The organism is Kribbella sp. NPDC051620, from assembly GCF_044453825.1.
Lineage (GTDB): Bacteria > Actinomycetota > Actinomycetes > Propionibacteriales > Kribbellaceae > Kribbella.
Map to the genome: position 1 here is coordinate 844,388 of NZ_JBITDB010000002.1, position 57,671 is coordinate 902,058.

Here is a 57,671-nt window from a genome sequence, read left to right on the forward strand (position 1 = left end):
TGTTGCTCTTGTCTGTTGCTCTTGTCTGTTGCTCTTGTCTGTTGCTCTTGTCTGTTGCTCTTGTCTGTTGCTCTTGTCTGTTGCTCTTGTCTGTTGCTCTTGTCTGTTGGGCAAGGCGTGGGGGATGTGTGAGGTGGGTGGGTGAGAATGCTCGGATGAGCAAGGTTGCCAAGGCGGTTGTGGTGAGCAGTCGGCATACTCGGCGGTGGCCGGCCTCGTTGGCTGTGGTTGTGGCGTTGGGGTTGCAGTTGGCTGTGCCGCCGGAGGTCATGGAGGCGCCGCGGTGGATCATGCCGGCCATCGGGGCCGGGTTGCTGATTCCGTTGGTCTGGACGAATCCGTTCCATCTGCGGCGGGACGAGACCTGGCTGCGGTGGATCGAGCTTGTTCTGGTGGCGGTACTGGTCGCCGTCAACGCCATCTACCTCGTCAGCCTCATCGTCCTGCTCGCCTCCGGAGACAACGCGGACGGGAAGGTGCTGGTGAAGGCCGCCCTGCTGATCTGGGTGACCAACGTCGTCGCTTTCGCGCTCTGGTACTGGGAGATCGACCGGGGCGGTCCGTTCGCGCGGATGCCTGAGCACGAGCACGAGGAAGAACGCGCTGATCTGCTGTTTCCGCAGATGACCGTCGATCTCCCGGGCTGGGAACGCTGGCTCCCGGGTTTCACCGACTATCTCTTCGTCGCGTTCACCGCGTCCACCGCGTTCAGCCCGACCGACACCATGCCGCTCACCGCCCGGGTGAAGACGCTGATGGGGATCCAGTCCGCGATGGCGTTGCTCACCATCGCGGTCGTCGCCGCCCGCGCGGTCAACGTGCTCTGACAACCCCGTCCTGTCCAGCTGGCGAGTAACCCCTCGACGCTCATGTAATGAGTGTGAAAGGGTTATGCCAATGTACAAGGAGGTGGGACAGGGATGGCACACGACGCTGCGCGGACCAAGTCCGTCGGGCTGGGGTTCGCCGTGTTCTCGGCGATCACCTTCGGCGGCTCGGGGCCGTTCGCGAAGGCGCTGATCGAGGCCGGGATGTCGCCGGAACAGGCGGCCTGGATCCGGATTCTCGGCGCGACCGTCCTCCTCGTCCCGCTGGTGCTGATCTTCCGCGGCGCCGCCGGTGTCAGAGCGGCCCGGGGCTCCTGGCCGCAGCTCGTTCTGTACGGCCTGACCGGGATCGCCGGTTGCCAGACCCTGTTCTTCGTCGCCGCCAGCAGGCTCCCGGTCGGGATCGCATTGTTGCTGGAGTTCTCCGGCCCGCTGCTCGTGGTCGGCTGGCTCAAGTTCGGCCGCAAGGTCGCCGTACCGCGCTCGGCCGTGCTGGGCGTCGCGATCGCGCTGGTCGGCCTGGCCACCGTCGTCGAGATCTGGTCCGGCCTGAAGCTCGACCTGATCGGACTGCTCGCCGGCCTCGGCGCGGCCGCCTGCCAGGCGACGTACTTCATCCTGATCGACAAACTCACCGGCGTCGCTGATCCGCTCGTGATGACTGCGGCCGGCAGCGTCGTCGGCTCCATCGCGCTGACCGCTGTGGCCGTGCCGTGGACGATCCCGTGGCACACCCTCACCGACACGATCGCGATCGGCGACCGGTCCGCGCCCGGCTGGATCTTCGCCGGCTGGCTGATCGTGGTCAGCACCGTCGTGGCGTACCTGGCCGGCGCGGCCGCGGTCCAGCGGTTGTCGGCGGCGATCGGCGGCGCGGTCGCGTACGTCGAGGTGGTGGCGGCCAGCATCTTCGCCTGGATCCTGCTCAACGAGACGCTCACCACCAACCAGATCATCGGTGGCGTGATCGTGCTGCTCGGCGCCTTCGTCGCGCAGTCGTCCGTGGGCAAGGTCGCGCCGCCGGAGCTGTCGCCGACGGTGGATGATGAACTCCATGGACTCCATCGCGGTGACATCGTCGGGGCAGCTCCGGGGCACGACCACTGACGGGATCACCGCCTACCTAGGCATCCCGTACGCCGCCGACCCGTCCGGCCCGAAAGCCTTCCAGGCACCCGAGCCACCGCCGAGCTGGGAGGGCGTCCGGGATGCAACCACCCTCGGCTCGACCTCCCCGCAACCGCCGTACGAGCCCCCGTACGACGTACTGCTGACGAACCCGCTCCGCCCCGGACCCGAGTTCCTCAACCTCAACGTCTGGACGCCGGGCGGGTCCGGGTTGCCGGTGCTCGTCTGGTTCCACGGTGGAGCGTTCCGGAACGGGTCCAATGCGACTCCGGCGTACGACGGAACCGCGTTCGCGCGCGACGGGGTGATCCTGGTCGGGGTCAACTACCGGCTTGGCGTCCAGGGGTTCGGCGTACTGACGGATGCGCCGAGCAACCGTGGGCTGCTCGACCAGGTCGCGGCCCTGCGCTGGGTACAGGAGAACATCGCGGCCTTCGGCGGTGACCCGGGACGCGTGACGATCGCCGGGCAGTCGGCGGGCGGGATGAGCGTCGCGACGCTGATGTCGATGCCGTCGGCGCAAGGGCTGTTCCAGCGGGCGATCGTACAGAGTGGTTCAGCGACGGCCGCGGCTCTCGCTGCCGATGGCGCGGTGATCACCGCCGAGGTGGCGAAGCGGCTCGGGGTGGAGTCGACCGCGGCCGGCTTCGCGTCGGTGGCGATCGAGGAGCTGTTGGCCGCGCAACGCGTGGTGGCGTTGGAGTTGCGGCAGAACCCGGATCCGGCGCGCTGGGGTGCGACCGTCGTCAGCGCGGGTGGCGGGATCATGCCGTTCTTCCCGGTGATCGATGAGTCGGTACCTGCGCGGCCGCTCGACGCGATCGCGGCCGGCTCCGCGGCTGGGGTCGACCTGCTGATCGGTACGACGACCGAGGAGATGCGGCTCTTCTCGATCCCTTCCGGGATGGCGGCGGCGATCACGGCCGAGGCGTTGCCGGTGCTGCTCGCCCGGTCGGGGATCGATCCGGCGATCGCGGCGGCGTACGCGGCGAACCGGCCTGGCGAGTCGCCCGGTGAGATCTTCAGCGCGGTCGTCGGCGACGCGTTCTTCAGCTTGCCGACGCTGCAGCTCGCGCTTGCCCAGCGCGCGCACGCGCCGACGTACCTGTACGAGTTCGACTGGCAGTCAGCGCTCGACGGGCTGCGCGCCTGTCACGCGCTCGAGTTGCCGTTCGTGTTCGACACACTCGCGACGGCGACCTCTCCCCTGTACGGCGCTGAGCCGCCGCAGTCAGTTGCCGACTCCATGCATGCCGCGTGGGTCGCGTTTGCTACCACCGGCCGGCCGGGCTGGTCGGCGTACGAGACGACCACCCGGCCGGTGATGACGTTCGGGCTCCCCACTCGACTGGTGGAGGACCCGCGGGCTGCTGAGCTGGCGCTTTGGATGTCAGGCAACTAGCTGGAGGACTAGATCGCGGGGCAAGCCATGGGTCTCGTGAAGGTACTCGAAATCGGAGTCGTCGAGGGGCTTCTGGAAGCGTTCGTGGTTGAGGATGCGTCGGCCGCGGTCGAGCAGGTTGGTGAAGCGGATCTCCTCGTCGATCAGGATTCGGCGGACCAAGGTGAGCACCTCGCCCTGGTGGAAGTGCTCACTGGTGTGCTCGAACAGCTCCATCGGCAGGTCGGACAGCGTCCGGGTGTCGTCGGAGCGCCAGAGCAGGGTGAGCACGCGGCGGATCAGCCGGCGCAGCACGTAGCCGCGGCCGGTGTTCGACGGGTGCACGCCGTCGCCGATGATCACCATGCTCGAGCGCAGGTGGTCGATGACGATCCGCTCGTCGTGCTCGTCGAGCTTCCACAGCTTCGGGATGATTCGCGTCCACGGCTCGAACAGCGACGTCTCGTAGACCGAGCGCTTGCCCTCCAGCAGCATCGTCAGGCGCTCGAGTCCCAGACCTGTGTCGATGTTCTGCTGCTGCAGGGTTTCCAATGAGTTGTCGTCGAGGCGGCGGTAGCGCATCATCACGTGGTTCCACACCTCGACCCAGCGGTCGTCGGTGGTCGGGGTGCCCTCGGGGTCGCCGTCGCCGGTCCAGACGAAGATCTCCGAGTCGGGTCCGCACGGTCCGGTCGGGCCGTTCGACCACCAGTTGTCGCCGGTGGTCAGCTCGATCGGCTGGCCGAGCTCCTGCCAGGTACTGAGTGACTCCTGGTCGAGCGGGACCTGGTCGTCGCCGCCGAACACCGTCACGTACAGGCGGTCCTTGGGGAGCTTGAAGCCCTCGGTCAGCAGCTCGTAACCCCAGCGCAGCGTCTGCTCGGTGCCGTAGTCGCCGAGCGACCAGGAGCCGAGCATCTCGAACACGGTCAGGTGGGTCGGATCACCCACCTCGTCGAGGTCGGTCGTGCGCAGACATCGCTGCACGCCGACCAGTCGTCGGCCGAGTGGATGCGGATCGCCTTCCAGGTACGGCGTGAGCGGATGCATCCCCGAGGTCGTGAACAGCACGGGGTCGCCCGGGCGCGGAATCAGCGAGGACCCCGTGGTGGGGATGTGCCCGTGCCGGCGGAAGAAGTCGATGAAGGTCTGGTCGATGGTCATCGCGGTTTTGTCCTTGTCTGTTGGGTGCTGACCAGAAAAGGAGGCCGGGACAACAAAAAAACCGGCGAACCGTTTCCGGTCGCCGGTTGGGTGAAGAAGATGTCAGGCAGCGGCAGCCGGCGAGCACGAAGCTCGTACGGCTACTGCGAGGAACGACATCTGATGCATGCCAACACAATACATGCCGCTGCCCACCAGCACACACCGACTTCCGCCGCCGACGCAGGCTGCGCCTGCGTCGGCGGCGGAAGTCGGTGTGGATGAGGCGAGAGGCGCATGCGGGCGCGATGGCTGGCCGGAGGCGGGGCGGCGTTGCAGGAGCCGGAGTCGGCTGCGTGGGGCAGGTCTTCAGCGGAGGTCGAGTAGTTCGCGGAGGAGCTGGCCGGAGCGGGCCCAGCTCCACTGGTCCCTCACCCAGGCGCGGCCCGCCTTGCCCATTGCCCGGGCCCGGGCTGGTTTGGTGAGGAGTTCGGTGATGCGGAGGGCGGTGGCTACCGAATTGTAGGGGTCTACCAGGTAGCCGGTCTCGCCGTGGCGGACGGTGTCCGCGGCGCCGCCGGAGTCGCCGACGATGACTGGTTTGGCGGTGGCGGAGGCTTCCAGGGTGACGATGCCGAGGGCTTCTGGTTCGAGGCCGAAACGTCTTGTTCTGCAGGGCATTGCGAAGATGTCGGCGGCATCGAGGTACGGCGGGATGTCCTCCCAGGCAACCGCACCGGTGAAGCGCACGGCATGTCCCACGCCGGTCTCCCGGGCCAACGCTTCAAGCCGATCCCGATCGGGTCCGCCGCCGACGAGCAGCAGAACGGCCTCCGGTACTGCCGCCAGGACCCTCGGCCACGCCTGGATCAGCGTGTCCTGCCCCTTCCGCGCAACCAACCGCGAGACACACGCCACGACCGGCACATCCTCCAGACCGAGCCCCTTGCGGACCTGCTCTCCCCCACACCCCGGGAAGAACCTCGACGTGTCCACACCAGGCGTCAGTCGCCGCATCCGAGCAGCCGCTTCAACCGAGAGCGCCGGCGCGATCTGCTCCTCGCACCACGCCGACACCGACGTCATCGTGTCGGCCGCATCCCCGATCCGCCGGAGCGCCTGCCGCGTTCCCGGCGTACCGGCCCACCACGTCTCGTGCCCATGGGTCAGCGCGACGATCCGCCGCGCCCCCGCCCGCCGCAGCGCCGGCCCCATCAACCCGAGCGGCGCCGCGGCCCCGAAAACGACCCGATCCGCCCCGTACTCCCGCATCACCCGCACCGCGCTCCGCGTCACCCGGGGGGTCGGCAGCAACATCGACGTCCGATCCCGCACGACGGGAAACGGAAGCCCGGCGTCGTACTCCGAACAGCCCGCCATCCGCGAGGTCAGCACCACCAGATCCGGCAACTCCGAGCACAGCGACCGGACGAACGTCTCGATCCCACCCTGCCGAGGCGGGAAGTCGTTGGTGACGACCAGAACCGTCACTTCTCGACCAGCGGCGGAACCGTCTCGCCGTGCTCAGCAGCCCACGCCCGCCCCATCGCGATCCGCTCCGGCGGCGTCGGGTGGTTGGCGAACAGCCAGTACCGCCACCGGCTCGGCTCCAGCCCGCTGATGTTGCGCACCGACAACTCATGCTGCATCTCGACGAAGTCCGCCGGATCCTTGGTCAGCTGCAACGAGTGGTAGTCCGCCCGAGCCTCGATCCGGCGGCTGACCAGATTCTGCACGGGCGACGCGAGCGTCGTACCGGCGACGATCAGGGCGAGCAGGAGCGCGGTACGGCGTGGATCGGCGACGCGGGCCCCGAGCAACAACCTCAGCAGCACGATGGCGAAGGCCGATCCGAGCGCGCCGACCAATGTGCCATGCAGCACGTCGTTCTCGGCAGCATGGCCGAGTTCATGCGCGACCACCAGCCGGACCTGCGCCGGCGTCGCATCCTTCAGCAGCGTGTCGTAGACGACCAGCCGCCGCGTCGACCCGAAGCCGGACACATAGGCGTTCAGCGTGGTCGTCCGCTTGGACGCGTCGGCGACGAGCACATCCTTCACCGGTACGCCGTCCTGCTTCGCCAACTGCATGAACTCGTCGCGCTGAGCACCGGCCGGCATCGAGGTGAAGTCGTTGAACCGCGGCTCGACCAGCACCGGATACGCGAACGAGACCCCGAGCACCAGGACCGCGCCCGCGATCGCCGCCGGCGCCCACCACCAGGTCTTCCAGCGCTTGGCCAGGGCAATCAACCCGAGGCTGATGGCAATCAAAGCCAGTGACAGGAGCAACCAGTTGACCAGCCGGTCGCGCAGCCACAGCCCCCAAGACTCGGTCGACAGCCCGTACTTCCGGGTGACCCGCTCGGCCATCGCGTCCGTCGGCAGCGTGATGATGCTGGCGATCAGGCCGAGCGCGAGCACGACGACGGGGACGGCCAGGTACCAGCGGCGGATCCGCGTCACGGCGTACAGGCGGCGGCCGAGCGTGCTGAAGCCGATCGTCAGCGGCACCAGCAGCGAGAGGATCCAGGAGATCGTTGACCAAGGCAACAACTCGTGCCGGAACTGGTTCTGCTTGCTGATCTCGGCCGTCGTGAAGTCGAGCGCCGCATCGGGCTTCGGCAGGTCGATCAGGTGCCAGGGCGTCGTCGTGATGATCACGACGGCGAGGGCGGCGGCGAGCACCAGGGCAGCTCCGGCGGGAGCCAGTTTGGCGGCTCGCTCAGACACCGGCGAGCCTCTTCAGGTACTTCTGCCAGTCGGCCGTGAACTCCTGCTCGGTGGTCCCGAGCACGGTCCGGAAGGCGTCGGCCAGTCCGGTCCGGCTCTTCGACGTGTGCACGGCACGGTAGAACTCCACCAACTTGCTCTGCCCCTCACGCTCGCTGATCAACCGGCAGGCCAACCAGGCCGACTCATAGGCCTGGGGCAGCTCGGCCGACGAGGCGGCGAAGGCTTCCGGGGTGGGCAGCGTCTTCGGCGTCTTGCCGGCCCGGACCGCCTTGAACAGCTCCTTCGCCGCCGATTCGTCCTGGACGGACACGGCGGTGAAGGCGACGTAGTCGGCGAAACCCTCGGCCAGCCACAACGGTACCGGCGAGGCGGTAGCGGTCGAGGCGACGTGGGTGGTCTCGTGGGTGAGGACGATCCGGCGGCCCTGCCGGCCGAGCTCGTCGAAGAGCTTCGGGTTGGCGACGATCCGGGTCGGCGCGCCGGTCGCCGGGGTGTCCAGCTCGGCCATCGTGACCGCGGCGATCTGGGTGTAGGTTCCCGGCTGGGCGCCGAGCACGTACTCCATGTCGGACTGCTTGGCGGGCAGGTAGATGACCGCCTTCTGCTTCCAGTTCTTGCCCCAGACCTTCGTCACCGACGAGACCGCGCGGTCGGTCACCTCCGCGTAGTCGTCCGCGTCGGCCTGCGAGTCCAGGCTGATCACCAGGCTGCGCTCGCCCTTGGCCACCTCGATCCCGCCGAGCGCCCAGATCGGCCGCCGCTGGCCGGCCACGAAGCGCTCGCTGAAGGACGCCGCGTACGTCGTACCGTCACGCGTGACGAAGGTGACCGGCAGGGTCTCGCGGGCCGGTTTGGTGTCGAAGCCGCTGAGCTGCCAGGAGACCTCGACCTGGGCCAGCCAGGACTCGGTACCGCCGAGCTCCTTCTGCCGGTCCGGTGGGAGCGCGCCGATGTCGTCGCTGACGTAGCGCAACTGGAACGTGGCCAACGGCAACTTGCCGAGGTTGCTGTAGATCGTCCGGGCCTGGGCGTCGAAGCTCTTGGCCAACGGGTCGATGGTGCCGAGGAAGGCCGACTTGCGGCGCTCGTCGATCGAATCGGCCATCTTCTGCAGGACGGCCTGGCCGGCGGCGGCCCGGCGTACGCCCTCGGCCGCCTCGTCCGGGGTGGATTTCTCGGTGCCCGGGGTCTGCGCGCTGCGGCCGTGCGCATCCGGGTCGGCGGGCGCGTCGGCGATCTTGCGGAGGCCGGCGAACCCGGCCACGCCGACCAGGCAGACGGCGACGCCGAGCGCGACCTTCTTGACGATCGGACCGTGCGCGGACGTCCAGGTGCTCACCGTCTGGATCGCCGTCGGGCGGCCCGGCCCGTCACCGACCGCGTGCTGGGCCGGGATCTGGATGGTGGTCTGCTCGGACGGCGAGACCCGGTGTTCGGCGAAGTCGTCGTGCTTGCCGAAGTCGTCGCCGCCGCGCTTGCCGAAGTCGTCGCTGTCGTGCTTGCTCAGGGCACCAGTGGGGTCGGCAGGGGGCAACATGCTGCCGCGCTCGTCGACCACCTCGGCCCCTTGCTGCTCGCCTGCCCCAGTCAGAGGAGTCAATTCAGAGCCCTCCGGGGACAGTCAAGCATGGGCGGGGTGGAGGTGGACAAACGAGGGCGGCTCCGGGGGTTGCTGTCCCCGGAGCCGTAGTGCATGTCGTGACTGGGCTCAGCCCGGGCGGACCGCGCCGGCGTAGCCGCTCATGTAGTCGAGGTCGTCGGTCTTGACCGGCTTGCCCGGGTTCGGCGCGTGCACCATCCGGCCGTTGCCGATGTACATCCCGACGTGGTGGATCGACGGGTTGCCGTAGAAGACCAGGTCGCCGGGGCGGAGGTCGGCGCGGCTGACCCGGCGCCCTTCGCTGAACTGCGCCTTGGAGGAGTGCGAGAGCGAGACGCCGGCCTTGCCCCAGGCGTACATCGTCAGGCCGGAGCAGTCGAACGAGCTCGGGCCGCTGGCGCCCCAGACGTAGCTGTCGCCGAGCTGGTTCATCGCGGCCTCGACGGCGGCACCCGCGCGGCCGTTGACCGGTACCGGCGTGTTGTCCTCGGGGTCCTCGGAGGTCCGGTCGCCGCCGCGGGTCGGGCGCTCGTCGCGGGCCTTCTCGGCTTCCTTCGCGTTCTCCTGCTTGATCCGGTCGCGCTCGGCGTCGCTGAGCTTGCCCAGCACCTTCTCGGCGGCGTCCAGGTTGGCCTGGATCTGCTTCTTCAGGCCGTCCTGCTGGGCCTGCACGGACTGCAGCGCGGCGAGCTCACTCTGCTCGCTGGCCTGCAGGTCGGTGAGCTTGCCCTGGGCGGCCTGGAACCGGCGGAGCGCCGAGTTCTGCTGGCCGGCGAACGCCTGCGCGGTGGAGGCCTGGCTGAGGAACTGGTCGGGGTTCGTCGACAGCAGCAACTGCGCCGTCGTCGTCATCCCGGAGGTCTGGTACCCCGCGACCGCGAGCGAGCCGATCTGCCGCTTGACCGCGTCGACCTGCACCTGCTGCTTGGCGATCCCGGCCTGCAGCGCCTTGACCCGGATCTGCGCGGCGGTGATCTGGCCACGAAGGTCGTTGGCCGCCTCACCGGCGTCAGCTGCCTTGGTCTGCAGCGCGGCCACCTGGGCCTTCGCCTGCTCCAGGGTCGGTTTCGGATCCGCGTCCGCCCCCGTCTGGATGAAGATCACTCCCGCTACGACGGCGGTGGAGGTGATGGCGGCGAGGGCAATTCCCTTGAAGCGCTTCGTGCGGCCGATGGACACAGCCCGGTCGGTCCCTTCCTCTTCTCGACGCCGTCCCCGTCAACCCACCTGGTCAGCTACGACCGGTCGGTCACCCTTCGGCTGAATCTTCGCTGCCCGTCCGGCCTGGTGGACCGAGACTGTGAGGCAACGAGAGGTAACAGTAGTAACCGATTCGTGACCGGTGCAATTCGCCCCTCTGGTTTGATCCAAACTTAACGTCCGGAAAGCCTTTGCTTTGCGGTCACCAGACTGTCCCCGACCTGGACGGATCGGTGGCGGGGGTGGGATGAGCGAGATCGGCCGGCGGATCAAAGCGCTGCGCCAGCGCTCAGGACTGACCCAGGAAGAACTCGCCGACAGGTCATCACTGTCGGAACGGTCCTTACGCGATCTGGAGTCGGGCCGGGTCAGGAAGCCGAGGGCGAAGTCGATCCGGCTGATCGCGAGCGCACTCGAACTGTCCGCCGGCGAGACCCGCCAACTACTGGGCCTGATCGCCGACGAAACTCCGGAACCGGCCGCGTCCGCACATCCGGTCCCCAGCCTCGACCAGCTTCCGCTGGACGACCTGCATTTCACCGGCCGGTTCGCCGAACTCCGCGATCTGGATCTGCTGGTCTCCGAGCGCTCACCGGCCCGGATCGTGACGATCTCGGCCATCGGTGGCAGCGGCAAGACCGCGCTTGCCGTCCACTGGGCGCACGGAGCCGCCGGCCATTTCCCCGACGGCCGCCTGTACGTCGATCTGCGCGGCTTCACGCCTGACCAGGAACCACTCGACCCGGCCGAGGCGCTGGGGCGGATCCTCACCGCGTTGGAGATCAAGCCGGCCGACCAACCGCCGACGCTGGAAGAACGTGCGACCTCGTACCGATCTGTGGTGGCCGGTCGCCGGCTGCTCGTCATCCTCGACACCGCGGCGACGGCTGACCAGGTCCGGCCGTTGCTGCCCGGCTCCCCCAGTTGCGCGACGATCGTCACCAGCCGCGAGCGCCTTCCCGGGTTGATGGTGCGCGAAGGCGCTCATCCCCTGCTGCTCGACGCGATGGCGGAGTCCGAGGCGGGCGAACTTCTCCGTACGGTCCTCGGCAACGCCCGGGTGGACGAGGACCGTACGGCCGCGGCCGAGATCATCTCGCTGTGTGGCCGCCTTCCGTTGGCCCTGCGGGTGGCCGGCGCCAGCATCTCGCTCGGTGACTACCGAACCCTGCGGCAGGCAGCTGACGAGCTGGGCTCCCCTGACCGGTTGGAACGCCTCTCGTTGCCCGGTGACCCGACCTCGTCGGTCCTCCCGGCCTTCGAACTCTCCATCGCCCGGTTGCCCGGTGAGCTCAAGGAGTTCTTCTGCCGCTTGGGCCTGCTGCCCGGCAGCATCTTCGGCACGAATGCCGCAGCATCACTGACGGCAACCTCCGCCGACCTCGCGGATCGACAACTCCAGCGCTTGGTCGCGCTCAATCTGGTACAGAGCCGAGCTGACGGCCGTTTCGCGTTGCATGACCTCGTCAAGCTGTTCGCCCAGCGCTGCGCTGCCGTGGACGAAGCCGCCCTGAGGCGGGTGCTCGACTACTACCTGCAGTCCGCGGACGAAGCCAACCGGCAACTACGGCCCAGCCGGGTCCGGTCCCCCATCGATCCGGCACTCGACGGCGTGATCGTCGAAAGCTTCGCCACTCCGGAGACCGCCCTGCAGTGGTGTACCGACGAGCTGCCCGCGATTGCCGATGCCGTCGACGTGGCCGCTGCCGCAAACCTTTCAGCGCCCGCGATCCAGCTGCCGACCAGCATGATCGACTTCTTCCATCTCCGGAAACACTGGCCGCCTGTCTCGAACTGGGTCGGATCGACGAGGCAACGAAGTACCAGGAAACCGCCGCCGGTATCGCGCGTGAAGGTGATCACCGCTTTCCACTCGCCCGGGCGCTGACTGCACTGGGCATTCTTGCGATGCACCGGGCCGACTACGCGGCCGCCGTGGAGCACTTCGCTGAATGCGAGCGGCTCGCGGCGGAGGACCAGGACCCGTACGGCGCGATGCTCGGCGTCTTCAACACCGCCTACGCCCACCTGTGGGCGGAGAACTTCGACGAGGCCCGAGTTCTCTTCGAGAAAGCCCTGCCGATGGGTGAGGCGCTGGGCGCGGCCGACGTCATCGGAGGGTCCATCAATGCGCTGGCCCTGATCCTGCAGGCCGACGGAGAGCTTGAGCCCGCCCTCGATCGGTTCCGCCAGAGCGCCGCGGTGGCCGAGCAGAACAACAATCTGATCGGACTCGCCGAGGCTCGCGGAAACATCGCGCAGACACTTGCCGCGCTGAACCGGCCCGCCGAAGCCAGATCGGTCTTCCTGGCTGCTCTCGAGGCTGCCGAGCAGCTCGGCGATCGACGCCTGCAGGCTGATCTGCAATCAGACCTGGATGCGCTGCTCGATGCCGGCACTGTCGCCTGACAGCCGCCCTCAGCCGGCCTCAGCCGAAGCGGCGTACCAGCAGACAGCCGGCCTGGAAGCGGGACGTGGCGCCGAGGGCGGCGACCAACGCGCTGATTTCAGATCGGACGGTCCGCAGCGAGACGCCCAGCTGCCGGGCGATGGCCGCATCCTTGGCGCCGGTCGCCATCAGCTCGCCGACGGCGAGCTGCCGGTGACTCAGGACTGGTGGGCGGTCCAGCACACCAAGCTCATAGACCTGGCACATTCCTTCCGGGACGTGGTCATTTCGCTGCCCGGCCGAGACCATCTGCTCCATCGACATCTCTTCTCCCCAGTAGATGGTCTGACGCTATCCAGGGTCACCGGCCGGTGACAGGCGGTTGACCGGCAGTTTCCAGGCAGTCAGGCGGTATCTGCGGATGCCTGCGGACCCGGCTGGCCATCGACCGGCAACTCGATGCTGCTGACGGCATGCACCAGGCGCAGCGGTGGGACCAGACCGGATTGGGCCAGCACGTCCAGGGCGGCCAGTTCTTCGTCGTCGACGCGTAGTGAGGTTTGCTCGGGTGGCATGCCGAGCACCACGCTGACCACGCAGTCCCGGCAGCCGGGACCTCTCATCGCACACGCGTCGCAGTCGATCAGCACAACGTCCTCCAAGGTGGGGAAGCACCCGGACTTGCATCCGGCTGAGAAGGACGCTAAAGACCCCCACCGACAGTTTTCTGGCTAAGCGCGGGCGATCCGGTTGATCAGGGTGGTCGCGGACAGCGCCCGGGCGCCCATCGTGACGGTGCTCTCGGCAACTTCGCGGTCGGTCGAGACGACCACGATCGGCCGGCCCGGCGGCTCGGCGCGGACCAGTTGGCGGATCACCTCGTCGGCGATCACCCCGGCCGGGCTGAACCGCACCCGGACGCCACGTGGTGGGTTCAGCTGGACCGGGCCGGACAGCTCGGCGCCGTCGAAGACGACCGTGACCTCGATCCGCCGCTGCGCGACCAGGGCGCCGAGCGCGGTGACGAGGCGCTGGCGCTGGGAGTGCAGCGGGGTGCTCGGCCAGGCGGTCTTGGTGACGTTGTAGCCGTCGATGATCAGGTGCACCTGCGGCAGCGCGAGCAGCTCGTCGAAGAGAGTCGGGTCGTCGTCTGGTGCGGTACGGCCGACGGGCGCGGTCGTGGGCTCGATGCCCGCGACGGTGTCGGCCGGGCGGAGGTCTCCCCCGGGCGGGAGGGTGAGCTCGCGACGGAGTCCTCCCGCTGCTTCGACCAAGGTGTCCAGCAGCAGGCGGGTTCTGGTCGAGGCCAGTTCCCTTTCCTGTCCCGCAGTACGGCGGGCCGCGTGCTCGACCGCCTCGAGCTCGGTGATCCTCGCGCGGAGCTTCCGGACCTCGCGCTCGACCTCCGCGCGGGCCGCCTCGACTCGTTGGTCAGCGGTCGCCGCCTCGGTCGTACGCAGTTCGAGATCGCTCTGCAGGCCGGTGATCCGCTGGCGCGCCTCGTTCAGCTTGCGGCGCAGTGTGACGTTCTCGGCCTTCAGCTCGGTGACCTGCTCGCGCAGGCGTTCGCGGACCTGGCGCGTCTCGGTCCGGGCCTGGTCGAGCTGGTCGTGCAGGCGGGTGACGGCGTCCTCGTCGACGCCGGGCTTCTCCGGCGGCAACTGGGCGGCCTCGGCGACCCGCTGCTCCCAGTCATCGGGCCTGAGCAGGTAGGCGAGCGCCGCGACCTCTGTCGGCTCGGCGGCCGGTACTGCGAGTCCGTCGGCGACCGCATCACCCAGTTCGGGATGGTTGCGGCGTACCTCGAAGGCGACCAGTTTGCGGAAGTGGTCGTCGGTCTCGAGGATCGGACCGAGTACGGACGCCGAGAGCTTGGCGCGCTTGCCGGGCGCGAAGCTGGCGAACCGCCGCAGCGGAGCTGGGATGTCTGTCGCGGGCAACTGCCCCAACGCCTGCGCGGCCAGGGTCAGAACCCGTTGCCGCACGGGTTCGGGCAAGGTGGTGGCAGCGGAGCTCGCGGCGGTGCCGGCCTCAGCCACCGGTCCGCAGTCCGGTCGGAACGGCCCCCTGGCACAGCCAGTGATGCAGACCACAACGACCGGGCCCGGGGCCCGGAATCGCGGTGATCGCTTGTGTACGCATGACTAGAGCGTAGTCGGTTCGGCCACTTCGGCCATGCTGTTTGTCGCTGACGGTCGGCCGATGGGGGCGTGTCCCGGACGGAATTGTCGGCGGCGGCTTCTAGCGTCGTCGTCATGACCAGCCCACTGCCGGATCGAGCCGCTGCCCCGGCGTCCGGACCGGGGTCGCCGATCCGCGGCGTCCAGCCGAGCTTCGACGACCTCGGTACGCCGTTGCGCGACGTCACCTTCTGCGTCGTCGACCTGGAGACGACCGGCGGCGCGCCGGGCGAGTCGGGCATCACCGAGATCGGCGCGGTCAAGGTCCGGGCCGGCGAGCTGGTCGCGGAGTTCCAGACCTTGGTCAATCCGGCCGAGCCGATCCCGCCGTTCATCGCCGTCCTGACCGGGATCACCGACCGGATGGTGGCCGCGTCACCGCGGATCGAGTCGGTCCTGCCGGCCTTCCTCGAGTTCGCTCGGGGCTGCGTGCTGGTCGCGCACAACGCGCCCTTCGACGTCGGCTTCCTCAAACACGACACCCAGGTGCACGGCTACGACTGGCCCGACTTCGCCGTCGTCGACACCGCGCAACTGGCCCGCCGGGTGCTGACGCCCGACGAGACGCCGAACTGCAAGCTGGGCACGCTCGCGAAGTTGTTCAGGACAACGGTCACGCCGAACCACCGCGCGTTGTCCGATGCGCGGGCAACCGTCGACGTGCTGCACGGGTTGTTCGAGCGGGTCGGGTCGCTCGGCGTACAGACGCTGGAGGACCTGCAAACGTTCTCCTCGCGGGTGGCGCCGCAGGTACGGGCGAAGCGGCATCTGGCCGAGTCGTTGCCGCATGCACCTGGGGTGTACCTGTTCACGGACGACCGCGGCGAGGTCCTGTACGTCGGCAAGTCGAAGGATCTGCGCAATCGGGTCCGGTCGTACTTCACCGCGTCGGAGCAACGGACCCGGATCGGCGAGATGATCGGGATCGCCTCCGGGGTCCGCGGGATCGAGTGCGGTACCGCGCTCGAGGCCGAGGTGCGCGAGTTGCGGCTGATCGCGGAGCACAAGCCGCGCTACAACCGGCGCTCCAAGTTTCCCGAGCGACAACACTGGCTGAAGGTGACGGTCGAGCCGTTCCCGCGGCTGTCGCTGGTGAAGCAGGTGCGTGACGACGACGCGGGGTATCTCGGGCCGTTCAGCTCACGCAAGACGGCCGAGCGGGCGATGGCGGCGCTGCACGAGGCGTTCCCGATTCGCCAGTGCACGGACCGGATGTCGCGGTCGCCTGCCGGGTCGCCGTGTGTGCTGGCCGAGATGGGCCGGTGTGTCGCGCCTTGCGACGGGCGGATCTCGGTCGAGGCGTATGCGCCGTTCGTGGCAGGGCTGCGGTCGGCGCTGACGGACGATCCGGCGCCGGTGGTGGCAGCGCTTGATCGGCGGATCGATGTGTTGTCGGCGGATGAGCGGTTCGAGGATGCTGCTGTGCAACGGGATCGGTTGAGTGCTTTCGTGCGGAGCAGCGCGAAGATGCAGCGGATGGCGTCCGTCACCAGTTGCGCGGAGATCTGCGCGGCGCGGCGGACCGAGGACGGCGGCTGGGAGCTGCACGTGATCCGTCGCGGCCGGCTGGCGGCGGCAGGTATCAGCCCGCGGGGCACGGATCCGCGCAAGTACCTGGACATGCTCCGAGCCTCCGCCGAGACCGTCCTGCCAGGCATCGGTCCGGTCGCGTCAGCCTCTCCCGAAGAGATCGAGCTCGTACTGCGCTGGCTGGACTCCCCCGGCATCCGCCTGGTCGAGATGGACGGCACCTGGACCTGCCCGATCAGCGGCGCCGGCCGCCACATCGCCCGCCTCGACAACTCCCACTCCGAGGCTCACCACCACCCCAGCGAACGCCGCCGCCGGATGCGCCCCCTCAGCCCCACCGCCCGCTGACGCAGCATGGCAGAGTTGGGGCGTGACTGATCCGTTCCAGTTCTTCACGCCTTCGTACCGGCACGGCGGGCCCGGGTATCGGGCGCCGGACGACGCGATCGAGAGTTGGCAGAAGCTGGCCGAGGAGGTGCGGCGGGAGCTGGAGCGGATGGGGTTCGCGGCTTCCGTAGTACCGGGTGGTGATCCGCAGGGGTTGCCGCCTGGCGCGCACATCTGGGTCAACACGGTCGAGCCGTTCGGGGTGACGATCGACTGGGATCCGCCGGTCACGGGCAGTCCGGAGTACGTGGAGAAAGTGCTGACGCAGGACGTGACGAGCGGGCTGTTCTCGTACGTGGTGAACGCCTCGGAGATCATCGTGCGGGCGCTGTGCGAGGTGCTCCGGGAGGCGGGGTTCCAGGTGCTGATCGACCATGCCGGCGGGCGGACGTACAACTACCGGGTGCTGGCGGCTCCGCGGTTCCCGAAGTTCTGAACCGGCCTGGGAGGTCCTGGCCGGGGCGGCACTATGCTTCAGCGCGGTAGGGGGCTGGTTTCGAGGAGAGGACGACATGGTCACCGCGATCGTGTTCATCAAGGCCGACGTCGCACGCATCCCGGAGGTCGCCGAGCAGGTGGCGGCGATCGAGGGCGTCAGCGAGGTGTACTCCGTGACCGGCGGGCTCGACCTGATCGCGATGATCCGGGTCGCCCACCACGACGACCTCGCCTCCGTCATCCCCGACCACGTCAACCGGGTGCCCGGGGTACTGAGCACGGAGACGCACATCGCGTTCCGGGCGTACTCCACCCACGACCTGGAGGCCGCCTTCAGCCTCGGCGAGGAATCCGGTTTCTGAGGTTTCCGGGGTTTTCGACGGCAGAATTCCACGGTCTGACTGACACGCGCTGAAGTTACGGTGAACGCATGAGCAACCCTCCCGCCGGCTGGTATCCGGACCCCACCGGACAGCCCAATACCATCCGCTGGTGGAACGGGACGCAATGGACCAACCGCACCGACAAAGTCGACCCCGCAGCGGACCCCGCCTCCACGGACACCCCCGCCGAGTCCACCCCGTCGACCACCGCCGACCCCTCGCCGGTGGTCGACAACACCACCCTCCCCACTGACGCCACCACCTCCAGCGCCAGCGCCACGACCTCCGGCTCCGGGGCCTCCGGGTCCGGTACTGCGCCCGCGACGTCCGCCTTCTGGCCCGCGACGGCCGAGACTTCATCCGACGGCACCGCGGCCGCTTCCGATGCTGCTGTGAACGCTGGGGCGGCGCTGACCCCGGCAGAGAAGGCGAAGTCGACGTGGATGGCCCCCGTCGAGCTCCCGGAAGCCGCAAACCACTGGACCCAGCGCCCGGTACCAGACGACGCGGAACCCATCACCCAGGAACAGTTCGAGGCCGACCCCACCCCAAAAACCGGCCGGACACTAAAGCTCGCCCCCAACACCTCCAACACGGAGCCGACCCCCACTCCGGACCCAGAACCCCAATCCTGGTCCGCCACCAACTGGACCGAGCCCCCCACCGTCGCCCCAACCCCCAAGGACCCCGTACCAACCCCAGACACAGACACCACCCAGGAAATCACCCCCACCCCCGCCAACACATGGGCCAACCAGCCCACCACGGCCCCAGACAACCGCTGGTCCGACCAGCCCACCACGGCATCACCCGACAACCGCTGGGGCGACCAGCCGACCACAGCACCAGCCGACAACCGCTGGGGCCAGCAGCCCGAAACGACACCGGCTGACACCGGCTCGGGCCAGCAAACCAGCGACGCCGAGGTAACCCAGGTCAACACGGCGCCCGCACAACAGTCCGGCGGCTGGACCCCAACCAACCCCCAGCAACCCGACCCCGGCGACTGGAACCAGCCCGGCACCCAACAAACCCCCGCCGCCGCCCCCTGGAACCAGACAGACGCCCAGCAGACCGCCCCAAACACCTGGCCCCAGACCGACACTCAGCAGACCGACACCGACACCCAAAGCCAGGCACCCGGCCAGCAGACCGACGCAGGCACCTGGCCCCAGACCGACGGTCAGCAGACCAACACGGGCACCCGGACCCAAGCCGATGGTGAGCAGACCGCTACTGGCGGATGGAGCCAGCCCGGCAACCAGCAGACCGGTGCTGGGCCCTGGACCCAAGGCGGCGGCCAGCCGACCGGTACCGATGGCTGGAGCCAAGCCGGCAACCAGCAGAGCGGTGCTGGAGCCTGGAGCCAAGCCGACGGCCAGCAGGCCGGTGCTGATGGCTGGGGCGTGTCCAGCGCACCTCAGGCAGGTACTGGAGGTGCGGCCGACGTCCCAGCAAACGACGCGTCCGGCACGCAACAAGCAGCAGCCAGCGGCTGGAACTCCCCCAGCACCCAGAACGCGGCCACCGAGGGCTGGGGCACCGGCCCGCAGCAGACCAGCACCGAGGGCTGGGGCACTGGCACCCAGCAGACCGGCGCCGAGGGCCCCGACGCCGGTGAACGGCAGGCCGGTGCACAGGGCTGGGGCACTGGCCCGCAGCAGGCCGGCACCGAGGGCCCGGACTCTGCCGTGCAGCAGACCGGTGCACAGGGATGGGGTTCTGGCGCACAACAGGCTGGCGACAACGGGTGGGGTTCGGCTGACCCGCAGGCGGCCGGCTCCGAGGGTTCGGCTGCTTCTGGCTCGCCGCAGGCAGGTACTAGTAGCTGGGGTTCCGCCGGAGCTCAAGAGGCTCAGGCCGGTGGCTCCGCTTCGTCCAGCGCGCAGGAGGCGGGCACGAACGGCTGGGGTTCCTCTGGCGCCCAAGCGGCTCAGGCTGACAATTCGGGATCGTCCGCCGCTCAGCAGACAGGTACGAACGGCTGGGGCTCCCCCAGCACGCAGGCGACCGATGCAGAGGGCTCGGGCTCTTCGGCAGCGCAGGAGACGGGTGCTGCGAGCTGGGGATCTTCAGCAGCCCAGGAGAAGGGTGCTGCGGGTTGGGCCGAGTCCGGCACGCAGCATGGCGCAGCCGGCAGTGTGGATCAGTCCGGCGCCCAGGCGAACGGTGCTGCCGGTTGGGGCGAGGTCGGTTCACAGCAGGGCGGGGCCGGTGGTTGGGATCAGTCCGGTGCGCAGCAGAGCGGCGCCGGCGGGTGGGGCGAATCGGGCACGCAGCAGGGCGGAGCTGGCGGTTGGGGGGAGGCCGGTTCGCAGCACGGTGGAGCCGGGGGCTGGGGGCAGGCCGGTGGGCAGCAGGGTGGGGCTGCGGGGGCGGCTGTCGGTGATGGGTGGGGGACGGGCGGGGTACAGGAAGCGGATGCTGGGCAGTGGGGTAGTTCTGCGGCGCAGCAGGCGAGTACTGACCAGTGGGGTAACTCGGTGGCCACCGGGCAGCAGGGTGGTACTCCGTGGGGACCCGGTGGGCCGCAGGCGGGTGAGGCTTCGCCTTGGCAGGGGGTTGACGGATCGCAGGATGGTGGGACACGCAAGAGCAAGAGCAAGAGCAAGAGCAAGGACGGCAGCGGCGGCGGTGGCGGCGGTCGGACGCCGTTGATCGTCGGTGGGGCTATCTCACTGGTACTGCTCGTCGTGGCGGCGATCTTCCTGATCACCAACCAGGGCGACAAGAAGACCGCCGACCCGACCCCGGCGCCCACCGGCAGCGTGCCGACGAGCGCCGGCGGTACGCCGGGTCAGTCGAAGAACCCCAAGCTCCACGAGGGCAACCGGATCACCTCCGACGCGATCTCGTTCCCGCGCCAGGGCAACGGCTGGTCCGACCGCAAGCGGCTGATCCCGCAACTGCTGAACTCCAGCGGCCAGTACGTCACGCTGCAGAAGGACTTCGACGGCAGCAACGACTGGTACGCGGACATGTTCGTCGGCGGGCTCGGCAACAAGACCCCGTTCAGCGGCGACCCGAAGGCGACGGCGGCGGTACTGCTCGGACAGGTACACACCTGGAACTACGGCGACATCCCGGTCACCTACAAGGCGGTCGGCAACGGCGCGATCAAGCGTTCGGACAAGGCGGGCTGGTACTACCAGGAGACCGTCACGGCGAAGTCACCCAAGGTCAAGTCGGTACTCCTGCTGACGGTCGCGGTCTTCGACCTCGGCGACGGCACCGCGGTCGCCTACATCAGTGACATCCCCACCAACCGGCCGGATCTGAGGACGGCCGAGAGTCAGGTCTACAAGGGAATCAACGTTGGCTGAAAACGAACCACCCCGCCCCCCTGCCCGCCACAGCGCTCCGCCGCCACCCGCTGCCGACGACCGCACCCCTCCGTCAGCAGACCACCCAGCCACACCCCCGGCCGACCGCACCACCCCACCCCCGGCAGACCACACCGCGCCACCACCACCCGACCCGACGCCCACGGACTACTGGTTCACCAGCCCCCACCCAGCACCGGCCGCCCCGCAGCACTCACCCTCCGCAGCCCCCGACATGCCACGCTCCGCTGGTTCGCCCATGTCGCCCTCCGGTGGATCGAACATGTCCGGTGGTCCAGACAGGTCGCCCTCCGGTGGTCCGGACAGGTCGCCGTCCAGTCCTTCAGACGTGTCGCCGTCCGGTTCTTCGGACATATCGCCCTCCAGTGGATCGAACATGTCGGCGTCCGGTGGTTCGGGTATGTCGGCCTCCGGTGGTTCAGATGTGTCGCCGTCCGGTGCTTCGGGCAGATCGGCCTCTCGTCGTTCGGAGGGGGTGTCGGACTCGGACCCGTTGCTGGGTCAGTCGCGTGCACCAGCGCCGCCGCCGCCTCAACCACATCGCGCGCCGGCACCAGAACACCCACGAGTACAAGCCGGTACGACGGCTGCGCCGCCTGCTGCACCCAATACGAGTGCTGGCCATCACCGGGCGGGGTCCGCGCAGGATGCGGAGTTTGGCGGAGGAGCCCAGGCTCACGGGTCTCAGATCAACGCACCAAGGCATGTCCCGCCGCAGGTAGATGCTCCGAAGGCCGGTATGGCTCCAGCAACACCGCCCGCCACGGGCAGACCCCAACCAGGCATCCCTCAGCCGGGTAGGACGCCGTCCGGTCCGGCGCAACCGGGTCCAGCTCAAGCCCGTCCGGCGCAACCGGGTTCAGGCCAGGCCAGTCCGGCGCAACCAGGTAGGACACAGTCCGGTCGGCCTCAGCCGGGTACCGGTCAAGCCGGTCTCCCCCAGCCGGGTACGGGCCAGGCCGGTCCGGTACAGCCAGGTACAGGTCAAGCCGCTCGGCCTCAGCCAAGTAGGACGCCGGCCGGTCTCCCCCAGCCGGGTTCAGGCCAGGCCGGCCCGGTACAGCCGGATACAGGTCAAGCCGGTCCCCCTCAGCCGGGTATGACGCAGTCCGGTCCGCCTCAGCCGGGTACGGGTCAAGCTGGTCCGGCTCAGCCGGGAATTGGTCGGGCGGGCGGGCCTGTCGTGCCCCAGGGCCGGCCTGACGCGGGTAAGCCCGGGCCGTATGGGGTGCCCGGTCAGTCAGCGCAGGTGGGTCAGCCCGGTGCAGCTGGACAGCCGGGGGCTTTCAGTCAGACGAACCCGCAGGCGCAGTACGGTCCGCGCGGACCGGTCGGCCCGCAGGGACAGCACGGCCAGCCGGGAGCGGTCGGTCCGCAGGCGCAGTACGGCGAGCCCGGAGCAGTCGCTCCGCACGGGCAACACGGCCAGCCCGGAGCGGTCGGTCCCCGGGGACAGCACGGTCAGCCCGGAGCAGTAGGACAGCACGGCCAGCCTGGAGCAGACGGACCCCAGAGGCAGCCCGGAGGAGTCGGCCCGCAGGATCAGCAGGGTCTGCCTGCGGCGATGGGGCCGCGGGGACAGTACGGGCCGCCTGGACAGGCGGAGCCGTCGGGACCGTACGGACCAGCTGGAGTTGTGGGGGCGCAGGGGCAGTACGGAGCGCAGGGGGTGCGTGGGCCGGTGGGGCCGCCTGTTCAGTCTGATTCGGATGGGCGTGGTGGGCAGCGGGGTGGTGTGGGCTGGCAGCCGGCGGTTGGTGGGCAGCCGGTAGTTGGTGGGCAGCCTGGGGGCTATGGGCCGCTGGGTGGGCAGGTGTCTGCTGGTGAGAGTGGTTGGCAGGCGCAGGCTATGGGTGTTGGGCAGGAGTCGAGATTCGGCGGTCCGCCAGTGCAGGCTGGGTCGGACGAGCGTCGTCAGCCGGGCCGTGTAGGTGGGCCGGTGGCTCCGCGTTTGCCGGGAGGCGCCGGTTCGGCGGGGGTTGAGGGGGATGAGGGTTACGGGATTGTTGATGCGGGACGTGGTGGGGGTGGTGGGCGGAACGGGCGGTTGATCGGGGTTGTGGGGCTGGTTGTCGGCGCCCTGGTGGTGACTGGTGTCAGTGTGAACTGGATTTGGGACAAGGCTGACGCGGTCTCGCCGGTTTCGTTGCCTTCGGCAAAGAAGGAGCCGCTGGTCACGATCAGTCCGTCGGCTGCTCCGACGACGCCGCCTCCGCCGGAGGGGCGGGTGCTCGGGTCCAGCATCGTTGCCTTCAACAAGGACACGATGCCGTTGATGGGGTCCGGCTGGGAGGACAACGGGAGCGGGGAGACCGTTGGGCTGCTGGGCGGGGCGGCGACCTGGCTGACCGTGCATGACAAGTACGACGGCAAGAAGGCGAGATGGGGTAACTATGTCGCCTTCGGCGGGCTCAACCCGACGATCAAGTTCACCAGCACGCCGGCCGGGCTGAAGGAAGCGACCGTCCAGGCGACCAGCGCGGCGATCGTCAAGCTGTACGACCCGAACGTGAAGCTGATCGGCAAGGCGACCCACAAGCCGATCACGGTCGACGGGCATCCGGGGCACGAGCTGACCATCAAGGTGGTCGTGAACGTGCCGAAGCTGCCGGAGACCTACTCCAACATCATGGCCGCCGTCATCGACCGCGGCGACGGTACCGCCGACTTCGTGATCGCGGACATCGCCGGCAGTACGCCGACCTGGATCCCGATTTGGCGCGCCAAGGTGCAGGAGATCAAGATCGGCGGCTGAAAGAACCGAGAAGAGCCCGCCGACCCCAGCAACAGCGGGGACGGCGGGCTCTTCAGCAAAACTACGAGCGAACGGAAGCGCAGGCGTCGATCCAGCGATCCAGCACGTTCTTCGCCTCGCCGGAGTCGATCGCCTCGGCCGCCCGGTCCATCCCCGAGCGGATCCGCGCGACCAACGGCCCGGTACTTCCCTCATGCGCGGCCAACGCCGCACCAGCGTTCAGCAGTACGACGTCCCGCACCGGCCCCGTCTCGCCGTCGAGCAAAGCCCGCGCGACCTTCGCGTTGTACGTCGCATCCGCACCCCGCAACGCCTCGATCGGCGCCGGCGCAATGCCGAGCTCACGCGGATCCAGTGTCTCCGGCCCCTCGACCACCCCACGCCCGACCGTCCACACCTGCGACGTCGTCCGCGTGGTCAGTTCATCGAGCCCGTCATCGCCGTGGAACACCAACGCGTCGATCCCCCGCCGCGCCAGCACTCCGGCCATCAACCCGGCCACCCGCCCGTCCCCGACACCAACGGCCTGCGCCGACGGATTGCCCGGATTGGCCAACGGACCAAGGAAGTTGAACGTCGTCGGCACCCCAAGTTCCCGGCGCGGTACCGCCGCATGCCGCAGCGCCGGGTGGAACGCCGGCGCGAAGCAGAACGTGATCCCCGCCCGCTCCCCCACCGCCTCGACCTGCGCAGCGGTCAGATCGAGTGGGATCCCGAGCTCCTCGAGCACATCCGCCGACCCGCAAGCCGACGAAGCAGCCCGGTTGCCGTGCTTGAGGATCTTCGCCCCCGCGCCGGCCGCGACGATCGCCGACATCGTGGAGATGTTCACAGTGTGGGCTTGGTCACCGCCGGTACCGACGACATCGAGCGTGCGGCCCGGTACGTCGATCCGGGTCGCGAACTCGCGCATGGTGGCGACCAGGCCCTCGACCTCGGTCACCGTCTCGCCCTTGGAGCGCAACGCGATCACGAACCCGGCCAGCTGGGCGGGTGAGGCCGAGCCGGACAGGATCTGCTCCATCGCCCAGGCGGTCGCGGAGGCGTCGAGATCCTCGTGCCGGAGCAACGGGTTGAGCACCTGCGACCAGGTCAGCGCACGACCGCCAGGCGTAGTACCGGCGGGTGAATCCAGCGGGGCGGACACGGCGCCGGGATCAGGTGGTCGCGGGCAGCTTGGCGACCCGTGCGCGGAGCAGCTCCGCGGTCGCCTCGGCCAGCCGGACCGGGTCGATCGGGTGCGAGACAGCGGCCTCGGCACGCGACCAGGTCGCCAGCCATGCGTCCTGCGGGCGGCCGATCAGCACCAGGATCGGCGGGCACTGGAAGATCTCGTCCTTGAGCTGACGGGCGATCCCCATCCCACCGGCGGGAACCGACTCGCCGTCGAGGATGGCCAGGTCGATGCCACCCTTGTCCATCAGCTTGATCACGGCCGGCTCGGTCGCGCACTCGAAGTACTCGAGCTCGGGCAGGTCGGCGGCAGGCCGCTTGCCCAGGGACAGCCGGACGGACTCCCGGGTGGTGCGGTCGTCGCTGTAGACCAGCACCTTCAGCGGACGCTCTGAACTCATCGATTCATCCCAAGCTGTTGTCTGTTACCAACGGACCCATATCGAACACCGCGAATGCTACCGGGGCGGCTGCCCGGCTCTGCGCGCCTGTTCCTCCAACCGGTCCAGACGGCGGTCCTCACGCTTGGCCTCACGCTGGGACTGGCGCACCCACTGGACGAACAGCACCGCGAAGAAGACCAGCCCGATGATGTCGCCGGAGCCCCAGAGCAAACCGCCTGCGATGTACTGGTCACGCAGCGGTGACGGCGGCCAGGAACGGCCGAAACTCGTGTACCAGTCCTCGGCGATCAGCCTGTTCGCGGACATGATCGTGATCCCCAGGAACGCGTGGAACGGCAGCGTCAGGAACGTCAGCATCAACCGGAACGGGTAGATCACCCGGCCGGGCACCGGATCCAGCCCCAGCAGCGGCCAGAAGAACAACGAACCGACAACGATGAAGTGGACGTGCAGCAGGTCGTGCAGGACAGCCGACCGCAGCGTCGCGTCGTACCAGCCGCTGAAGTACAGCGCCCACGGGCTCAGGACGAACAGCACGAAGCCGACCAGGGGGAAGCAGAGCACCTTGGCGACATGGGAATGCAATACGGAGAGCAACCATCCGCGGGGCCGCTGCGGAAGGGTGCGCAGGGCAAGCGTCACCGGCGCGCCGAGCGCCATTGCCAGCGGGGTGAGCATCGACAAGATCATGTGCTGAGCCATGTGCACGCTGAGCAGCACCGTGTCGTACGTGCCCAGCGCCGACTGGGTGGCGATCACCGCGCTGCCCAGACCGACCCCGACGAAGGCGAAAGTCCGGCCCTTCGACCACTTGTCGCCGCGCGCCTTGAGCCGGTGGACGCCGTACAGATACAGGGCGCCGACGACCACGATCACGCTCAGTAGCACCGGCTCGAAGGTCCAGGCGGTCAGCAGCCGGAGCGCGGTGAACGGCTCGATCTGGTCGCCTGGTCCGGCATGGAGGGGAAGCACCTGTCAACAGTAGAAACAGGAAGTCGGCGACATGCATGGGGGTGGTCGTGCTGTCTGATACCTCGACCGACATAATGACGCCGTGGCCACTGCAACCGCGCTCCCAGCGTCTCGTGAACACGGACACCACGACCGTCCCAGCATGGTCAGTGTCGGCACGATCGTCTGGCTCTCGAGCGAACTGATGTTCTTCGCCGCCCTGTTCGCGGCGTACTTCACGATCCGGTCGGTGACGACCGCTGCCGCGGCACAGGGGGTGGCATCGCTGTGGGACACCTCCACCGCGATGCTGAACGTCCCGTTCGCGGCCGTGAACACGACGATCCTGGTGCTGTCGTCGGTGACCTGCCAGCTCGGCGTGTTCGCCGCAGAGCACGGCAAGGTCGGCCGGACCGGCTCGGTCGCAGGAGTCCGCGCCTGGGGTATGCGCGAGTGGTTCATCCTCACCTACCTGATGGGCGCGGTGTTCATCGCCGGCCAGGTGACGGAGTACGCGAAGCTGGTCCACGAGGGCGTGACGATCTCGTCGTCGCCGTACGGATCGGTCTTCTACCTGACCACCGGGTTCCACGGCCTGCACGTGACCGGCGGTCTCATCGCTTTCGTGTTCGTCCTCGCCAGGACGTACATGGCTCGTAAGTTCACCCACGAACAGGCCGTCTCGGCGATCGTCGTGTCGTACTACTGGCACTTCGTCGACGTGGTCTGGATCGCCCTGTTCGCGACCATCTACCTGCTCAAATGAGTGAGAAGAGACTTTCCTTGTCACCGGCGCGCTTCCTCTCCGCGCGACGACGGCACCGGTCAGCCGGCCTCGTCGTGCTCCTGTTCGGCCTCCTGGCGGTGGGCTCCGCGTACGCCGCGTTCGCCCCTGACAACGCGACGGCGGACACCTCGGCCCAGACCCAGCAGATCGAAGAGGGCAAGAAGCTCTTCGCGGTCGGCTGCGCGAGCTGCCACGGACTGAACGCCGAAGGCGGTGGCAACGGTGAGGGCAAGTTCGCCGGACCGTCGCTGATCGGTGTCGGCGCGGCCGCGGTCGACTTCCAGGTCGGTACCGGCCGGATGCCCGCGATGCAGCCCGGCGCGCAGATCCCGCGCAAGACCCCGGCGTACACCCCGGCCGAGATCGAGGCGCTCGCGGCGTACGTCGCCAGCCTCGCCCCCGGCCCGGCGGTACCGGCCGAGGACTCGTACGACATCAGCAAGGTCACCGACGAGCAGGTCACCCGTGGTGGCGAGCTGTTCCGGACCAACTGCACGGCGTGCCACAACTTCGCCGGCAAGGGTGGCGCGCTGCCGAACGGCCGCTACGCCCCGTCGCTGATGAACGTCGACCCCAAGCACATCTACGAGGCCATGCTGACCGGCCCGCAGCAGATGCCGGTCTTCTCCGACCAGGTCCTGCAGCCGGACGACAAGCGTGACGTGATCGCGTACCTGAAGGCGCTGCAGGAGCAGAAGGACCCCGGTGGCTTCGGCCTCGGCCGGCTCGGCCCGGTCTCGGAGGGTCTGTGGGGCTGGCTGGTCGGTATCGGCCTGCTGGTCGGCGTGGCGGTCTGGATCGGCGCCAAGGGCGTCAAGGCCAAGGGAGTGAAGGCAGAGTGAGCGACGAGAAGTCGAATCTCCCCGCAGTGAGCGGGGACCACGGCCATGATGGCCAGGTCGTTCTGGCGGAGCCGATCCCGGATCCGGGCATCGAGCCGCACGAACTGCGCATCACCGACGTGGACCCGAAGGCGGCCGACCGGGTCGAGCGTCAGGTCTCGACGATGTTCGGACTCGCCGGACTGCTCTTCCTGGGTTCCTGCGTCGCGTACTTCGCGATCCCGCGCGACTCGACCCTGCAGTTCGGGCCGCTGTCGGGCAACGCGAACAACCTCACCCTCGGCCTCTGCCTCGGGGTCGGGCTGTTCCTGATCGGCGCCGGCGCGATCCAGTGGGCCAAGAAGCTGATGGTCGACACCGAGATCGCCGAGGACCGGCACGACGCGCACTCCACGCCGCAGCAGAAGGCCGAGATCATGGAGGCCTTCCAGATCGGCACCGCCGAGTCGGGCTTCACCCGCCGGAAGCTGATCCGCCGGTCGCTGCTCGCGTCGATGGGTCTGCTCGGGCTGCCGGCCATCGTGTTCCTGCGCGACCTGGGCCCGCTGCCCGGCCGCAACCTCTACACGACCATCTGGGCCAAGGGCATCCGGGTGGTCAACGACGTCACGCTCCGCCCGATCAAGCCGTCCGACCTGATCGTCGGCCAGCTGGTCAACGCGGCACCGGCCAACCTCGCTCCGATCGAGGAGGAGAGCGCGGTCGAGTACCAGAACGAGAAGGCCAAGGCCGCCGTGATCGTGGTCCGGATCAAGCCCGAGGAGATCCGGACGCCGGCCGGCCGGGAGAACTGGGGCGTCGACGGCATCCTGTGCTACTCCAAGATCTGCACCCACGTGGGCTGCCCGATCTCCCTGTACGAGCAGACCACCCACCACGTGCTCTGCCCGTGCCACCAGTCGACGTTCGACCTGGCCGACGGTGCCAAGGTCGTCTTCGGCCCCGCCGCCCGCCCGCTGCCGCAGCTACCATTGGCCGTGGACGGCGAGGGCTACCTTGTCGCGCAGAGCGGCTTCAACGAGCCGGTCGGCGCGAGCTTCTGGGAACGAGGGTGACAACCGTGTCTGACAAAGACTTTCCGCCTCCGGTCAAGTGGGTCGACGACCGGCTGGGCATCGGGAAGATCGGCAAGAAGAACCTGCGCAAGGTCTTCCCCGACCACTGGTCCTTCATGCTCGGCGAGATCGCGCTCTACAGCTTCATCATCTTGCTGCTGACCGGTGTCTTCCTGACCTTCTGGTTCAAGCCGTCGATGGCCGACGTCACGTACCAGGGCTCGTACAGCCTGCTCAAGGGCCTGCACATGTCGGAGGCCTACGCCTCCACCCTGGACATCTCGTTCGACATCCGCGGCGGTCTGCTGATGCGGCAGATCCACCACTGGGCGGCGGTGCTGTTCGTCGCCTCGATGATGGTCCACCTGCTCCGGATCTTCTTCACCGGCGCGTTCCGCAAGCCGCGTGAGCTGAACTGGGTGATCGGCTTCGGGATGCTGTTCCTCGGCATCATCGAGGGCTTCATCGGGTACGGCCTGCCGGACGACCTGCTGTCCGGTACCGGTCTGCGGATCACCCAGGGCATGATCCAGGCGTCGCCGATCATCGGCTCGTACCTGACCTTCTTCATCTTCGGCGGCGAGTTCCCCGGCGACGAGTTCGTCTCCCGGTTCTTCACCGTGCACGTGCTGCTGATCCCGGGCCTGATCCTCGCCCTGGTGACCGCCCACCTGTTCCTGGTCGTCTACCACAAGCACACGCAGTACCCGGGTCCCGGCCGGACCGAGAAGAACGTCGTCGGCTACCCGCTGATGCCGGTCTACATGGCCAAGGCCGGCGGCTTCTTCTTCGTCGTCTTCGGCATCACCGCCCTGATGGGCGCGCTGCTGCAGATCAACCCGGTCTGGCTGTACGGTCCGTACAACCCGGCCGAGGTGACGGCAGGCTCCCAGCCCGACTGGTACATGGGCTGGCTGGAGGGCTCCGTGCGCCTGATGCCAGGCTTCGAGAGTCATTTCTGGGGCATCACACTCAGCTGGAACCTGCTGATACCGGCGCTCATCATCCCGCCGGCGTTCGTCACCCTGGTCGCCCTGTATCCGTTCATCGAAGGCTGGATCACCGGCGACAAGCGCGAACACCACCTGCTGGACCGGCCGCGCAACATGCCGACCCGGACCGGGATCGGCGCCGCGTTCATCACGTTCTACGGCCTGCTCTGGATCGGCGGTGGCAACGACCTGATCGCCACCCACTTCGGGGTCTCGCTGAACAACGTGACCTGGTTCCTGCGGTTCGCGGTCTTCCTCGGCCCGGTGCTCGCGTTCTGGGCCACCCGGCGGATCGCGATCTCCCTGCAGCGCGCCGACACCGATCGGATCCTGCACGGACTGGAGTCGGGCATCATCGTCCGCACGCCCGAGGGCGAGTACTACGAGAAGCACACCCCGATCTCGAACTACGAGGCGTACGAGCTCACCGCCCGCGAGCGGCTGCTCCCGCTGGACATCGGTCCCGAGACCGACGACAACGGCGTACGGGCTCCGAAGCGGGCGCTGAACAAGGTCCGGGCCCGGCTGTCGAGGTTCTACTTCGCCGACGCGGTCCAGAAGCCGACGGCCGCCGAGATCGAGGAAGCCCACGCGCACGGTCACCACGACGAGCACGAGGCGGTAGAGGGCGCGACCGGCACGGTAGAGCTCGACGAGGGCACCTCCCGCGAGGTAACGCGCCACTAGTCACCCGCACCACCCAGAGAAGCCCCGGCTCCGGCCGGGGCTTTTCTGTTTCTCCGGGGGGTGTCAGGGCGGTGGCGGGGCCGTGTCAGAGCGGACCGTGATCGTGGGCGGCATGAACAGATCACAGAGCAAGTGCTTCCGGCGGATAGCGACGGCTGGGCTGACGGTGGGGCTCCTGGCCGGGTTGGCGGCTCCGGGCGCTGCAGCGGTCGGTACAGGCGCGTCTGCGGGCGGTGCGGAGCGTCCGGAGCTGCAGGCGGCGCTGCAGGGCGTGGTGGATGCGGGGTTCAGTGGGATGCAGCTGCGCGTGCACGATCAGCGCGGTGACTGGGTCGGCAGTGCCGGCGTACGGCGGCTGGGTGACGACGCCAAGCCGCCGACCGACGGGCGGTTCTGGGTCGGGAGCGTGACCAAGACCTTCACCGCGACCGTGGTGCTGCAACTCGTCGCCGAGCACAAGCTCAGCCTGGACGCCTCGGTCTCCCGCTACCTCCCCCGGTACGGCTTCGACCCGCGGATCACGGTACGGATGCTCCTGCAGCACACCAGCGGCCTCTTCAACTACACCGGCGAGTACTACGACGACGGAACGACCGCACCGGGGATCCCCGCGGTCGGCAAGGACTGGGTGGACAACCGGTACCGGAGCTACCGGCCGGAGCAGCTGGTTCGCGTCGCGTTGTCCAAGCCCGCCCGGTTTGCGCCTGGTACCGGTCAGAGCTACTCCAACACCAACTACACGGTCGCCCTGCTGCTGATCGAGAAGGTCACCGGCCACTCGTACGCCGCCGAGGTCCAGCGCCGGATCCTGCGACCACTCGGGCTGCGCGACACCGCCGTACCAGGGAACAACCCGCAGTTGCCCGGCCCACACGCCCACGGCTACTACCGCTACCAAGACGGCAGCGAGTGGAAGGTAGTCGACGTCAGTCGCCAGAACCTGTCGCTGCTAGCCGGTGCAGGTGACATGCGCTCGACCACTGCTGACCTACAGACCTTCATCCGCGCCCTGATGACCGGCAAGCTCGTCCCTGAGCCGCTACTGGCTCAGATGCGCACTCCGTACGGAGCCCTCGGCTACGGCTACGGCCTCTTCGTCCAGGACCTCGGCCCCTCGTGCGGCGGGACCGTCTACCAGCACAACGGCAGCCCGCCTGGCGGGTACGGAGCCCTCATGTACAGCAACGCCGACGGCACCCGCACGATGACCGCCTCCGTGACCTCAGGAGACGCGGCCATCGTCGTACCCACCGCCTTCTCCACGGTCCTTCCCAAGCTCTTGACTGCCGTCTTCTGCGACAACGCCTAGCCGCTGGCAGTCAGACCGTCGACGAACTCCGCGATGCGAGACCGGTCAGGCGCTGCCGGGTGTCGCGGAGTTCGGCTTGTCTGGTGTCGAGGCGTGCGGCTATGGCGTCGAGCTCGGCGCGTAGGCGGGGGCACAGCTCCAGGGTTGTGCCGTGCTCGCCGGTACGAGCGCATTCGAGGTACTGCCGGATGGTCACGGTCCCCAGGCCGGCCGCGATCATCGCCTTGATCTGGGCGACGCGGGTGACGTCGGCTTCGACGTAGTTGCGGTAGCCGTTGCTGTCGCGCTCCGGTACCAGCAGGTCCTGTTCCTCGTAGTGCCTGAGCGCCCGCGCACTCACCCCGGTCACCTCAGCCAGCTCGCTGATCAGCACTGCCGCCTCCCCGTCGTTCGACTTGACCTTCACGCTGACGTGAACCCATACCGTCCAGCACCATGACACCAGCAACAACTCCCAGGCGCGCCGCAATCATCCACGGCTACGGCGCGACTCCCGAAGACCACTGGTTCGGCTGGCTGGCCGGCCAACTGGAGTCCCACGGAATCCCCACCACGATCCCCCGCCTCCCGAACCCACTGCACCCCGACCGCACCCAATGGTCAGCAGCCGTCCGTACCGCCGTAGGCATCCCCGACGAAAACTCAACCATCATCGCCCACAGCCTCGGCTGCCTCACCGTCCTCCGCCACCTTGCCACGCTCACCACCCCCTGGCGGCTCGGCAATCTCGTCCTGGTCGCCGGCTTCCTAAACCCCCTGCCCGCCCTCCCAGAACTCGACCCATACATAGCCGACGGCTGCCCCCTGGACGGCATCACCCCTAACGTCGACCATCTGACGATCATCCGCTCAGACACCGACCCCTACGTCCCCGCCCCACACACCGACCGCCTGGCCGCCCTCCTACAAACAACCCCCAAAATCATCCCCGCAGCCGGCCACTTCCTCACCACCGACGGCTTCACCACCCTCCCCCAAGCCCTCCGCCCCCTCCACCTCCGCCCAACAACCACCCCCGCAGCCATGTGACGCGCACCAGGTGGCGCACCACGCAAAACAGCAGCCGACCGCGGAGGGTCGGCTGCTGTTGGGAGCTTGCGGGGTCAGGCTAGGGCTGAGCCTGCTTTGTACTGGGCCCAGGTTTCGTTCCAGTCGGTCCAGCCGTTGCCCTTTTCCATGTGGCGGCTGGTGCCGGTGACGATGACCGGGTCGCCTCGGAGGGTCTGGCCGAAGTACCACTGGGCGTCTTTGAGGCTCATGCCGACGCAGCCGTGGCTGACGTTCGCGCTGCCCTGGGCGCCGCCGGACCAGGGGGCGCCGTGGACGAACTCGCCGGAACTCGTCACCCGCTGGGCCCACTGGACGTTGCTGATGTTGTAGTAGTTCGGGTCGCCGGGCTTGATGCCGATGGTGGCGGCGTCCATCCGCTTGGTCCTGAACTTCTCCATGATGACCTTGACGCCGCTGCGGGTGGTGAAGCCGTCCTTGCCCGCGGTGATCGGGATCGTCCGGGCCAGCTTGCCGTTGATGGTCACCGTCATCGTGTGCTTCGCGACGTTGACGTTGCTGACCACGGACTTGCCGATGGTGAAGCTGATCTTGCGGTTCGCCGAGCCCCAGATGCTGCCGCCGGCGTTGACGCCCTGGGTCTTGATGTCGACCGTGACCTTGGTACCGGCCGGCCAGTACGTCTTCGGCCGGTAGTTGACCTGCTTGCTGTTCTGCCACGACCAGGTGCCCTCGACCGGGACCGACGTGGTCACCTTGAGGCGCTTCTCGACCGCGGCCTTGTCCTTGACCGGGTTGTTCCAGAAGATCTGCACCGGCATCGCGACGCCGACGGTCTCACCGTCGAGCGGGGCGACCGACGCCTTCAGCTTGCCGCCGGTCGCGGCCATCGTCTTGAAGGTCGAGCTGATCGGGATGGTGGCGCCGTCGGTGCCCTTCGCCGTACCGGACAGCGTGTACTTCGCGCCCGGCTTGAGCCCGGGCTCGGCCGTCCACACCGACTTGTCCTCGTTCAGGCTGCCGTCGATCTTGTTGCCGTCGGAGTCCTTCAGCGTGATGTCGGACAGTTCACCGCCGGTACTGGTCACCGTGACCGGCTGGTCGGGCTTGACCGCCGAGGCGCCCTTGGCCGGGACGATCTGGACGTTCGCCGCGGCCGGGTCTTCCGACGGGGTGCTGCTCGAGCCCGGCGTCGACGGGCCACCGGTGGGGCTGGCGCTGTTCTGCGGGCCGGACGGTGCCGGATCGGCCGCCTTCGTGTCGCTGCAGGCGGTGCCGACCAGCAGCATCGCGCAGATCCCCGCCACGGCAAGACCGTGCTTACGGACCGTACTACTCAACACCCTGAGCTCCCCTGAGATAACGTTCAGCCGCCACGCGAAGCCTAGCTCGCTGAACGGTCATAGCCACGCACTGCATACGTCACCAGTACGGCGGAGCCCCCACGGCCCGCTGTACTGGTGACGTCCGGCAAGCCGGAAAAGTTGACGAAATCGAGCAGTTAGTGAGCGTGGTCACCGCGGTAGTACTCGAACACCCAGCCACTCAGCGTGACGATGCCGATGCCGGCCCCGACGATGAACAGCCACCAGCCGAAGACCAGCCCGAGCACGATCACCGAGACCGTGCCGGCGCACCACAGCGGCCACCAGGAGTACGGCGGGAAGAAGCCCAGCTCACCGGCTCCCTCGACGATCTCGGCTTCCTTGCGGTCCTCCGGCCGGGCGTCCATCCGGCGGCCGGTGATGGACAGGTAGAACGCGACCAGCAGGGACAGGAAGAACGTCATCACCAGCGCGGTCGTGCCGGTGGGGTCCTCGGACATGATCCAGTAGATCGGCGTCACGATCAGGACGAACACCGTCAGGATGCCGAAGACCCAGGCCTCCGCCTTCATGCCTTACCCTCTCCGTCCGCGCCGTCGCCGGCCACGATGTTGCGTTCCAGGTTCTCGACCCGGCCCTGGTCCTCACCGGCGTCCAGCAGGTTGTCCCGCGGAGCGCCGCTGTCCGGATACTCCGCCATGGCGATCTCCGGGTGGTGGAGATCGAAGGCCGGGCTCTCGGACCGGATCCGGGGCAGGCTGACGAAGTTGTGCCGCGGCGGCGGGGAACTGGTCGCCCACTCGAGCGAGCGGCCCCAGCCCCACGGATCGTCGACACCGACCAGCGGTGCCTTGCGGGACTTGTAGACGTTGTAGAAGAACGGCAGCATCGACAGGCCGAGGATGAAGGCGCCGACGCTGGAGACCTCGTTCAGCGTGGTGAAGCCCTCGTTCGCCCCGTACGACGCGTAGCGCCGCGGCATGCCCTCGACGCCCAGCCAGTGCTGGACCAGGAAGGTCGTGTGGAAGCCGATGAACAACAGCCAGAAGTGCAGCTTGCCCAGCTTCTCGTCCAGCATCCGCCCGGTCATCTTCGGCCACCAGAAGTAGAAGCCCGCGAACATCGCGAACACCACCGTCCCGAACACGACGTAGTGGAAGTGCGCCACCACGAAGTACGAGTCGGACAGCTGGTAGTCCAGCGCCGGCGACGCCAGGATGACGCCGGTCAGGCCACCGAACAGGAAGGTGGTGAGGAAGCCGACCGACCACAGCATCGGGGTGTCGAACGACACCGACCCGCCCCACATCGTGCCGATCCAGTTGAAGAACTTCACGCCCGTCGGTACGGCGATCAGGAATGTCATGAAGGAGAAGAACGGCAGATTCACCGCGCCGGTGACGAACATGTGGTGTGCCCACACCGCCACCGAGAGGACCGCGATCCACAGCGTCGCGCCGACCAGGCCGATGTAGCCGAAGACGGGCTTGCGGCTGAAGACCGGGAGGATCTCGGTGATGATGCCGAAGAACGGCAGCGCGATGATGTAAACCTCGGGATGCCCGAAGAACCAGAACAGGTGCTGCCACAGCAGTGGCCCGCCATTGGCCGCGTCGAAGACGTGAGCCCCCAAGGCTCGATCCGCCTCCAGCATCAGCAGCGCGCCGGCCAGGATCGGGAACGCGATCAGAACGAGGATCGACGTGACCAGGATGTTCCAGGTGAAGATCGGCATCCGGAACATCGTCATACCCGGCGCCCGCATCGTGATGATCGTCGTCACGAAGTTGACCGCACCCAGGATGGTACCGAGACCGGCCATCCACAGACCCATGATCCACAGGTCACCGCCGACACCCGGCGAGCGGACCGCGTTCGACAGCGGCGCGTAGGCGAACCAGCCGAAGTCGGCCGCGCCCCCCGGCGTGAAGAAGCCGCTGATCGTGATCAGGCCACCGAAGAGGAACAGCCAGAAGCTGAACATGTTCAGCCGCGGGAACGCGACGTCAGGAGCGCCGATCTGGACCGGCATGATCACGTTCGCGAAACCCACGAACAGCGGGGTCGCGAACAGCAGCAGCATGATCGTGCCGTGCATGGTGAAGAGCTGGTTGTAGACCTCTTCGTTGACGATCTGCAGACCCGGCTTGGCCAGCTCGGCCCGGATCAGCAGCGCCATCACGCCGCCGATCAGGAAGAACGCGAACGACGTGATCAGGTACAGATGCCCGATCAGCTTGTGGTCGGTGGTGGTCAGCCATTTGACCGCGATCTGGCCCTTGGTGCGCCGCCTGGGCAGCGCGGTCGCCGCACCGATGGCGCCTGTGCGCTCGGCGATGTCGGTCACTTCTCGCCCTCCTGCTCACCGTGGCCGGGAATGGTCGTCGCGTCCTGACCACCGGTCGCCGCCCCGGTCTGGCCCTTGGCAGCCAGTTCCTTGAGGTGCGCCTGGTACTCGTCCGCGGTGACCACCTTGACGGTGAAGATCATCCGGCTGTGGTAGAGGCCGCACAGCTCCGCGCACTTGCCCGCGAAGGTGCCGGTCTTGGTCGGGGTCAGCTCGAGCTTGTTGGTGCGGCCCGGGATGACGTCGAGTTTGAAGTAGAAGGCCGGCACCCAGAACGAGTGGATGACGTCCGGCGAGGTCAGGTCGAAGTGCACCGACTCGTTCACCGGCAGCCACAGCGTCGCGGGATTGTCCAGCGTGCCGGTCTCCCAGACGCCTTCCTGCCCGTCGACGGTGTCCTTGTAGTTGAAGGTCCACTGCCACTGCTGCCCGACCACGTTGATCGTGTGGGACGGGTGGTCCGACATCGCGGTGATCTTGTTGCCGTGCTCCACGGTGTAGAAGAAGAGCACACCGATGACCGCGAACGGCGCCAGCGTGTAGAGCACCTCGAGCGGCAGGTTGTAGCGCGTCTGCCGCGGGGCGTCCTCGTTGCGCCGGCGGAACCGGACCGAGGCGTACAGGATCAGGCCCCAGGTCAGGACACCGATGATCAGGGCGGCGATCCAGGCGCCGATCCAGAGGCTCTTCATCGCCTCGGTGCGGTCGGACGCGCCCGGGGGCAGACCGAGCCGTTTCCACTGCTCGGTGGTCTCCGACGAGCAGCCGGTCAGCACCAACGTGCCGACCGCTACTGACGTCGCCACCAGCAAGCGTCGCTTCGCCGGACGTACCGCGGCGCGGGCCCTCTTCAGACCTGCTGCGCGCACCACTCCGGGCGTGCCGTTCGAACCCACGGGGCGCCTTTCCCTTCCCAGGTGAGACTGACGACAGAACACTACTGGACACCTCCCGCGGTTCTGCGCATAGGTAGGGCTTAGCGTTTCCGGTGTGAGCAACCGTGCATACCTAGATGCCGCGACAGCCGAACCCTTGCATCCGGCAGCGCGGGAAGTGTTGCTCTCGGCATTGGAATCCGGGTGGGCCGATCCGGCCCGGCTGCACCACGAAGGACGGACCGCGAGACTGCTGCTCGACAACGCCCGCGCGGTGCTGGCCGAAGGCCTCGGAGTACGGGTGGACGAGCTGTATCTCACCACCTCCGGGACAGCTGCGATTCATGCCGGATTGCTCGCTGTTACGGCTGCCCGGCGGCGGGTCGGGGATGTAGTCGTGCACTCCGCGGTTGAGCACTCCGCAGTACTCCATGCGGCGGCAGCAGCCGGTACTGCGTACGAAATCCCCGTCGACAGCCTCGGACGAGTCGACGTGGAGGCCTTCAAGGCACGCGTCAGTCAACCCGGTGTAGCCGTCGCGGCGCTCCAGTCGGCCAACCACGAGGTCGCCACCCGCCAGCCGATCGCGGAGCTCGCCGAGGCGTGTGCAGCCGCGCAGGTGCCGTTGTTCGTCGACGCAGCCGCCTCGATCGCGCATGACGTCGTACCGGCCGGGTGGTCCGCCTTGACCGCTAGCGCACACAAGTGGGGCGGGCCGGCGGGTGTGGGGCTGCTCGCAGTACGGAAGGGGACGCGGCTCGCACCGGCCTGGCCTGTGGATGAGCGGGAGGACGGCCTCTCCCCCGGCCACCCCAACGTCCCTGCGGCCCTAGCGGCCGCAGCGGCTCTGCAGGCACGGCTGCAAGAGGCTGATGAGCTCAACAAGCAGCACCGGGCGTGGATCGACGAGCTACGGCACCGGGTCGCGGCGGACATCACCGATGTGGAGGTGGTCGGCGACCCGGACGACCGGCTGCCCCACGTACTCACCTTCTCCTGCCTGTACGTCGACGGCGAAGCACTGGTCACCGCCCTGGACGCCGAAGGCTTCTCCGTGTCGAGCGGCTCAGCCTGTACTGCGAGCACCCTGCGCCCGTCGCATGTGCTGGCGGCCATGGGTGTGCTGACCCACGGCAACGTCCGCGTCTCCCTGGGCCGCACCTCCACCCATGACGAGGTCGACCGGTTTGCGAGGACACTGCCCGGCATCGTGCAGCGGATCCGGGCCGAGGTGGGCATGTGACGCTGGACTGCCGCGGCATGCTCTGCCCACTCCCCGTGATCAAACTCGCCCAGGCGTTCCCCAACCTCCAGGTGGGCGAGACGATCACTGTTCTGGCCGACGACCCGGCCGCCGCCACCGACATCCCCGCCTGGTGCCGCATGCGCGCCCAGGAACTCGTCTCGGCGGCCGGCGACGAGTACGTCGTACGCCGGCTCAGCTAAAACCGCTGGCGGCCGTCGACCCCGCGTTGCGAGACTTCGCAGCGTGACTGACTTTGGGTTCAAGCCGACGCTGACGGGCGAGCTGGTCGAGCTGCGGCCGGTGACCGAGGACGACTACCCGGCGATGCAGGTCGCCATGGACGACCCCGACGTGGTCCGGTTCACCGGGAGCCGCGGGGAGATCGGCGAAGAGGCCGCGCGCAGGTGGTACCGGACCAGAGGCGAGCAGACCGACCGGCTGGATCTGGCGATCGTCGACCGGGCCAGCGGTGAGGTCGTCGGCGAGGCGGTGCTCAACGAGTGGAGCCCCGAGGACGAGAGCTGCAACTTCCGGATCCTGATCGGCCCGGCCGGCCAGGGACGCGGACTCGGCACCGAGGCGACCAGGCTGATCGTCGGCTACGGGATCGAGCAGTTGGGGCTGCACCGGATCGAGCTCGGCGTCTACGCCTTCAATCCGCGCGCCCAGCGGGCGTACGAGAAGGCCGGTTTCGTCACCGAGGGCGTCAAGCGGGATGCCCTGAAGTGGGACGGCGAGTGGGTCGACGAGATCGTGATGGCGGTACTTGCTCCCGACTGGAAGCCAGTACCTTCGAGGGCGTGACCGATCTCGTCTCGAAGGCCCAGCGGATCGCCGTACTGACCGGCGCCGGTATCTCGACCGCCTCCGGTATCCCGGATTTCCGCGGTCCGCAGGGCGTGTGGACGAAGAACCCGGCCGCACAGGCGATGTTCGACATCGACGAGTACGTCGCCTCGACCGACGTACGCGCCGAGGCGTGGAAGTTCCGCCGCGCGGCCGCCGCCTGGGACGCCGAACCCAACGCCGGCCACCGCGCCCTCGTCGACCTCGAACGCCAAGGCCGCCTCACCGGCCTGATCACCCAAAACGTCGACGGCCTGCACCAGAAGGCCGGCTCCTCACCCGCCCTCGTCCACGAACTCCACGGCACGGTCTGGTACGTCGACTGCCTGACCTGCGCCCATCGCCTCCCCATGGCCGACGTCCTCCCCCGCCTCGAAGCAGGCGACCCCGACCCGTCCTGCGAGCTCTGCGGCGGCATCCTCAAATCCGCCACCATCTCCTTCGGCCAGCCCCTCGACCAGCAAGTCCTCGAAGCAGCCGCCCAAGCCACCCAAACCGCCGACCTCTTCCTCGCGATCGGCACCTCCCTCCAGGTCTACCCAGCCGCCGGCCTCTGCGACCTGGCCCTCCGCACCGGCATCCCCCTGATCATCCTCAACGCCGAGCCCACCCCGTACGACGAGGAAGCCACCGAACTGATCACCACCCCGATCGAGCAAACCCTGCCCCTCCTCGTCACCTGACATCGCCAGCAATTCACTGGACCCACAGGCGTTGGGGGGTGTGGATTCGGGGTTGCTGCTGGTGAGGGACTGTGGATTGCGTCACCGGGCTGCTTGAGTGTCCTAGTCGTGGCGGTGGGTATCAAGGGCGCTTCGCGTCCCTTCGGGATCGAACAAGTTCGACCCTTGACACCCACCACCACGACCAGGGAAGGACGCAGCTGTCCCGGAGCCGCTCGGAAGTACGGCAACAAGTGAAAGACGCGCTGGCCTCAATGCCCGGCGTACCCGTCCTGCGGCCCGGGACGGCGCAGTTGCCCCTGATGACTGGGCCACCCGTTTCGGCGGGCGTTCGGGGTGGGCAATGGCAGCTTTTGGGGTCGATGGCGTCAAGCATCACGCCAGCGGCACGAAAACCGCCAGCGAACACCGTTTCTTCGGCGGCTGACGTCCCACAGGTCGCCAGCGGTCGGACAACCCGTCAGTCGACCCCAAGAAGGGCCTGTTTCGGGCGGATTGGGGGGGTCGTCGCGGCGCGACAGCACCATCCCGGCCGAGGCGCCTGTCCTACCCGGCTGGCCGGGATCGGGGAGGATTTTGTCGGGGCCCGGCGAGGAAGTTCACCGATTCGGGGGTACAAACCTCCCCAAGTCCCTTATCCACAAGGCATCTGGCTCCCCAACCACCCCACCCGCACCGCCACGCATGCACAACTCCCGCGAACCGCCCCGACACGCCCGAGGTAACCGCTTGCCCACCGAGTTGTGCATGCCCCCAGCGCCGCCCGTTGCCCCAAGCAACCAAATCCCACCGACCTTGCCAGACGCCACCCCGCGACCCGACCGACCTTGCCATCGGCACCCGACAACACGACCCACTTGCCGAACGTCACCACCGGACCCGACCCACCTTGCCATCGGCACCCCACAACACGACCCACCTTGCCGAACGTCACCCGACGACTCGACCGGCTTTGCCAAGCTGACCCCCTGGCCCACACCTCTCCGCGGGATCCCGACAGCTGCGTCCTTCCCTGGTCGAGGCAGTGCGGTCAAGAGTCGAACTTGTTCGATCCCGAAGGGACGCGAAGCGCTCTTGACGCGCACTGCCTCGACCAGCACACTCCCGCAGCGGGAGCCCGCGAACCACAGTCCCTCACCACACCAACCACCCAACCAACACCAACCCCGCCAAGAGCACCCCCCAACCACAGCACCCTCACCACAGCCCGTCACCACAGCAGCAGCCCCAGACACAGCACCCTCGCCGCGAACGCCACGCGGGCACAGCACCCTCGCCGCGAGCGCCACGCGACCTCAGCATCCTTGGCGCGGGATCCCGCGACCGCGGGGCTCTCAGGCTTGGCGCCTGGGGCCGTCATCTGAACGCGACCTTCAAGGCCTTCCGTAGCGGTGGAGGGCGGGTTAGCGTCCGGGCAGATTGTTCTGTCTTGGGAGGGGTCCCGCGATGCTCAGGTTGCGCCATGCCTATGTCCGGGCGACTGCTGTTGTCAGCGCCGTCGCGGTCGTCACGTTGGGTCTCGGTACTGCTACTCAGGCTCCGGCCCGGGTGGCCGCCGAGCGGGTGATCACGGTTGCCGGTTCGTTGCAGAGTGAGTTGGGGTGTGCGGGCGACTGGGATCCGGGGTGTGCCGCGACCAGTCTGGGAGCGGCCGCGCCGTACACGAAGGTGTTCGATGTGCCTGCGGGCAGTTACGAGTTCAAGGTGACCGTCAACGGCGCCTGGGACGAGAACTACGGCCTCGGCGGCGTGCGCGATGGGGCCAACATCCCGCTGCGGCTCGAAGGGCCGGCCAAGGTCGAGTTCAGCTACGACGACACCAGCCATCTCGTCTCGATGAAGCCGGTCGCGCTGGCTGGTTCTGCAGTCACGGCGGCCGACAAAGCGCTGGCGTCGCCGAGCCTGCGGCAGGATCTGACCAAGGAACGCTTCTACTTCCTGATGGCCGACCGGTTCGCGAACGGCAACAAGGCCAACGACTCCGGCGGCCTCACTGGCGACCGGCTGACCACGGGGCTGGACCCGACGGACAAGGGCTTCTATCACGGTGGCGACCTCGCCGGAGTGATGCAGAAGCTCGACTACATCAAGTCCCTCGGTACTACGTCCATCTGGCTGACCCCCTCGTTCAAGAACCGGCCGGTCCAGGGTGAGGGCGCGAACGTCAGCGCCGGGTACCACGGCTACTGGATCACCGACTTCACCCAGATCGACCCGCACCTGGGCACCAACGCCGACATGCAGCAGCTGATCACGCTGGCGCACCAGAAGGGGATGAAGGTCTTCTTCGACATCATCACCAACCACACCGCCGACGTGATCGCCTACCAGTCCGGTCAGTACGGCTACATCCCGAAGTCGACGGCGCCGTACAAGGATGCCAATGGCAACGTCTTCGACGACAAGCTGTACGCCGGTGGTGACACCTTCCCGCCGCTCGACGCGCAGACGTCCTTCCCCAACGTGCCGGTCTTCAAGACCCCCGCCGACGCGACGGTCAAGCAGCCGGCCTGGCTGAACGACCCCACGCTGTACCACAACCGCGGCGACTCGACCTTCGCCGGTGAGTCCGCGGAGTACGGCGACTTCGTCGGGCTGGACGATCTGTTCACCGAGCAGCCGAAGGTCCGCGACGGGATGATCGACGTCTACAAGACCTGGGCCGAGCTGGGTATCGACGGCTTCCGGATCGACACCGTCAAGCACGTGAACCTGGAGTTCTGGCAGAAGTTCTCGCCGAAGATCCTCGAGGCCGCCAAGGCGAAGGGCACCAAGAACTTCTTCATGTTCGGCGAGGTCTACGACGCCGACCCGAAGTTCATGTCGACCTACACGACAGCCGGCGCACTGCAGGCGACCCTCGACTTCGGGTTCCAGCAGAACGCGGTCGCCTTCGCCAAGGGCGACCCGAGCACCAAACTGCGCGACCTCTACGCGAACGACGACTACTACACCGACGCTGACTCGAACGCCTACCAACTGCCGACCTTCCTCGGCAACCACGACATGGGCCGGGTCGGCACCTTCATCAAGCAGTCGGGCGCCAACGGCCAGGAACTGCTGCAGCGGGACGAGCTGGCGCACTCGCTCATGTACCTGACCCGCGGCCAGCCGGTGATCTACTACGGCGACGAGCAGGGCTTCACCGGGCCGGGTGGCGACAAGGACGCGCGGCAGGACATCTTCGCGACCAAGACCGCCGACTACACCGACGACGAGGTCGTGGACGGTACCGGTACGACGACGATCGGCAGCAAGCACCGGTTCGACACCAGCTCGCCGATGTACCAGCACATCGCGGGACTGGCCGAGTTGAGGGCGAAGTACCCGACACTGGCCGACGGCACCCAGGTGCACCGCTACTCCTCCAACACTGGCGGGCTCTACGCCTTCAGCCGGTTCGGGAAGGACAACACGGAGTACCTGGTCATCGCCAACAACGCCACGACGAGCAAGACGGCGACGATTCCGACGTACATGGAGAACGGCCGCTTCAGGTGGATCTACGGCGGCGGCCAGCAGCTCAGGGCCGACGAGGAGGGCCGCGTAGTCGCCACGGTGCCTCCGCTGTCCGTGTACGTCTACAAGGCCACAGAGCAGCTCCCCCGGCGGCAGGCCGCTCCCCCGGTCTACCTGAGCTCGCCCGAGCCGGGTGCAGCCGTCAGTGGACGCGCGGAGATCGCAGCAGCCGTCCCTGCCAACACCCCGGTCACAGTGACCTTCGGCTACCGCCCAGTCGGTACTACGGCCTGGCAGCGGCTCGGGACCGACGACAACGCGCCATACCGTGTGTTCCAGGACGTCAGCAAGCTTCCCAAGGGCACCCTGCTCGAATACCGGGCAGTCCTGAAGGACGCGTCGGGCAACTACTCGGTCTCCGGCTCGTACGGAATCGTCGGGGACGCCCCGGCCCCAACCCCAGGCGGCGGAGGCCAGGACCCTGTCTCCCAGCCGGCCAACGTCAGCGTGCCCGGCGATCACAACAGCGAGATGGGCTGTCCCGCCGACTGGTCGCCCGACTGCGACCAGGCACAACTGACCCTGGATCCGAAGGATCAGGTCTGGAAGCGCACGTACACGATCCCGGCCGGCGAACACGCGTACAAGGCCGCGATCAACAAGACCTGGGACGAGAACTACGGAGCCGGCGGCAACGCCAACGGCGCCAACATCTCCTACACCGCCCCGGCGACTCCGGTCACCTTCTACTACGACCACGGCCGGCATTTCGTCACCTCGTCCGCCGAAGGTCCGATCGTCACAGTGCCGGGCTCGTTCCAGTCAGAGCTCGGCTGTCCAGCCGACTGGTCACCCGACTGCATGCGACCCTGGCTGACCGACCAGGATGGTGACGGCACCTTCACCTGGTCGACGAGCAAGATCGGAGCAGGCAGCTATGAGGCCAAGGTCGCACACGGCCTGTCGTGGGACGAGAGCTACGGCGCCGGGGGCAGCCCGACCGGGGCCAACATCCCGATCACCGTTCCTGGCGACGGGTTGGTCGTCACGTTCTCGTACGTCCTCGCGACCCACGTGCTCACGGTGACGACCTCGAAGCCCGGCGCCCAGCCGGATCTCAAGCAGGCCAAGGCGTACTGGCTCGGCAAGGACCTGCTCGCGGTACCGGCGGTCGCTCATCCCGAGTGGTCGCGCTGGCGGCTGCACTGGTCGCCGACCGGATCGCTGGCGGTGGACGCCGACGATATCGGCGGTACGTCCGCAGGGTTGCGCGTCGACCCCGACGGCATTCCGCCGCAGGTCCTGGCGAAGTTCCCGGCGCTCAAGGGCTATGTCGCGTTGAGGCTGGAGCATGGCGACGCGAAGAAGATCCTCACCGGGCAGCTCGGGCTGGCGCAGTACGACGACGCCGGACGGTTGCTCGACGCAATGGGGGTGCAGATCCCCGGCGTACTGGATGATCTGTACGGCGCCGCGGCGGACCGCTCGTACGGCGTGGTCTGGAACGGCGGGACTCCACAGTTCAACCTCTGGGCTCCGACGGCGCAGAGCGTGACGCTGCTGCTCGGGTCGGAGCGGATCGGGATGCAGCGCAACACGGACGGCTCGTGGTCGGCGTACGGGCGGCGGAGCTGGGAGAACGCGCTCTACCGGTTCGAGGTGAAGGTGTACGCGCCGAGCACCGGCAAGGTGGAGACGAACGTCGTCACCGATCCGTACTCGGTCGCGCTCACCACCGATTCGGCGTACTCGGTCGCGGTGAATCTCCAAGCCCAAGCGGGCAAGCCGGCGCTGTGGACGAACACGCCGTCGCCGAAGCTGGCCCGCGCGGTCGACTCGACGATCTACGAGCTGCACGTGCGGGACTTCTCGATCAACGACCCGTCCGTACCGGCGGCCCACCGCGGGACCTACCTGGCCTTCGCGGATGAGGGCAACGGCACCAAGCACCTGCGCTCGCTCGCGCAGGCCGGGTTGAACACCGTGCACCTGCTGCCGACGTTCGACATCGCCTCGATCCCGGAGACCGGTCAGCAGCAACCGGCCTGCGACCTCAAGTCGTACCCTGCCGACTCGGAGCAGCAGCAGGCTTGTGTGACCGCGGTCGCCGCGAAGGACGGCTTCAACTGGGGCTACGACCCGTACCACTGGCTCGCGCCGGAGGGGTCGTACGCGACGGCGAAGGATGGGCTGGCGCGCGTGGCCGAGTTCCGGACGATGGTGGGCGGGCTGCACAAGTCCGGTCTGCGGGTCGTACTGGATCAGGTCTACAACCACACCCCCGCCGCCGGTCAGGCGCCGACGTCGGTGCTGGACAAGGTCGTACCGGGTTACTACCAGCGGCTGAACAAGACCGGTGGCGTGGAGACGTCGACCTGCTGCAGCAACATCGCCACCGAGCACGCGATGGCCGAGAAGATCATGGTGGACAGCACGGTTTCGTGGGCGCGGAATTACCACGTCGACGGCTTCCGCTTCGACCTGATGGGTCATCACAGCAAGGCGAACCTGCTGAAGGTACGGGCCGCTCTCGACAAGCTGACGCTCGCCGATGACGGGGTCGACGGCAAGAAGATCTACCTGTACGGCGAAGGCTGGAACTTCGGCGAGGTCGCGAACAACGCGCTCTTCGTGCAGGCGTCGCAGGGCAACCTCGGTGGTACCGGCATCGGCACCTTCTCCGACCGGATGCGTGACGCGGTCCGCGGCGGAGGCCCCTTCGACGCCGACCCACGGGTGCAGGGCTTCGGCTCCGGCGCGGCGAGTGACCCGAACGGCGCGCCCGTCAACGGTACGCCGGCCGAGCAGGCCAAACGGCTCGCGCACGACACCGACCTGGTGCAGCTCGGGCTGGCGGGCAACCTCCGCTCGTTCACCTTCCGCTCGGCCGACAGTGGGGCCGAAGTACGGGGTGATGGGGTGGACTACAACGGATCACCCGCCGGGTACGCCGATCAGCCGGTCGAGGTGATCAGCTATGTCGATGCCCATGACAACGAAACGCTGTGGGACTCGCTCACCTACAAGCTGCCCGCGACGCTGCCGATGGCCGACCGGGTCCGGATGAACACATTGTCGCTGGCAACGACCGCTCTGGCCCAGACCCCGTCGTTCTGGCACGCGGGCGCCGACCTGCTGCGCAGCAAGTCGCTGGACCGCAACTCGTACGACTCGGGCGACTGGTTCAACACCCTTGACTGGACCGGCGCCGACAACGGCTTCGGCCACGGCCTGCCCCCGAAGACCGACAACGAAGCCAAGTGGCCCTTCATGAAGCCACTCCTGGCCAATCCGGCGCTGAAGCCTTCCCAAGCCGATGTCGCCACGGCCAGCGCGGCAGCAGCCGATCTCCTGAAGCTGCGCTTCTCGACCCCGCTGTTCCGGCTCGGCTCGGCGGACCTCATCAACCAGAAGCTCTCCTACCCGCTCAGCGGCACCCCAGCCGCCAAGCCCGGCGTCGTCGTCCTGCGCATCGACGACACCGTCGGCGCCGACGTCGACCCTGCCTTGAAGGGCCTGCTCGTCGTCTTCAACAGCACCGGTGAGCCGGTCACCCAGCAGATCCCCGGCCTCGCCGGGGCCAACCTCACGCTCTCCCCTGTCCAAGCCGCCGGCTCGGACCCAACCGTCAAACAAACCACCTGGACCACGGCAACCGGCACTGCAACAGTCCCGGCCCGAACGGTCGCGGTGCTAGTCCAGCCCTGACAGGAAGATCTCGGCCACCAGATCGTCGGCCTCGGCTGCTCCGGCGTCGACCGTCGTGCGCGACATCGTGCACTGACGGTCGGCGCCGCGGCTGTGGAAGCTGCTGGTCAGATACCCGAAGATCCCGCCGTTGTGTCCCCAGAACTCCGTACCGTCGGTCAGCCGCCGCCGCGCGATCCCGAGGCCGTAGTCGCCGACTGTGGTGAGCATGGCGTTGAGCTGGTCCGGAGGAAGCAAGTCACCGCCCAGCAACGCGGCGAAGAACGTGTTGAGGTCGGCGGCGGTCGAGATGAGTTCGCCGGCCGCCCAGGCCTGCGATGGATTCAGCTCGTCCAGATCAACGGACTCGCCGTCCACCAGCAGGTAGCCGTGGGCGTGCGGCTCGGGCAGCTTCGCATCGTCGCCGGGGACCAGGGTCCGGCCGAGCTCCAGGGGCTCCAGCACCCGCGCTCGCACGGCCGCGGCGTAGGGGCCGCCGGTGACCGTCTCGATCAGCAGACCGAGCAGTGTGTAGTTGGTGTTCGAGTACGACCAGTCCGCGCCCGGTGCGAAGAGCGGCTCGTGCGCGAACGCGAGGCTCAACGCCCGCTGCGGTTCCCAGTGGTCGAAGCGGTCTCGCACGATCTGCGCGGAGTCGGGGAGATCCTCGGTGTAGTTGTAGAGGCCACTGGTGTGGTTGAGAAGGCGACGGACGCTGATGGCGTCGCCGGACGGTACGACGCCGGGCAGCCAGTGCTCGATGGGCTGATCGAGGTCGACCAGGCCCTCGGCGACCAGCGACAGGACCACGGTCGCGGTGAAGGTCTTGGTGACGCTGCCGATCCGGAACCAGCCGTCGGGGTCGACCGGTTGGCGGGAGTCGAGGTCGGCAACGCCGGCTGAGCCGCGCCACTCGCGGTCTTGGTCGCGGTAGTGCATCAGTACGCCGGTGGCGCCGGCTTCGACCAGGCGATCCAGGATCCGTTGCATGGTGGCCACCCTATGAGCGGGCTGCAAGGCGTTCGCGCCACCAGGTGGCAAAGGGGTTGCCTGGTGGCGCGCCCTGCAGTTGGCCGAGCAGGGTCTCGAGTTCGGCTGGGTCGCCGTCGTCGATGTACATGGCGAGGTAGCGCCAGGCGCGGCCCCGGGGAATCTCGGTCGGGAGGCCGCTCCCCAGCGTGCCCTCGTCGATGGCACGTAGTACCTGGGTGCGTTCTTGGAAGGGCAGTAGCTGGTCCAGCAGGCCGCTCTCGGCAATGGCCGCGGCACAGCGGTCCGGGCCCTCGGAGACCGGGTACGACCACAGCTCGGCGGCTGAGCCCGTCACGAAGGCGGGCGGGGCGGGTACGCGGCCGGCGATCACGCCCCAGGTGACCGAGGGCGACGTCGACCCGGCGTGGAAGGCGAAGCCAGCCGACGGGATCACCGCCCACTCGAGGTGGAAGCCGACCTTGGCAGGGTCGCCGGTGAACGGGTCGAAGGCGACCAGGACGGCGTTGCCCGGATCGCCGGCCGGCGGCATCCGCAGATACCGCCGGCCGGACTTCCGGAAGCCGGCCGCGCCGAACACCGGCGCGACCACCTTCACCAGCTCGTCGAGAGGTTTCACCCGAGCATCATCACCGAACAGCCGGTCACTGGCTCACCGACCGGGCCGTCACCGCTCACCGGTCGGGCGGTCACCGGATCAACGGGATCGGGAAGGGAATCGGAATCGGGATGGGGATCGGGACCGGGATGGGCCGAACGACCGGGTTCGGCTTCTGCTCGGTCTGCGGCGGGGCCGGTGGCGCCGGGCAACCGCACGGCAGTTCCTGCCGCCAGCTCTTCCACCGGTCGCGGGTCTCGGCGAACTCCTCGAGGGTGCCGATCTCCTGCGACTCCTTCAGATGCTGCTTCACCTTCGGCTGATCCTCGTCGCCGTAGGTGACCGCGCCGTTCACCGTGCCCCAGTAGTTCGTCTTCGGGAAGCCCGCGACGTCCTTGTACGGTCCGCCGATCGTCCAGCCAGGTTTGGCGAAGATCTGATGTCCCGGATCGGACAGGTCCTGCAGATGGTCGGCGTACCACTGGGCCTCCTTCTGCGCCCGGTAGTTCCGGTCCTGACCCAGTGCCTTGACCTCCCAGACGTAGCGCTGGTCGTAGCAGGACAACGGCCCGGCAGGGCACATCTCGATGGTGAGCACGATGTCGGCCTCACCGTCGGTGGTACAGCCCGGTATCTGGATCCACGTCGTCTTGTCGGCGCACTTCTTGGCCCCTTGTGGCACCTTGACCTTGAACTGCAGCCGGACGTTCTTCATCCCGAGCGCCCGGGCCTGCCGCGCGATCCGCTCACCTGCGGCGGTCTGTACCGCGTCGTGCTTGGTGCTGTGGTTCTGCGGGTGCAGCAGGTTCGTCCCGTTGTACTCCGGGCTCGACGGGCAGACACAGGTGCCATCAGCAGCCTGGTACTCCGTACAGGCAGGGTCATCGCACATCCGCAGACCGGTCGGGTCGGCAGCGCTGACCGGGTCGTTGTTCGCGTAGGCGTACCCATTGAGCTGCTGCGGGTCACCCGGATCGGCCACCTTGTCGACCGAGAGGAACCGCCCGGTATCCGGGTCATAGGCCCGTGCCCCGATCTGGGTCAGCCCGGTGGACGCGTCCTGCGTCCCCCCGATGAACCCCTTCTCACCAGGCAGATCAGCAGGCGTCCCACGCGGAGCACCGAAGGGCAGCGACCGTTGCTGGACGACCGACTGGGCCTGCGAGTCGATCGCCAACTGCTCGGTGTTGTGGTGATCACTGGCCAGCCAGGAGAGCCCTGCCGTGGTCCTGACCGCGATCGCGGACCCTGCGTGGTTGTAGTAGCGGGTGGCGGTCAGCGCGCCGGTAGCGCGGTCCAGCTTCAGCTCCTGGTTGCCCAGGTACAGCGTGGTGCTCACCGGATCCCGCCGGAGCAGACGGGTCCCCTCGGAGTCGTACAGGAACTCGGTGCTCTTCCCTGCCTCGGTCACCTTGCTCAGGCGGCCCTGCGGATCCCAGGCCAGGGTCTGCGCGCCCTTGGCGGTCGTGTTGCCGCTGGCGTCGTAGTCGTAGTTCTCTGTCGGCCCACCCGTGATGCTGACGGAGCCGACCGCATGCGGACGTGTGCTGCCTGCCGCCGGATAAGTAGAGGTGCTGACCCGGTCTACGGCACCGGCGTGCTGCGTCTCTGTCTTGCGGTTGCCGGTGCTGTCGTAGGTGTAGGAGTTCCAGTACGGCGCCCCGCCCGCGAGCTGGTCCTTCGCCGGCGCGTTCTCACAGCCGTTGCCAGGCGTCCACGCCTCGGTCAGCCGCTGCAGGTAGTCGTACTTGAAGCACTGGACATCAGCAGGCTTCTCCAGCGGGGTGTCCGCGATCGAGGTGATCCGGCCCGACTGATCCCGCGTGTAGTGCACATCGGACTGCATGGGCTGGGGCAGCTCGGCATCGACGATCGTTCGGTTGAGCCGCCGTGTGCTGTCCTCGTAGTAGCTCGACAGCCAGACCCGCTTGGTCCCCTCGCCGAGCTGCACCCGCTGCTGTTCGCCGTACTTCGTGTAGTCGGTCTGCAGCGCGTACTCGACGGTCTGGCCGCTCGGGCCGCCGTAAGTCCGCAGCGGCCGGGCCTGGTCGTCGTACGTGTGGAAGACCGACTCCTTGAAGAGCCCACCGATCTCCGGGTAGGTCTCGCTGGCCACGCTCCCGTCGACGTTGTAGGTGCTGCTGGCCTCGTACGTCCCCGCCAACGGCCCCTCTGCGCCGACTGTGCTCTCCGGGACGGTCAGCGTCGTCTTCACCGGCTTGTAGAGCGCGTTGTACCCGAGCACGGCCTCCTTGTAGGCGGCTCCCCCGGGCCCGTAGCTCGTCGCTGTCGCCAACTGGCCCTTGACCGTCGACCCGTTGTCCAACGTGTCGTACGTCCACGCCGCCGTCTTCGTACCGCTGGTGGAGCCGACGTAGTCGCCCGTCTTCCGGCCGAGCGCGTCGTACGTGTAGGCGATCGTCTGGCTGCGGGCATCCGTGGTCGAGACCACCTGGCCCACGTCGTCGTACCCCGTGGTGGTGACGCCCTTGTCCGGGTCCTTGCGCCACACCTCCTGACCGCGGAGGTTGTAGCGGTACTCCCACTTGTTGCCCGAGGCATCGGTCATGGTGGCCAGCTGGCCGGACGGCGTGTAGGCGTAGCTGGTCTTGTCGAAGTCCCCCGTCGGTGCGGCGCCCCGGTACTGCCGGAGCTCAATCGCCCGGCCACGGCCGTCCGTGATCGTCTTGGTCGGGGTGGTGCCGTCCGGTGGGTCGATGGACGTCCAGTCCCCGCTGTACCGGGTACTGGTCCGCCAGAGTTCTTCGCTGCCATGGCGGTAGATCGACTCCGCCGGTCGCCCGGCCCCGTCGTACTCAGTGGTCGTCAGCCCTGGTACTTCGTTGTCGTTGGCAACCCAAAGCTCGGTGTCGACCGGCTTGTCGTTGAAGTACCCCTGCGTCGTCTTGGCCTGCCGGCCCTGCGAGTCGTACCGGGTATCCGCGAGCAGACGGCCGCCACCAGGCGAGGGGCTCTGCGTTTGGCGCTGCCGCAGCAATCCGTCATACAGGGCGGTGGAGGTGGAGTAGTTCCCGCGCGGGCCGAGGGTCGAGGTGGTGACCGCCGTCGGGGCGTCGTTGCGGACGAGGTAGCTGTAGCGGTAGTTGCCCGTCTGCGGCGGGTTCACGTTGCGCACGCGGTTCGGCAGCCAGGTCTCGACCAGGCGGCCGAGGGCGTCGTATGCCGACTCGGTCCTGCGGTTGTTGGGGTCGACCACCAGCACCGGCTGTCCCCTGGTCGGGTCCAGCGTGGTCGTCGTCGTGTGGCCGAGCGCATTGGTCTGGATGGTCTTGACGACCGGGCCGCCCGTCTCCGGGACGTACGTGGTCGTAGTGGCCCGCCCGAGGGCGTCCTTGCTCACCTTCACCCGGCCATGCGCGTCGTACTCGGAGGTGGCGACGGTCTTGTACGCCGGTGCGTCGGCTGTCCCGCCGACGCGCTGCTCCAGCCGGGTCACCGAGCCGGACTCGGGCGCCGTCGCCGCCGGCTGTCCGTCGAACGAGGTCCGTACGTCGGAGATCAGGTCGTCCGGGTACGTCGGAATGGTGGCGCACTTCACCGCTACCGTCTCCACCCGGGACGGCAGGCTGAGCAGCCACTTGCTGTCATTGCGGAGATAGGTCGTCCGGGTGCAGGTGTCGTCAGTGGCGACCGCGACGTCTCCGGCGTCGTCGACCTTCTTCACCTGGCCGCGGTCGTCGTACTCGGTACTGGTCCTGGTGACCCGCCAGCCGCGACCCGCGTCCAGCGCGGCGAACTCGCGGACGGTTCCCGGCTTGACGATGTACGCGTTGTAAGCCCCGCGAGTGGCCGTCGGCCCCTGCCAGACCGGGTCGGTGATCGTCTTGCCGAGCACCGTGTCCGAGTTGCCGTCGTAGGTGGCCGTCTCGTACTCGGTCCCGGCCAGCCAGTCCTCGTCGGCATGGACGCCGCCCTCGGAGTCGGTCACGGAGACTGTCTTGGTGCCACCGTCCTTGTTCAGCCGGTCGCCGTTCATGCCCCGGTAGAACCGCTGCTCCGAGCGAGTGATCGGGCCGGCCTCGTCGTGCTCGCTGCCGCCGCGGATCACCACCCGGCCGAAGCCACGGAACTCGTTCCAGGTCTTCTTGTCGGCCGGCGTGAACTCGGACTGGTCGTAGTGCCAGGCGGCGCCGTCCAGGTACTCGTAGTGGATCTCTTGCTGGGTGCTCGAGCTGAGCCGGTCGGACTGGATCACCGACTCGACGACGTACTTGTTGAAGTAGTCGGTGCGCTCGGCGAAGTCCTTCTTCGTCCAGCGGACCGGGAAGCAGCGTTTGGTGTTCGACTCCGGATTGGTCGGCGGCGCGAGACAGTCCGGTGGCGCGTAGTTGACCGAGATGACGCCGCCGGACTCCGAGACGATGCCGGTGATCCGGTACCGGATGATCGGCGACAGGTTGTCCGACTGGTAGACCCGGTTCGCCAGCTTGGCGCCCTCGAACGCCACCGACGGCAACGTGATCGAGCCCCCGGCCAGGCCTGTGTGGGTGATCGACTTGAGCCACAGCGCGGCCTTGTCGCCGTCACCCGGCGCGGGGAACTGCTGGTCGAGATCCCAGCGGTCGACATCGGCGTACGAGTCGTCGCCGGTCCGCACCTGGGTGGTGATGGCGCTCAGCCGCTTGGTGGTCCAGAAGGTCGGCGAGTAGTGGTCCTTGCAGGTCGCCACCACGCAGCGCTCGTCGAGCGGTACGTCCGGGAAGTTGTCCTTCTTCTCGTAGACGCAGGTGCTGCCGGGCACACAGCGCTCGGCGGTCGAGAACAGCACCCGGCCGGTCGGCTGCACGTCGAGCCCGGTGTGCAGCCCGTACTCCGCCTTGGTCAGCCAGCCACCACGGATGTAGGAGGCGGCCGTGTCCTTGACGTTCTGCCCGTACGAGTTGGTCTCGGTCTCGTAGTCGTACTGGATGACATTGCCGTACCGGTCGATGACCTTGTCCAGGTTCCACTTCCACGCCTGGGTGCAGACCGAGGTGGCGAAGGTGCTGCCGTGACACGGCTCGTCGGTGTCGTCGCCGTAGACCGGGACGGTCCAGGTCGACTTCGCTGCCGGACGGGAGCCGAACAGGTACTGCGTGCCGTCGACCGTGGTGATCCGCCAGTACTCACCGTCCTTGGCCCCGTTGGCCGCGCCGGTCAGCTTCTCGATCCGCGAGCCGTTGTCGGTGCGCTGCCGCCAGCCGTTGGCGCCGAGGATGAGCTGCCCGCCACCACCCGGGTAGGACGCGGTGGCGTTGTCCGACCGCCAGCACAGGTCCCCCGCGTTCTGGCCTTTGTTGCTGCCTTCCTTGTCCTCGGAGCAACCGCCGTAGGTGCGCTCGATCGAGCCGACATCGAGGTCCCACCCGTCACCGACCCAGGACGGCTGGTTGTTGGTCGCACTGGTCCGGCCGTCCACCGCCGACGAGGAGTAGGACAGTGCCAGCGAAGGCTGCAAGCCGCCGGGCGACGGCGGTACGTCGATCGGGTACGACCAGGTGAAGGTCCCCGACTGCGCTGCGACACTCCAACTCGAGGACGGCGCCAGTTGCGTCGCGTGCTGCGTACCGGATCCCTCTGCGGCCGCGCCGGACTGTGGCTGATCACCGCTCAGTGCGCGGGTGCTGGCCTCGTCCTTGCCTCTCGGCTGCATCTGCTGGCCGGTGACGTTGACGGACGGCACATCCGGCAGTGGGACGCTCGGACCGCCTCCGGCCGCTGCCGCCGTGACGGTGGTCGACGGTGACCCCACCAGGACGGAGATGAACAGACCTGCTGCCAGCACACCGGCCGACCGGCGGCGCGTTCGCGTTTCCTTCACAGTTGTGACACCCCTCCCCAGGGCGGGTGGGCATACCCGCACAGGTGATGGTGGTGCTTGTCACCGCTCCAGAACCAGGCCTTCCATCAGCATGGAAAGGGGTCGGCTGCTCAGGGCACCCGCACGAGCAGCGCCGCGGGGTCGACGGTCGCGGTGAGGATGCGGCCGTCCGAGATCTCGTCGCCGTCCAACTCGCGACGGACGGTGGTGGCGGCCTTGACCTGGATGGTGCGGCCGGTGAAGCGCTCGATGTGCCGGCCTTCCTGCATGCGCTTGACGACCAGGCTCAGGGCCAGCCGCGGCCAGTGGCTGACCCGGCGCGGCGCCAGCACGACGAGATCGATCACCCCGTCGTCGGGCTTGGCGTCCGGCAGCAACGGGATGTTGGCCTGCAGGGTGCCGACGTTGCCGATCACGACCGTCCGCGCGCGGCGGCGTACGGGGGGCTGGTCGTCGATGGTGATCTCCACCCGGACGAAGGGGTGGTTGAGGTTCTTCACGGTCGAGACCACGTACGCCGCCCAGCCGACGTGTTTCTTCACCCCGTCGGGGGCGTCGGCGATGATCGCGGCATCGAGGCCGAGGCCGGCCATCACGACGAACCGGTCGTCGAGCTGATCGCCCTCGATCCGGACACTGTCGATCCGTTGCTCGGTGCCGTCGAGCGTCTCGGTCAGCGCGAGATCGAGATCGAGCGAGATGCCGAGGTTGCGGGCCAGCAGGTTGCCGGTGCCGGCCGGCAGCACCGCGACCGCGATGCCGGTCCCGGCCAGCTCGGCGCAGACGACCCGGACCGTCCCGTCGCCACCGGCCACCACGACCAGATCGACCGCCTCCTCGATCGCACGCCTGGCCATCGTCGTACCGGCATCGTCCTCGGTCGTCTCCAGCCAGAGCGTGTCGTCGAAGCCACGCTCGGTCAGCGCGGAGTCGACCTTGCCGCGGAACTCGTCGGGATCTGCGACCTTGATCGGATTGAGGATCACGGCAGCTCGGGAAGTCACGATGTTTTCTTGTCCGTTCGAGGAGATAACGTGCTCGGGGTGAGCAGCCTTCCACGGAGTACCCCAGAAGCCCAGGGCCTATCCGCCGCCGCGCTGGACGCCTTCGTCGGCGCCCTCGACGCGTCCGAGCAGGAGATCCAGACGCTGATGTTGCTGAGACACGGCCAGGTCGTGCTCGAGGAGACCTGGGCGCCGTACCGGATCGAGGATCCGCACCTGCTGTTCTCGGTCTCCAAGAGCTTCACCTCGATGGGCATCGGCCTGCTCGTCGCCGAGGGCAAGCTCTCGATCGACGACAAGGTCGTGTCGTTCTTCGGCCCGGACGATCTGCCGGGCGAGATCAGCGACAACCTGGCCGCGATGGAGATCCGGCACCTGCTGACGATGTCGACCGGTCACACGCAGGACACCCTCGAGGCCATCGGCCGGGGCGGGCGGATGATTCGCGGCTTCTTCGCTCTGGAGGTCGGGCATGCGCCGGGCGCTCCGTTCGTCTACAACACCGGCGCGACGTACATGCTGTCCGCGATCCTGGGCAAGGTCACCGGCGAGACGCTGCTCGACTACCTGCGGCCGAGGCTGTTCGAGCCGCTCGGCATCTCGGAGGCGACCTGGCCGACGTCGAAGGAGGGCGTCACGCTCGGTGGCTGGGGGCTGAGCATCAACACCGAGTCGCTGGCGCGGTTCAGCCAGTTCCTGCTGCAGCGCGGCGAGTGGGACGGCAAGCAGCTCATCCCGGCCGACTGGATCGACGAGGCGACCAAGAAACAGGTCGACAACTCCGTCGAGCAGAACCCGGACTGGAAGCAGGGGTACGGCTACCAGTTCTGGCGGGCCCGCAACAACGCGTACCGCGGCGACGGCGCCTTCGGTCAGTACTGCCTGGTCTTCCCCGATCACGACGCGACACTCGTCATCACCAGCGCCTCGCCCGACATGCAGGCCGTCATGGACATCATCTGGGAGCACCTGCTGCCGGCGCTGCAGGGCGAGGCAGGCGACGGTACTGCGCGGCCGCCGCGACTCGAGCTGCTGCTGCCGACCAGTCCTACGCCTAGCGGCAACGGGCGGACCTACGAGTTCGACGCCAACCCGATGGGGATCGCCGCGGTCCGGCTCGACCCGGATGGCACCGGCACGTTCACCCTTGTGCCCGGGGCGGTGGCGGACGACGCCGGGGTACCCGCGGACCGGACGCAGGAGCTGATCTTCGCGCCAGGCCCATGGCGTGAGGATGTCGACAAGCTGCAGACGACCGAGCAACGCCTGGTCACCAGCGCGTACGGCGATGGCGACACCTTCGTGGCGGTCGTCCGCTACCTCGAGACGCCGTACGTCGTCACGATGCGCTGCCACCTCGACGGCGACGCGCTGCAGATCGACCTCCGCTTCAACGTCTCCTTCTGGCCGCCGGAGATGACACTGCGCTCACGCTGAGGATGTGACGCGGGTCATAGTCACATGACCGCCGTCCGCCGTGTCCCTGGGTCGTAGACAGCAAGAGAGCGTCTGGGACGGAGGATGACATGAAGGTCTTGGTGGCAGGTGCGACGGGCGGACTCGGACGTTCGCTGGTGCCGAAGCTGATCGCGGCTGGGCACGAGGTGACCGGGATGATCCGGTCCGTGTCGGGCGCGGCCGGCGTACGGGCGCAGGGCGCTCAGGTTGTGCTGGCGGACGGGCTGGATGCTGCAGCGGTGAAGGCGGCCGTCGGGTCCGTGCAGCCGGAAGTGGTCGTGCACCAGATGACGGCGCTGAAGTCCGGGATCGACTTCAGGAAGTTCGACGAGAGCTTCGCGCTGACCAACCGGCTGCGGACCGAGGGCACGGACAACCTGCTCGCCGCCTCGCACGCGGCCGGCGTACGACGGATCATCGTCCAGAGCTACGGCGGCTGGAACCTGCAGCGCAGTGGCTCACCGACCAAGACCGAGAGCGACCCGCTGGACGCTGATCCGGTCGCCGCGACCAGTCAGACGATGGCCGGCATCCGCCACCTCGAGGCGGCCGTCACCGGAGACCAGGCTCTCGAGGGCCTCGTACTCCGGTACGCGAACTTCTACGGTCCGACGGGGGCGCTCGGCAAGGGTGGCGAGCTGGTCGAGCTGATCCGCCGCCGCAGGCTGCCGTTGATCGGCGACGGCTCCGGCGTCTGGTCCTTC

At 68.1% G+C, this 57,671-nt stretch carries 45 protein-coding genes (1 of these 45 cut by a window edge); 23 read left to right on the top strand and 22 right to left on the bottom strand.

From position 1 onward, the window contains the following. Positions 1-155: 155 nt before the first annotated feature. From ACIA12_RS11175 to ACIA12_RS11185, 3 genes are all read left to right on the top strand, one after another. Positions 156-827, top strand: a complete 672-nt coding sequence (locus ACIA12_RS11175; RefSeq protein ID WP_396366773.1) for a hypothetical protein — start codon at positions 156-158, stop codon at positions 825-827. 93 nt (positions 828-920) lie between these two features. Beyond that, positions 921-1,934, top strand: a complete 1,014-nt coding sequence (locus ACIA12_RS11180; protein ID WP_396366774.1) for an EamA family transporter — start codon at positions 921-923, stop codon at positions 1,932-1,934. Next, entirely contained in the window at positions 1,882-3,357 is a 1,476-nt protein-coding gene (locus ACIA12_RS11185) for a carboxylesterase/lipase family protein (RefSeq protein WP_396366775.1), read from the top strand. The genes ACIA12_RS11180 and ACIA12_RS11185 overlap by 53 nt, the downstream gene beginning before the upstream one ends. Here ACIA12_RS11185 and ACIA12_RS11190 read toward each other — a convergent pair. The 5 genes from ACIA12_RS11190 to ACIA12_RS11210 form a co-directional block, all read right to left on the bottom strand. After that, a complete protein-coding gene (locus ACIA12_RS11190; RefSeq protein WP_396366776.1) occupies positions 3,346-4,500 on the bottom strand; it encodes an alanine--tRNA ligase-related protein in 1,155 nt (384 codons plus the stop codon). The two genes, ACIA12_RS11185 and ACIA12_RS11190, sit on opposite strands and share 12 nt — an antisense overlap. Positions 4,501-4,848: 348 nt before the next feature. After that, the gene (locus ACIA12_RS11195; protein ID WP_396366777.1) at positions 4,849-5,970 is read right to left on the bottom strand and encodes a glycosyltransferase family 4 protein; all 1,122 of its coding nucleotides are present in this window, start codon (positions 5,968-5,970) and stop codon (positions 4,849-4,851) included. Further along, on the bottom strand, positions 5,967-7,211 hold the full coding sequence (locus ACIA12_RS11200) for a M48 family metallopeptidase (RefSeq protein ID WP_396366778.1): 1,245 nt from the start codon (positions 7,209-7,211) through the stop codon (positions 5,967-5,969). The genes ACIA12_RS11195 and ACIA12_RS11200 overlap by 4 nt, the downstream gene beginning before the upstream one ends. Continuing rightward, positions 7,204-8,814: a hypothetical protein gene (locus tag ACIA12_RS11205; protein ID WP_396366779.1), complete on the bottom strand. Its 1,611-nt coding sequence runs from the start codon at positions 8,812-8,814 to the stop codon at positions 7,204-7,206. Before ACIA12_RS11205 ends, ACIA12_RS11200 begins: the two co-directional genes overlap by 8 nt. A gap of 108 nt (positions 8,815-8,922) precedes the next feature. Then, on the bottom strand, positions 8,923-9,993 hold the full coding sequence (locus ACIA12_RS11210) for an NlpC/P60 family protein (protein ID WP_396366780.1): 1,071 nt from the start codon (positions 9,991-9,993) through the stop codon (positions 8,923-8,925). Positions 9,994-10,261: 268 nt separating this feature from the next. Between ACIA12_RS11210 and ACIA12_RS11215 the strand changes: the two genes are divergently transcribed. Further along, positions 10,262-11,902: an ATP-binding protein gene (locus ACIA12_RS11215; RefSeq protein WP_396366781.1), complete on the top strand. Its 1,641-nt coding sequence runs from the start codon at positions 10,262-10,264 to the stop codon at positions 11,900-11,902. A 20-nt stretch (positions 11,903-11,922) separates the two neighbouring features. Continuing rightward, on the top strand, positions 11,923-12,423 hold the full coding sequence (locus tag ACIA12_RS11220) for a tetratricopeptide repeat protein (protein ID WP_396366782.1): 501 nt from the start codon (positions 11,923-11,925) through the stop codon (positions 12,421-12,423). Between the two features lie 19 nt (positions 12,424-12,442). Here ACIA12_RS11220 and ACIA12_RS11225 read toward each other — a convergent pair whose 3' ends face one another. The 3 genes from ACIA12_RS11225 to ACIA12_RS11235 all read right to left on the bottom strand — a co-directional run bounded on the left by ACIA12_RS11225 (position 12,443) and on the right by ACIA12_RS11235 (position 14,388). Beyond that, the gene (locus ACIA12_RS11225; RefSeq protein ID WP_396366783.1) at positions 12,443-12,727 is read right to left on the bottom strand and encodes a response regulator transcription factor; all 285 of its coding nucleotides are present in this window, start codon (positions 12,725-12,727) and stop codon (positions 12,443-12,445) included. Between the two features lie 80 nt (positions 12,728-12,807). Beyond that, positions 12,808-13,053: a hypothetical protein gene (locus ACIA12_RS11230; protein WP_396366784.1), complete on the bottom strand. Its 246-nt coding sequence runs from the start codon at positions 13,051-13,053 to the stop codon at positions 12,808-12,810. Positions 13,054-13,134: 81 nt separating this feature from the next. Beyond that, a complete protein-coding gene (locus tag ACIA12_RS11235) occupies positions 13,135-14,388 on the bottom strand; it encodes an NYN domain-containing protein (RefSeq protein WP_396366785.1) in 1,254 nt (417 codons plus the stop codon). Between the two features lie 270 nt (positions 14,389-14,658). On the opposite strand from ACIA12_RS11235, the gene ACIA12_RS11240 reads away from it, so the two are divergent. The 4 genes from ACIA12_RS11240 (at position 14,659) to ACIA12_RS11255 (ending at position 20,644) form a co-directional block, all read left to right on the top strand. Next, positions 14,659-16,461, top strand: a complete 1,803-nt coding sequence (locus ACIA12_RS11240) for a DEDD exonuclease domain-containing protein (RefSeq protein ID WP_396366786.1) — start codon at positions 14,659-14,661, stop codon at positions 16,459-16,461. Between the two features lie 22 nt (positions 16,462-16,483). Next, on the top strand, positions 16,484-16,936 hold the full coding sequence (locus tag ACIA12_RS11245) for a hypothetical protein (protein ID WP_396366787.1): 453 nt from the start codon (positions 16,484-16,486) through the stop codon (positions 16,934-16,936). Positions 16,937-17,012: 76 nt separating this feature from the next. Further along, entirely contained in the window at positions 17,013-17,300 is a 288-nt protein-coding gene (locus ACIA12_RS11250; RefSeq protein ID WP_343980764.1) for an Lrp/AsnC ligand binding domain-containing protein, read from the top strand. 68 nt (positions 17,301-17,368) lie between these two features. Next, positions 17,369-20,644 carry a hypothetical protein gene (locus ACIA12_RS11255; protein WP_396366788.1) on the top strand — a complete coding sequence of 1,092 codons (3,276 nt, stop codon included), beginning with the start codon at positions 17,369-17,371 and terminating at the stop codon, positions 20,642-20,644. A gap of 168 nt (positions 20,645-20,812) precedes the next feature. Here the strand turns inward: ACIA12_RS11255 and ACIA12_RS11260 are convergent, their stop codons facing one another. Further along, positions 20,813-21,019, bottom strand: a complete 207-nt coding sequence (locus tag ACIA12_RS11260; RefSeq protein WP_396366789.1) for a hypothetical protein — start codon at positions 21,017-21,019, stop codon at positions 20,813-20,815. Positions 21,020-21,905: 886 nt separating this feature from the next. Continuing rightward, complete coding sequence (locus ACIA12_RS11265; protein WP_396366790.1) at positions 21,906-22,151, bottom strand: hypothetical protein; 246 nt, start codon at positions 22,149-22,151, stop codon at positions 21,906-21,908. 453 nt (positions 22,152-22,604) lie between these two features. Here ACIA12_RS11265 and ACIA12_RS11270 point away from each other — a divergent pair, with 453 nt between their 5' ends. Beyond that, positions 22,605-23,420 carry a hypothetical protein gene (locus ACIA12_RS11270; protein ID WP_396366791.1) on the top strand — a complete coding sequence of 272 codons (816 nt, stop codon included), beginning with the start codon at positions 22,605-22,607 and terminating at the stop codon, positions 23,418-23,420. 61 nt (positions 23,421-23,481) lie between these two features. Here ACIA12_RS11270 and trpD read toward each other — a convergent pair whose 3' ends face one another. From trpD to ACIA12_RS11285, 3 genes are read right to left on the bottom strand one after another with little or no spacing between them, the layout of a single operon-like run. After that, on the bottom strand, positions 23,482-24,567 hold the full coding sequence (gene trpD / locus ACIA12_RS11275; protein ID WP_396366792.1) for an anthranilate phosphoribosyltransferase: 1,086 nt from the start codon (positions 24,565-24,567) through the stop codon (positions 23,482-23,484). A gap of 10 nt (positions 24,568-24,577) precedes the next feature. After that, positions 24,578-24,994, bottom strand: coding sequence for a hypothetical protein (locus ACIA12_RS11280; protein WP_396366793.1), 417 nt, complete (start codon positions 24,992-24,994; stop codon positions 24,578-24,580). Between the two features lie 57 nt (positions 24,995-25,051). Continuing rightward, on the bottom strand, positions 25,052-25,969 hold the full coding sequence (locus ACIA12_RS11285) for a cytochrome c oxidase assembly protein (protein WP_396366794.1): 918 nt from the start codon (positions 25,967-25,969) through the stop codon (positions 25,052-25,054). Positions 25,970-26,051: 82 nt separating this feature from the next. On the opposite strand from ACIA12_RS11285, the gene ACIA12_RS11290 reads away from it, so the two are divergent. The 5 genes from ACIA12_RS11290 to ACIA12_RS11310 all read left to right on the top strand — a co-directional run bounded on the left by ACIA12_RS11290 (position 26,052) and on the right by ACIA12_RS11310 (position 31,620). Then, entirely contained in the window at positions 26,052-26,714 is a 663-nt protein-coding gene (locus tag ACIA12_RS11290; protein ID WP_396366795.1) for a heme-copper oxidase subunit III, read from the top strand. Beyond that, positions 26,711-27,577: a c-type cytochrome gene (locus ACIA12_RS11295; protein ID WP_328322443.1), complete on the top strand. Its 867-nt coding sequence runs from the start codon at positions 26,711-26,713 to the stop codon at positions 27,575-27,577. Before ACIA12_RS11290 ends, ACIA12_RS11295 begins: the two co-directional genes overlap by 4 nt. Positions 27,578-27,603: 26 nt before the next feature. Further along, on the top strand, positions 27,604-28,632 hold the full coding sequence (locus ACIA12_RS11300; protein WP_396367158.1) for a Rieske 2Fe-2S domain-containing protein: 1,029 nt from the start codon (positions 27,604-27,606) through the stop codon (positions 28,630-28,632). After that, positions 28,629-30,311: a cytochrome bc complex cytochrome b subunit gene (locus ACIA12_RS11305; RefSeq protein WP_396366796.1), complete on the top strand. Its 1,683-nt coding sequence runs from the start codon at positions 28,629-28,631 to the stop codon at positions 30,309-30,311. Before ACIA12_RS11300 ends, ACIA12_RS11305 begins: the two co-directional genes overlap by 4 nt. A gap of 112 nt (positions 30,312-30,423) precedes the next feature. Next, the gene (locus ACIA12_RS11310) at positions 30,424-31,620 is read left to right on the top strand and encodes a serine hydrolase domain-containing protein (protein WP_396366797.1); all 1,197 of its coding nucleotides are present in this window, start codon (positions 30,424-30,426) and stop codon (positions 31,618-31,620) included. A gap of 10 nt (positions 31,621-31,630) precedes the next feature. On the opposite strand, the gene ACIA12_RS11315 is transcribed toward ACIA12_RS11310, so the two are convergent. Further along, the gene (locus tag ACIA12_RS11315; protein WP_396366798.1) at positions 31,631-32,026 is read right to left on the bottom strand and encodes a MerR family transcriptional regulator; all 396 of its coding nucleotides are present in this window, start codon (positions 32,024-32,026) and stop codon (positions 31,631-31,633) included. Between the two features lie 29 nt (positions 32,027-32,055). On the opposite strand from ACIA12_RS11315, the gene ACIA12_RS11320 reads away from it, so the two are divergent. Continuing rightward, on the top strand, positions 32,056-32,649 hold the full coding sequence (locus ACIA12_RS11320; RefSeq protein ID WP_396366799.1) for an RBBP9/YdeN family alpha/beta hydrolase: 594 nt from the start codon (positions 32,056-32,058) through the stop codon (positions 32,647-32,649). A gap of 74 nt (positions 32,650-32,723) precedes the next feature. Here ACIA12_RS11320 and ACIA12_RS11325 read toward each other — a convergent pair whose 3' ends face one another. From ACIA12_RS11325 to coxB, 4 genes are all read right to left on the bottom strand, one after another. After that, positions 32,724-33,971, bottom strand: coding sequence for an Ig-like domain-containing protein (locus ACIA12_RS11325; protein WP_396366800.1), 1,248 nt, complete (start codon positions 33,969-33,971; stop codon positions 32,724-32,726). Positions 33,972-34,129: 158 nt separating this feature from the next. Next, the gene (locus ACIA12_RS11330) at positions 34,130-34,525 is read right to left on the bottom strand and encodes a cytochrome c oxidase subunit 4 (protein WP_396366801.1); all 396 of its coding nucleotides are present in this window, start codon (positions 34,523-34,525) and stop codon (positions 34,130-34,132) included. Next, positions 34,522-36,270, bottom strand: a complete 1,749-nt coding sequence (ctaD, locus tag ACIA12_RS11335; protein ID WP_396367159.1) for a cytochrome c oxidase subunit I — start codon at positions 36,268-36,270, stop codon at positions 34,522-34,524. Before ctaD ends, ACIA12_RS11330 begins: the two co-directional genes overlap by 4 nt. Before the next feature lie 26 nt (positions 36,271-36,296). Then, positions 36,297-37,196 carry a cytochrome c oxidase subunit II gene (coxB, locus tag ACIA12_RS11340; protein WP_396366802.1) on the bottom strand — a complete coding sequence of 300 codons (900 nt, stop codon included), beginning with the start codon at positions 37,194-37,196 and terminating at the stop codon, positions 36,297-36,299. A gap of 94 nt (positions 37,197-37,290) precedes the next feature. Between coxB and ACIA12_RS11345 the strand changes: the two genes are divergently transcribed. The 5 genes from ACIA12_RS11345 to pulA all read left to right on the top strand — a co-directional run bounded on the left by ACIA12_RS11345 (position 37,291) and on the right by pulA (position 47,117). Beyond that, the gene (locus ACIA12_RS11345; RefSeq protein WP_396366803.1) at positions 37,291-38,418 is read left to right on the top strand and encodes a cysteine desulfurase family protein; all 1,128 of its coding nucleotides are present in this window, start codon (positions 37,291-37,293) and stop codon (positions 38,416-38,418) included. Then, positions 38,415-38,621, top strand: a complete 207-nt coding sequence (locus tag ACIA12_RS11350; protein ID WP_396366804.1) for a sulfurtransferase TusA family protein — start codon at positions 38,415-38,417, stop codon at positions 38,619-38,621. Before ACIA12_RS11345 ends, ACIA12_RS11350 begins: the two co-directional genes overlap by 4 nt. 43 nt (positions 38,622-38,664) lie before the next feature. After that, positions 38,665-39,225: a GNAT family N-acetyltransferase gene (locus tag ACIA12_RS11355; protein WP_396366805.1), complete on the top strand. Its 561-nt coding sequence runs from the start codon at positions 38,665-38,667 to the stop codon at positions 39,223-39,225. Continuing rightward, positions 39,222-39,950 (top strand): SIR2 family NAD-dependent protein deacylase, encoded by a 729-nt coding sequence (locus tag ACIA12_RS11360; RefSeq protein WP_396366806.1) that lies wholly within the window; start codon positions 39,222-39,224, stop codon positions 39,948-39,950. Before ACIA12_RS11355 ends, ACIA12_RS11360 begins: the two co-directional genes overlap by 4 nt. Positions 39,951-41,396: 1,446 nt before the next feature. After that, positions 41,397-47,117: a pullulanase-type alpha-1,6-glucosidase gene (gene pulA, locus ACIA12_RS11365; RefSeq protein ID WP_396366807.1), complete on the top strand. Its 5,721-nt coding sequence runs from the start codon at positions 41,397-41,399 to the stop codon at positions 47,115-47,117. On the opposite strand, the gene ACIA12_RS11370 is transcribed toward pulA, so the two are convergent. From ACIA12_RS11370 to ACIA12_RS11385, 4 genes are all read right to left on the bottom strand, one after another. After that, on the bottom strand, positions 47,103-48,086 hold the full coding sequence (locus ACIA12_RS11370; protein WP_396366808.1) for a serine hydrolase domain-containing protein: 984 nt from the start codon (positions 48,084-48,086) through the stop codon (positions 47,103-47,105). The genes pulA and ACIA12_RS11370 overlap by 15 nt on opposite strands. A gap of 10 nt (positions 48,087-48,096) precedes the next feature. Next, positions 48,097-48,705 carry a hypothetical protein gene (locus tag ACIA12_RS11375; RefSeq protein WP_396366809.1) on the bottom strand — a complete coding sequence of 203 codons (609 nt, stop codon included), beginning with the start codon at positions 48,703-48,705 and terminating at the stop codon, positions 48,097-48,099. 70 nt (positions 48,706-48,775) lie between these two features. Next, entirely contained in the window at positions 48,776-54,505 is a 5,730-nt protein-coding gene (locus ACIA12_RS11380) for an RHS repeat-associated core domain-containing protein (RefSeq protein ID WP_396366810.1), read from the bottom strand. A 110-nt stretch (positions 54,506-54,615) separates the two neighbouring features. Beyond that, positions 54,616-55,509, bottom strand: a complete 894-nt coding sequence (locus tag ACIA12_RS11385; protein WP_396366811.1) for a diacylglycerol/lipid kinase family protein — start codon at positions 55,507-55,509, stop codon at positions 54,616-54,618. A gap of 39 nt (positions 55,510-55,548) precedes the next feature. Here ACIA12_RS11385 and ACIA12_RS11390 point away from each other — a divergent pair, with 39 nt between their 5' ends. Together ACIA12_RS11390 and ACIA12_RS11395 are read left to right on the top strand one after the other, a co-directional pair. Then, complete coding sequence (locus ACIA12_RS11390) at positions 55,549-56,946, top strand: serine hydrolase domain-containing protein (RefSeq protein ID WP_396366812.1); 1,398 nt, start codon at positions 55,549-55,551, stop codon at positions 56,944-56,946. 89 nt (positions 56,947-57,035) lie between these two features. Next, positions 57,036-57,671, top strand: partial view of an NAD-dependent epimerase/dehydratase family protein gene (locus ACIA12_RS11395; protein ID WP_396366813.1) — the 5' portion only. It continues 306 nt past the right edge of the window; 636 of the gene's 942 nt are visible here — the first part of the coding sequence; its start codon is at positions 57,036-57,038; its stop codon lies off the right edge, out of view.

What these genes read in the sequence shown, in the direction of transcription:
- ACIA12_RS11255 (WP_396366788.1), top strand. Translation starts at nt 17,369, where the DNA reads ATGAGCAACCCTCCCGCCGGCTGGTATCCGGACCCCACCGGACAGCCC.
- ACIA12_RS11225 (WP_396366783.1), bottom strand. Translation starts at nt 12,727, where the DNA reads ATGTCGATGGAGCAGATGGTCTCGGCCGGGCAGCGAAATGACCACGTC.
- ACIA12_RS11310 (WP_396366797.1), top strand. Translation starts at nt 30,424, where the DNA reads ATGAACAGATCACAGAGCAAGTGCTTCCGGCGGATAGCGACGGCTGGG.
- ACIA12_RS11295 (WP_328322443.1), top strand. Translation starts at nt 26,711, where the DNA reads ATGAGTGAGAAGAGACTTTCCTTGTCACCGGCGCGCTTCCTCTCCGCG.
- ACIA12_RS11175 (WP_396366773.1), top strand. Translation starts at nt 156, where the DNA reads ATGAGCAAGGTTGCCAAGGCGGTTGTGGTGAGCAGTCGGCATACTCGG.
- ACIA12_RS11280 (WP_396366793.1), bottom strand. Translation starts at nt 24,994, where the DNA reads ATGAGTTCAGAGCGTCCGCTGAAGGTGCTGGTCTACAGCGACGACCGC.
- ACIA12_RS11190 (WP_396366776.1), bottom strand. Translation starts at nt 4,500, where the DNA reads ATGACCATCGACCAGACCTTCATCGACTTCTTCCGCCGGCACGGGCAC.
- ACIA12_RS11185 (WP_396366775.1), top strand. Translation starts at nt 1,882, where the DNA reads ATGGACTCCATCGCGGTGACATCGTCGGGGCAGCTCCGGGGCACGACC.
- ACIA12_RS11370 (WP_396366808.1), bottom strand. Translation starts at nt 48,086, where the DNA reads ATGCAACGGATCCTGGATCGCCTGGTCGAAGCCGGCGCCACCGGCGTA.
- ACIA12_RS11220 (WP_396366782.1), top strand. Translation starts at nt 11,923, where the DNA reads ATGCACCGGGCCGACTACGCGGCCGCCGTGGAGCACTTCGCTGAATGC.
- pulA (WP_396366807.1), top strand. Translation starts at nt 41,397, where the DNA reads ATGCTCAGGTTGCGCCATGCCTATGTCCGGGCGACTGCTGTTGTCAGC.
- ACIA12_RS11250 (WP_343980764.1), top strand. Translation starts at nt 17,013, where the DNA reads ATGGTCACCGCGATCGTGTTCATCAAGGCCGACGTCGCACGCATCCCG.
- ACIA12_RS11240 (WP_396366786.1), top strand. Translation starts at nt 14,659, where the DNA reads ATGACCAGCCCACTGCCGGATCGAGCCGCTGCCCCGGCGTCCGGACCG.
- ACIA12_RS11320 (WP_396366799.1), top strand. Translation starts at nt 32,056, where the DNA reads ATGACACCAGCAACAACTCCCAGGCGCGCCGCAATCATCCACGGCTAC.
- ACIA12_RS11330 (WP_396366801.1), bottom strand. Translation starts at nt 34,525, where the DNA reads ATGAAGGCGGAGGCCTGGGTCTTCGGCATCCTGACGGTGTTCGTCCTG.
- ACIA12_RS11260 (WP_396366789.1), bottom strand. Translation starts at nt 21,019, where the DNA reads ATGTCCGAAGAACCGGACGGCGACACGTCTGAAGGACTGGACGGCGAC.
- ACIA12_RS11180 (WP_396366774.1), top strand. Translation starts at nt 921, where the DNA reads ATGGCACACGACGCTGCGCGGACCAAGTCCGTCGGGCTGGGGTTCGCC.
- ACIA12_RS11215 (WP_396366781.1), top strand. Translation starts at nt 10,262, where the DNA reads ATGAGCGAGATCGGCCGGCGGATCAAAGCGCTGCGCCAGCGCTCAGGA.